We start from the raw sequence: 55337 nt of genomic DNA on the forward strand, positions 1-55337 counted from the left end.
TGCACGGAGAAATGCCCGTGACCAATCCCCCGATGAGGCCGATCAAGGCAAGTGTGAGCACGGTCGCTCCCGAGCGGGTCCAGTGGGTTTGGGTGACAGGAGAGATTCGTGCCCCGGGCGCCGGCGGATTGCCACCCTCGTGCTTCGAGTGGTGACGAAGAGTCCACGATCGTGTTCGAAAGGTAACGGAACGGTCTCGATGCTCCGATCGGCCCATCCGGGCCGGTGAAAGCCTCGAAACCAGGATGTTCGCCGCCTCGGGAAAGCGCCGAGGCGCTTCAAGCCCTGTGGGCCGATTCCCTCAGTCATTAGGAGTTACCAGTCATGAAGCGCAGTACTCGCCGCGTCACCCTGGCCACCGGTCTCGCCGCCTTCGCGCTCATGGGCGCGGCGTGCGGCAGTGACAGCGGATCGAACAACGCGGGCAGCACCCCGGCACCGTCGTCCTCCGCCATGCAGCAGCCTTCCTCCAGTGCGATGGCCGACCCGGCCAAGGACCTCGTCGGCCCGGGTTGTGCCGGCTACGCGGAAAAGGTGCCCAGCGGACCGGGTTCCGTCGCGGGTATGGCGGCCGACCCGGTCGCCGTAGCGGCGAGCAACAACCCGCTGCTCAAGACTCTCGTTTCCGCGGTCTCCGGGAAGCTGAACCCCAAGGTGGACCTGGTCTCGACGCTCAACGGCAGCGAGTTCACCGTCTTCGCGCCGGTCGACGACGCGTTCGCGAAGATCGACGCCGCCACCATCGAGAAGCTCAAGACCGACGACGCGCTCCTCAAGAAGATCCTGACCTACCACGTCGTCCCCGGCCAGATCGCGCCCGACAAGATCGTCGGCGACCAGACCTCCGTCGAGAAGGGCGTCGTCAAGGTCACCGGCACCAAGGACGCGCTGAAAGTCAACGACGCCAACGTGATCTGCGGTGGTGTGCACACCGCGAACGCGACCGTGTACCTCATCGACTCGGTCCTGATGCCCCCGGCCGCGTAAGCCACTGTCCACATCGGACGTCGTGGAGGGTGCCTTTCTCGCCGGAGAGAGGCACCCTCCACGACTGGACCACTGGAGCCTGGCTGTGACCAAGGTCCGGGCTCTAGGAGCCGGGTTTCTCGTTGCCGCCATGGCAGCACTCACGGCTTGCGGCAGCGCCTCTGAAGTCGCGGGTCCACCGGGCAGGATCGCGTTGCCTCCGGGATCCGTTCCCGCGGGAGCGGCAGGGCTCACCGGATCCCCGGACGGCTCGACCACGAAGGCGGACATCTTCGGCCCGGCGTGTTCCTCGAAGCCGTCCCGATTTCTCACCGCGGCCGAGTCGGCGGAGCTGCTCGACACCGCGGTCACGGTCTTCGCTCCCGCTGACGAGGCGCTCGGCGACACCGACCCGGAGCCGATCCTGCGCCGCCACGTCATCGGCAAGCGGTACGACGCCAAAGGGCTCGCGGTCGCCGGTTCCGTGCCGAGCCTCGACAGCACCGGTGGCCCGGTGAAGATCGACGGTTTCGGCGAGAACATGACGATCGACGGCGCGAAGATCCTGTGCGGCAACGTTCCCGAGAGGAATGCGACCGTCTTCGTGATCGACAAGGTGTTGAAACCGAAGTCCGCCTGAACTTGTCTTGCGTCCGGGAGCAGGTGGCCCTGGCGCGGGGGAACGCTGATTCGGCAGCGTTCCGCCGGGCGCCGCCGTCGCTGGTTCACTCCATGGCGACGGCGGCGGCCGGCACCCGTCCGAGGACTGTCCGGATCCGAATCCTCCGCATGAGGTTCGGGGACAGGCTCACCGCGATGGTCATGCACGCGTCGGCACGCTGGACCGTGCGGTACGGGGAAACGTTGCGGTTCGCCGGGAGCGATCTGCCGTCGCCGGAGGTCGTTCGTCTCCCGACCCGGCATGGCCGAGTCCGCGTGTACGTGTACCGGCCGCCGAATCCATGCGGTGCGTACGTGCACTTTCACGGCGGAGCCTGGCTGATGCGGTATCCGGCCATGGACGACTGGTGGTGCCGCTATGTCGCGGCCATTGCCGGGGTGACGGTGTACAACGTCGACTTCCGGTGTGGTCCCTACGTCGCGTTCCCGGTGGCGCAGCACCAGTGTTTCGACGCCGCGTCCCGGGTGGCTACTGGAGCACGGGTCGCGGTGGGCGGGTTCTCGTCCGGTGGTGGGCTGGCGGCGGCTGTCTGCCTGCAGGCCCGGGACGAAGGTTCTTGGCGGCCTGCGCTCCAGGTGCTCGGCGTGCCCGCGCTGGATCTCGCGAGCGATCCGGACCCGGCCGCGGGCGGGATGATCTCCCCGGGCCTGCGCGACCTGGTCCGCCGCGTGTACTTCCCGGACCCGTCGACCCGGGGGCACCCGTACGCCTCGCCTCTGCTGGCTCCTGAGCTGACCGGTTTGCCGCGCGCGGTCGTTCTCGTCGGCGAGCACGACGCCTTGCGCGGCGACGGTGACCGGTACGCGGCCCGATTGCGTGAAGCCCAGGTGGACGTCGTATACGACCGGACGCCCGGGGTGGACCACTACTTTCTCACCGATGACCCGGTCCGGGCCCGGACGACCATGGCCTGGGTGGCGGAAGAGATCCGCCGGGCGGTGTCAGGCGCCGCTTCGGAATGACGCCGCCGCGTGCACCGGGCCTTCGAAGATGTCCGCGATCCGGGTGTAGCCGACGTCGTTCGGGTGGAACCAGTCGTCGGCGAGGCTGCCACGCAAGGGTCCCAAGGCGGGGCCACGCATGTCGGCGACGTGGATCCGGCTGCTCGCCGCCGAGGCGTCGAGGAGGGCGTTGACCGCGTTCGCCGCGGCGTTGCCGTGCGGGAGCGTGGCGACCACCGAACGTCCGGCAGGGAGCCGGTCGAGCAGATCGGTGAACCGTTTCTCGACACCTCGGCGGCGGGCGGGGGTCAGCATGTCGTTGGCGCCGACCAGGACCGTCACCAGAGCCGGGGCCGCAGGCAATGTGAGCATGCGGGGGAGCTGGTCGTCCACGACGTCGGCGATCCGGGCGCCGGACGTCGACAGGTTCACCACCGCGAAGCGGTCTGCGAGCCGGGCCTCGAGCCGTGGTACCCAGCCGCCGCTGACGGTCCGGGCTCCGATGCCTTGCGTCATCGAGTCACCGAGAGCGACCCACAACGGCTTACCGGAGGTGAGGGCCTTCTGATTCGCCTCCGACCACGCGTGTGCGAACGGGATCTTCTGAGCGCGGACACGACGGACGCCGGGCAGCACGACCGAGGCCAGGTCGAGCACCCGGCCCGACCAAGTTCGGTCCGCCACCTCGATCTCCCTTCGGGGTCCTTTACCTCTTTCTTCGGTGCACGACAGGCCGCGGATGGGCTCCGCTTTCCGCGAGCGACCGGAGAGGATGGATCCACAAGGCGGTCGGCCGACCTGTCATCGGGTACTCCGGTGGTGGCGCTGGTGAAGTCGACCGAGATCTCACTCGCGACGAACCGACGACACCGGTTGTCGACCACAGCGTCGTCAGCTTCTTCGGCGCCGCACTCATCGCTGTCGCCATCGACTGGCTCAAACGGCCAGGTGTGGAAGGGGCGCGGGCCAGCGGTGCTCGCCCAGGTATCGGACGCGGTCGACAGCGGTTCTCCGTCAGCTTATGGCTTCTGTCCGACGCCGGCCCAGACCACCGCTTCGTTCGACGAATCGAACGACACCGGTCGAGCGGTCGGACCGGTCTCCTCCGGATGCCAGTCCGGCGTCCAGACCCAGCCTGGGTCGATGACCTCGAAATCGTCGAGTAGCGTCGATATCTGTTCACGTGTCCGCAAGATGACGTTGCTGCTGCTGGATTCGTCGTACATTCGTTTAAGTTCGGCCAGGTTCTTGGACGACGCCTCCGGAACGCCCTCGTCTGTCACATGCGATATCGCAAGGTAAGAGCCTCGTGGTAACAAATCTCGGAATCGAGCGACGGATTCGGGACCGATATCGTTGCCGTACCTGTCCGGTTGATGAACGTGGAGGACCGCGATGAGCAACAAGGCGACCGGCTCATTCGGGTCAAGCAGCTGGGTATCGATCGCTTGCCGCCACAACTCGTCCGGATTGCGAAGGTCGCCGGCGACAACGGTCTGCCGGGACGCGTCACCTTCCTGATTCAATAGCATGTTGGCATGAGCGACGGCCACCGGGTCGTTGTCGACGTAGACGACGCGCACATCCGGTGTCGCACCAGCTTCGCGCTGCGCCTCGTCGGCCACTTGGTGCGTGTTGCCCGCGGTAGGGACGCCGGCACCGATGTCGAGGAACTGCCGCACGCCTCGTTTGGTCAAATGTCGGACCACTCGGTTCAGCAATTGCCGGTTGGCCAGGGCGATATTCCTCAAAAGTGGGAATTTTGCCAGCACGCGATCGCCGAAGTCACGGTCTACCGCCCAGTTGGCGGTACCGCCCAAGTAATAGTCGTAGACCCGAGCAACACTCGGGCGATTCAAGTCGACACCTTCTGGTGGAACCGGATCAGACTTTCTCTCGGACACCGGCCGAGCCTCCCCGTCGTCGCCTTCCGGAATATTCTCCGATGTTAGCGAATAAGTGGGATCGCGCTCGTCGAGGGCGGCTTGCTGTTGGGCAGTCGTTACGGGCACGGTCCTCACCAGCGCGAAGCCGAGTCGTGCATCTCAAGGAGAGCGGTTCTGCTGTCGTCGACGCTGAGCGCCTGTCGAAACACCTTGTTCCACTCTCCGATGTGGTACTCGACCTGCTGACGTCCGCGATAGATCCGGGCAGGGCCGCCGCCGTACTCGTGATAGACCATGTCCTTGCCCTGTCCGCCGAGCTTGAGGACCGTCAGGTCGTGGGGCAGGTAAGGCAGGTTCGCCTCGAAGGGCACCAAGTGCACGAAGAGGTGCTCAGCGTAGTCGTCCATCATCCGTCGCAGATGCTGGATCTGCTCGCGGTAAAGCCCTGCCTTCCGGCCGCCGGGAAGCCGATCGAGCGACGACGGGCTGAACAGCGCCCGATACCGTGGCGGCCTGTCGCTCTGGAACAGTGCCTCCCGTTCCCTGCGTGCCTCGAGCACCGACGTGATGTCATAGAGGGCTCCCTCGACTTCGTACTGCTTCATGATGTACGGCTCACACTGGAACAAGTTGGGAAGTCGTTCGCTGTAGCAGCCGAGAATCTCCGCGGCCTCGCGCTCTGTCTCGAGCAGGGTCAGGTAGTCGCGGCTCGCGAGGACACCCGCCACCGGGCCGCCCTTCGCTTGCGCGGCCAGTATCCGGATGCGATCGGCCTCAGCGTCGGATACCTCGTAGAAGCGCAGCAACCGGGTCAAGTCTTGAGGACGGATCGCCACGAGCTCATTCTCGATCTTGTTGATCTTCGGCTGTGTGCAATCCAGAGCCGATGCGGCGCGACTCTGAGACCACCCGATCGCCTCACGAGCCTTCTTCAGGCTCGTGCCGAGCTCTATGCGGGCATTGACGGCCTCCCGTGACACTCCTTCTCCCCATCTCGCCTCATGAAGGAACACCCGCCCCTCGAAGGCCACTGAAAGATGCATTTCCGCCGACCTCTTCCATCGATCGGGTCGTATGAAATGCGTGACCGGGGCGCGTGCGACTGTACGTGACGAGAGCTTAGCGCATGATGCGAGCCAGCAAGGCCGTCCAGGCCTCGCTGCCGAACTCCAGAGTTTCACCGCGAGGATCCTTCGAATCCCGCACCCGGACTCCGGAACGGAGGATTAGCAGCTCCACGCAGTTATGGTGCGGCGTTGAATAGCTGGAGCGCACCCAACGTGCCCGCCCGTCGTTGTCGTCCCTGTGCTCCTGATTGATGTCAGTCATGTCCGAATCAGCCTCCCCCGAGCCTGAGCGTTGCGATTAGTCATATTTCCCGACTATTCCTGCGCGCCTGTCCAGTAGATCACGGCAAGCGGCATACTCGCAGGTAGGGAGCCTGTGGGTCTCGCGGAGTCGCACGCCAGGACGCTGTCATCGGCTGCAATCGGTAGCGTGCGACTAATCGGCGACTCGGCCGAGAGTGGTAGGTGCTGCCAGCTGAACAGAGCAGCATTGCGCTCCCGGAACCACCGCGCGTCGCAACTGAACGTAACGACGCGCCTTAAAGGGTGAACCCATCGGCATTCAGGTAATTCAGTAATGCGGATAATCACGTTTTACGTCGGCGTATTTGCCGAACCTGTCGACCGCGACCGTTCGGCGTTGCGCGGCCACCGTTCAGCGCAAGCGGCTCTCTCGGTCTATCGGAGCAACCAGTCCCCGGCAGACTGGCTAACGAGTCGGAATCCTCCGTACTAACCGAACCGGGGAAGCTTCCGTGAAAACAGAGATCGAATAGGTGCGGCTCCCTGCTCGCGACAGGGAGCCGACTCTGCTGAACTCGCCCCTAGAGAAGAGGAGTTACAGCGTGCCCACTATAGATGGAGCATCGCCGACTAATCCAGACGAAGCGCCGCGCAAGTCACCACACAAGGCGCCCCGCATCACCCTCGTCATCCATGGATCGCCGACCGGACAACGGCCGACGGGCGAGCAAACAGATGACCCGGCAACGGAAGAGAGGCCGGACTCGCGGACGGTGACACCTCCGGGAGCGGCAACGAAGCGCCGCAATGACCGAGGCGGGCGCCATGAACTTGTCGACCCGACGTGGTTCGGGCGGCTCGAACGCCTCTTGCAGTCCTGGCCTCCCACCCTTCGGCTGGCGTTGCTGATCGCCGTCGTGCTGACCGGCACCGCCGCGATAGCTGCCACGCTGGGGATCGGTGGCCAGCTGGCGCTCATCGCGCTCAGCCTGGTCGAACGCCGCAGACTTCGTGACCGCATGACCCGGGGCGGCCGCACCACTCCACCGGGCAAACGCGTCAGGAAGTAGGTGTGTGCTCCTGGCGGTCAGGCCTGCCCTGCTACCCGCCGGCGGAGGTCCTGTGGTCGGAAGACAGCAGGACCTCCGTGCGCCGGTGTTTGCGGGTACGTGAGGGCTAGCGGTAGGTCGTGTGGCGTTGCGCTCCGGCTGCCGGCGCACTATCCCGGCATGCATGGGCGGGGACAAAATCCCGGAAGAGCCGTGAAATTCCGAAGTGGACTGAACGACCTCGCTAGCGCGAAGACGACACTTCCTACCCCTAGGTCTTTGAAGGTCATAGTCAAGAGCCGTGGCCGACGCGCTGTTCGCCGATCCCGCTGACCCTCGAGGCGCACGCGTGAGCCGACGTACGTTGACACGGCTGTTCGTCCATGAAACCGGCATGAGCTTCGACCGCTGGCGCACCCAAGCTTTGTCGAGGGGCGGCATCCGAGCCGACTTTCCGTACGGTCGCGAGCAACTACTGAACGTCAGCCGGTCGTAGCGAGAACCAGCACCGCCCCGGCCGCGAACACCGCGCCGAGCCACATCACCGCCGAGGTCCCGGCGGCGTCCGCGGCGAGCCCGCCGACCATCGCGCCGAGCGCGATCGCCGCGTTGAACACTCCGGCGAACAGCGCCGACGTCGCTTCCCTGGCCTCCGGCGCGGCCAGCAGCATCCATGATTGCGAGGCCACCGAGACACCGCCGTAGGCCAGGCCCCAGACCACCAGCAACGCTGCCGCGGCGAGGGTGGTCAGTCCCAGGAGCGGAACCAGTGCCATCGTCGCCGACAAAGTCGCGCCGAGGGCCAGCAGGGTCGCCCGTGGTGATCGTGCCGCTCCGGCGCCGGAGGCGAAATTGCCCGCGATCCCGAAGAGCCCGTAGACCAGGAGGAGCGTTCCGATCTGTCTCGCGCTCACTCCGGCCACCTCTTCCAGCACCGGCCGGACATAGGTGTACGCGGCGAAATGCCCGATGACGATCAGCGCCACCACGATCAGTCCGAGGCGCACCCGCGGCACATCTGCCAGCCGCAGCATCGTGCCCAGGCGGACGTCCTGTTCCGTCGGCAACGACGGCAGTGACAGCGCCAGCGCGGCCAGTACCACCAGTGAAAGACCGCCTGCGCCGACGAAAGCGGCCCGCCAGCCGAGCAGATCCCCGAGGTAGGTACCCGCCGGTACGCCCAGGACGGACGCCACGGCGATTCCGCTGAAGATCAACGAGGTCGCGGACCCGATCGACTTTGACGGGACAAGCCGTGCGGCCAGGCTCGCCGCGATCGCCCACACTCCGCCCATGCCGATGCCGACCAGCACCCGAGCGACCAGCATGACGCCGAACCCGGGCGACCACGCCGCCAGCAGGTTCCCGGCCGTCAGCAGTGCCATCAGCCCGCACAGCACGGCCCGCCGGTCGAACTTCCCGAGCGCCGGGATGAGCAGGGGAGCGGAGACGGCCGCGACCAGGCCGGTGACCGTGAGCGTCAGCCCCGCCGTGCCTTCGGTGACCCGCAGGTCGCGGCTGATCGGGGTCAGCAAACCCACTGGCAGCATTTCCGACGTGACCACGGTGAAGGTCGCCGCGGCGAGCGAGCTCACCGCCGGCCAGCCCTTCTTCTGTCTGGTTTCCCTGAGCGCCATGTGTTCCAGGCAACCGTCGAGGTCGGCCGGGAACAACGGCCGATGTCTCATCCTTCTATGAGCGGGACTAATGGATCCAAGGGTGGAGGAAACCGATGAGCGGCCTGGAGATCCGTGAGCTGGAAGCGTTCCTGGTACTCGCCGAGGAACTGCACTTCGGCCGGGCGGGCGAACGCCTGTACGTCTCTCAGAGCCGGGTCAGTCAGCTGCTCCGCTCGCTGGAAGGCCGGATCGGCGCGGCGCTCGTCGAGCGCACGAGCCGCCGGGCGGAACTGACTCCGCTAGGGGAGAAGTTCCTCGCCGAACTGCGTCCGGCCTACGAGGCTCTTCGGGCCGCGGTCGATCACACGCGCGCCACCGCGCGAGGGGACGGCGGCGTGTTGCGCATCGGTTTCCAGGGCACCATCGACGACCATCTCGCGAACGCCATCGGTGGATTCGAGAAGCGCCACCCGGACTGCGCGGTGGAACTCACCGAAATTCCGCTGGCCGATCCGTTCGGTTCGCTCCACCGTCGGGAGGTCGACGCCGCGGTGGTGCTGCTTCCGGTGGAAGAACCGGATCTGGTGCTCGGTCCGGTTTTCTCTCGGCAGCCTCAGGTACTCGCCGTCTCGTCTCGGCATCCGTTCGCCCGCAGGGAGTCCGTCACCGTCGAGGAACTGGCGGAATGCCCTCTGATCGGGATCCGCGACCCGGCCCCGGAATACTGGCGCCACGCCCAGGCCCCTGAAATCACCCCCGAAGGGCGCCGGATACCGCGCGGGCCGACCGCCGGCACACTGCAGGAAGGCATGGGCCTCGCCGCGGCGGGCCAGGGCGGCATGATGCTGTGCCGCTCGACGGCCGAACACCAGGGGCGGCGGGATTCGGTCGTATTCGTGCCGCTCACCGGGCTGCCGGAGTCAGTGCTCGGAGTGGTCTGGCACGCGGAGGACAGCGGCCGGGCGCGCGCCTTCGCAGGGGAGATCGCCGTTCGGGCTCGAAGCTGACGTCGTCCTGCGGTCCGTCCGGTCTTCAAGTCCGGCTTAGTGACACCGGATTGCGTGCCCCGGGGGAAGACTCGTCCAGGATCCGAAACTCTGATGCGCCGACGACGGCCGAGTCGTCCGTTCACGTGCCGGAGGACCAAACCCGCTTGTGCGAGGATTAATTCGCAGACGAAGCCCGCGGCTGGTCAAGGGCGGGCCGATCCCGCCAGCCCGACCAGCCTGTGGAGACCGCGGATCCGACGTGGTCGAGTCGTCCGGGGAACCGAGTGGGTGAAATGAGCTCCTCAATTAATGGGTGCGGCGGCATCCCACATGGCCAGCACCTCGGCCCGGTAGAGGTGCAACCACCTGTTCCCTTTTCCTTTATGTGAAAACTTCGGTTTATGTGAGCCGCCTTGAACTTGGAAGGTGTATCTCTGTATGTGCACTGCGGCTTCGTCGGTGCTCCAGTTGAACATAAAGCCACCGTAAGGGAGGAGAAACGGTATGACTCGGATCTCCACAAGTTGTGGATACTTCTCCTGAATCTTCTTGTAGTTTGACAGGGATGATTGAATTCGAGAAAGTTCCTGTTGCTCCAATGCCTCTCCGGGAAACCGCATGGCGGTCATCTTTACCGCCGCCGTGCAGTTCGGGTCGAGAAGAAGTATGCGCATCCTGCAACCCTTCTGAAGTTTCTCCTGAATCAGATTGTAGTAGCGAATCAGGATATGGCTTTGGTGAACTCCGAACAAGAAGACTTCGATTGCCGTCCCGAAGTCCGAGTCGAGTGTTTCGGGAAAAGAGATGTTAAGAACGCCTTCGCCTTCTTCGGTAGTTGAAGGGGGTTGACCGTTCGGAACATCCATTTGCGGCCTTAGGTCGCCGGCGGAAAGCGCTTGTTGTTCACTTAAAGTGATCGACTTGTATGCCGTTGTGAGGCACGAGAGCAGGGCAATGATGAAGACAATGGCGCTGGTGATCGTAATTGATGGCACTGAATTACTCAGGCCGACGGTGAAGCCCGCTCCAGAGGCCGTGGCAAAAGTGAATGAAACACCAAAAATTAGAAGGTATGCCGGCCTTGTCGCCAGTCCTTTGGCGATGGTGGTCGCGGGCAATTCCGTTGCGTCTTCAGCCGGGTTCATGACCTCGCTCCCCTTTTTTGGTCGCTTCGGGAGTCTCGATCGTTCTGGAGACGACCACGCCGGACTCCTCAAGAAATCTGCGCTTCAACGGGTTGTTTGTGAGTAGTACTATCGATGCGACTTTGAAGTGAGTCAGAATACTGACCGCGTCAGAGTAATCTCGGGCGTCTGCTCGAAATCCAACAGCCTCATAGGCGGCAGATTGTGACAAGCCGAGCCGCTTGTTCGGCTCTGCCAGCATTTTAGCCAAGTGGCCGTTCCCGCGACCTTCTTGTTCGAGCCAAATTATTATTCCGCGTCTGGCCTTGATCAGTCTGGCCTGAGCGTGGTCCATCTGCGCGGAGCAATCACATGAAATTGAACCGAGGGCGTGAGCCGACAGGCATGACGAGTGAACTCTGCACAGCACGTCTTTGGCGCCGCAAATTTCACCGACGGTGAGCGCGACAGACTGGCAGAGGCCATTGTAAAATAAGCTCTCAAGAAAGACTCCGTGTCGGGTGGTGATACTATCTTGCGCTAAGAAAATCACTCCGCATCTCCAAGTCGGAAAAGAGGCTTACGCCGTCACTTGTGTCCAGCGGTCCAACTTCTTCCCAGAGTTCATCGTGCATGCTTACTATTGGTCGCACGAAGAATTTTTCGCCGTCGGAGCCGACGGTCTCCCTGTCGAACAGGTCGGTCACTGCTTGAAGCTTGGCTCCCTGGACATGGAATACCAGATCGCGAGAGTCTTGTGATTGTCCGTATTCTTTTACCTTGAGGCCGAGATCATAAATAACCTCATCGAAGGCCGGGTGAAACTTGAGATGCCCGCCTACTGCCTTGTAAAATATCGCACCTGACCTGCGTAGGTTCTTGACCGCCAGTTGGAACAGGTAGTGAGGCTCGTTCTCTATTACGCACTTCAGTCTGGCCAGTACGCCGGGGCTGAACAGTACTAAATCGCTGCTATTGACCTTGTCGCGCAACCTGCTGTCGACATCTCCGACTGCGGATGGAGCCAGGCCGCCGACGCTGTCGCCATAAGTAAATCGGCCTTCTGTTACGAGTCGGGTGCCCATTTTTGCGAGCTTGGACTCTGGGATCGCGATTAGCCTGGGTGGCAACTCTGGAATACTTGTGTCGATAGAACTATATTCTCGTGCGGCGACCTTGAGTCGCTCTGGCGTTGCGTTGAGGTCGCAAAATCGACGGTTCTCTGCGCGTAGAAATGTAATTAATTTCTTGAGTGCTGCTCCCTGGATTTCCCAGCTGAAGATAAACCAGGATTTGTACTCGATCAGCCCTTCCCGCTGAACCCAAATGCGGCGTACCTCTGGCGTTGTCTCGGGTAAGCCATCAATCGAATGCGTCATTGTTACCAACTCTGTGCTAGATTTGATAGTCATTTGACAAATTCTTTCTGCTTGGTTCTAATGTTTCCATTGCGACAGGATGAACTTGTACTCGCTTCCGGATATCTCGCTTCCAGACGGGTATCCTCCAGCGCGAATCGCTGGTCCGGAGTCGGTTTCCTTCAGTGGGCCATCGGGCGAGTAGATAATTGAATACTCGATACTGAGTGATCCGAATCTAATCACGACCCAATGTTGCTCTGCTAAGTGTGGCTTCAGGAGATTGTAAAGGCGCTCGGCCTCCTGGTGGCTTTCGGTGGGATGGCAATTAGTGCCGAACATTTGAGCCAGTGTGCCCAGTTCCACGGTTACCAGGTTCGCTCCGAAGAGAAGTCGAAGTACTTCATCTCTGTCGGCGTGGTCGATTATGTTATGGGGAACCACGTCTATGGCCAGCAGGCAACCTGCGCTTCGAGCAGCTTGTGCTACTAGATGTGCTGATGTGGACGAATCTGGAGAAGCCAGTAACAGGCAATCCATGGTCAGCATGTCGGATCCAAGGGCCGACGGAAGGTTTTCATGGATCCAGTCCGGATCCATTGACAAGTATGGAGACCTTGGGCTGGCTACGGAAAAACGACTTTTCGAAGCAGGGGTTTCGGAATCGCAGAATAGAGCGATAGTTGTTCCATTTGGGGTATCAACTTCTTGAAGAGTCGAACTGGTTGCTGCCTCGTTCACGGCCAGCCGAAGGTTGTCTGAATAGCTGTCCATGCCGAGAGCGGAGACTACGTGTCTCGAATTGAAGTAAGGAGCAAACGCTCGACACATCGATAGTGCTGTCCCGCCAGGGGTGATCGAAACTTCTCTGTAGGCCGTGTATTGAGAGCACGCGGGCCCGAAATCGTAACTGCCAAGTTGGACATTCACGTCGACCCGAAGGTCGCCAACGATGGTAATCGAGAACTTGGGCCCCGCTGACTTGCCCGCCAAGGTCGAGTCGGTCGGGGACTGCGACAAAGGGGTTGGGTCAGGTGACGCTGGGGTGTCATGCAGTCTCCATCTCATAGGCCGGTTGTCGACGTTGGGCATTTACCTGTTATCCTTTGACGTGTTTTAGACCAGCTGCAAGCCTTTGTGATGTATCGTCAATAGTGACCTTATTTTGGTTGAGCAAGTTTGCTGACAGTGCTCCGAATTTGGTCTGGCTATTACCGGGTTTTTGAACGATATCGCTCTGGTTGGCAGGAATCAGTCCTGGCGAGAGTTCGGAGATCATCAGACTCGGATGCCTGATGATCATTTTTTCGTACCCCGCACCCTCGGTCCTTCCCGGTTTGAGGCCTGCTCGTTTCAACACTGTCACTGTGTGCCGTTCGTAGAACCATAGCGGACCTGGTGTTGCCAGACGGACACGCAGGTCTGACAACTTCGCGACGTGGGTTCGAGTAGGTATCACGGAGAGTCCGTATTGGCGTGACCTGTCACCCGTTCGGTTTGCGTATTCGCGCGATATGCTAAACGGGTTGCACTGCATGTAGTTGATTGGCGTTATCTCAAAGCGGCTCGGTTGGCGCTTCTCGGCGACTTGGCAAGGGTGTACCTGCGCTTGGGCGCCGCGTTGATCCGTCTGTGTCATACCACTCATCCAAATGGGTTGGTATCTCAACCGCCGCGGCAGGCAGCGGCCGCCCGACCGATTCCCCCGCATCGAAGTCCAGGACGGCAGCACGACCGTGTCCGCTGGACTGTGTCGCACACACCGAATTCCGTTGGCTCACCTGGCGAACCATCTCCTTGGAGGAAACTGCCTGATGGCTCGAAGCGGCCAAGTCATCAGTGGAAACCAACTCCGCTCGGATGGGGACAACCGAGATCGGGCAGGCGGGCCGAGTGCGGCATGGGACCGATCCGGCTGTGGAGCGCCGCTGACGAACCCTGTCTTCTGAAGGTCCTACTGCTGGTCTCACTCGTTCTGGTAGCCGTCATGCCCGCCATATCGATCATGCGGTATGTCTGATTTCAGGTGCCGATTCGGTATTTTTCTCATCTGGGTTGTCGGCGTGAGTGTGGGGTCGACGGTGTTGTCGTTCGGGGTGCGGTCGGCGTTTCATGGGGGTGGTGTGGTTCGGGTCTGGCTGGACTCAAGGTGCGGGATCGTGTTTCTCGGGGGTCATTTTCGGGGGATGCCGCTGCTCGTACCTCTCGCCGGGGAAGCCAGGTGCTGTCCGTGCTGCGCGAGGGCCAGTTCCGAAGGAGACCGGAAACCTGGCTACGGCTGCTTTCTGGATGAGTCCTCACAAGTGGATCTGCCGCGATACCACTGGAGGACTATCTTCGAAATTTTTCGCGCTGCCGGCCGCCCGGCAGCCGTCGCGACATCGAGACGAGGTCGCTGTCATGGACCACGGCGGCGCGAGGGCGACGGTGCAGAAACCCAGTGCGCGGCACGCCGCCACCTCCTCCATGCCGACGAACTTGTCGACTGTCCCGAACGGCAAGCTCGCTCACGGCCAAGTCGTGTCGGGACCAGCCGGACATGGTCAGCAGCACCGGTGTAGCGCACGCACATCCGACCACTTTTTTGCTGTCCGCAGGGGGCTGAGCGCAACGTCGACGGGAGAAGCAGCCGCTGCCGCGGCACGAGACAACTATTGGATAGATGGCTACTCTGATCAATGTGCGCATCCTCTTCTCAAGTGTTCCGCAGCACGGTCACCTGCTGCCGCTGCTCCCGCTCGCGCGGGCCTTCCGGGATCGTGGCCACAACGTGGCTGTGCTGACCGCGGCCGGAATGGCGCCGGTGCTCGCGCCGCAGGGTCTCGACCTGCTGGCCGCCGGTCCGTTGCCGGACGTGCTGTTCGCCGAGGTCGCGCGGCGTACCGGGGCCGACCCGGCGATGAACCCCACGCCCGACTCGGTGGCCGAGTTCTTCGCGGGCACCCGTGTCGACCTGACCGCGGACGAGGCGCTCGCCGTCACCGCGGACTTCCGGCCGGACCTCGTCGTGTCCGAACTGTGCGACTACGTGGGGCCCCTGGTGGCGGCTTCGACGGACACGCCGGTCGCGACCCTGGCCTTCGGGCCGCCGCTGCCGCCGCCGTTCACCGACGCGATGGCCGCCATGGCTCGCTCGCGGCACGAGGAGCGTGGATTGCCGTGGCGGCCCGGCAAGTGGTTGCTGGACACGTGGCCCGCGTCGATGCGCGCCGAGGAATGGCGGCAGCCGGAGGGATGGCTGCCGTTGCGGCCCGAAGCGTTCCGGGAGCCGGGTGCCGAATCGGCGAAACTCGCTCCGTCGGAGCGGCCCCGGGTGCTGGTGACGTTCGGGACCTTCTTCAGCCAGCCCGACCAGCTCAGCCCGTTGCTGCGCTCACTGTCCACTTTGGACGTCGAGATCGTGGTGACGCTCGGGCTCGCCGCACGGCCCGAGGAGTTCGACGTCGACCCCTCGCGGATCACGTTCGTCGGCTTCACGCCGATGGACGACCTGCTCGACGGCGCCGACGTGGTGGTGACGCACGGAGGGGCGGGCACGACGTCCGCCGTCTTGTCGAAAGGTGTGCCGCTGGTCGTCCTGCCGCAGGGCGCCGACCAGTTCTTCCAGGCCGAGCGGGTGGCCGCCGCCGGTGCGGGGATCGCCCTTCTTCCGCCGTCGCAGACGCCGGAGGCGACGGTGGCCGCGGTCCGCACGGCGCTGGAGGACGTGGACGTCCGCGAGTCCGTGCGGATGATCGCCAAGGAGATCGCCGCCATGCCCGCCGCGCCCGACGTCGCCGCGACGCTGGAAGCGAAGCCATGACCAGGCCGTACCACTCGCCGCGCCGCGTGCGGGAGGCCGCCGAGACCCGGCGGGACATCCTGCGCGCGGCCACGGACTTGTTCTCCGCCAACGGGTACGCCCGGGTCACGGTCGCCGATATCGCCAAAAGGGCAGGCGTCGCGCCGCCGACGGTGTACGCGAGCGCGGGAAGCAAGTCCGAAATGCTGCACCGCATCATCAGTGAGTCGGTCGAGCGGACCGACGCCGCCACCGTCGTCGAAGCCGTCGGGCGGACCGACAGCCTCGCGACGGCGTTGACGCTGGTGGCGAACGGCACCCGGCTGGGCAACGAGAATTCCCAGCAGGTCATCGAGATCCTCTTCGCGGCGCTGCCGGTGCACGAGGACGGCGAGCAGCTCTGGCGGCAGAGTACGGCCCAGTACCGGCAGGCACTCACCGCCATCGCCGAAAGCTTGCGGGACAAGGGCTTCCTGACGGCGGAAGTCTCCTACACGACCGACGTGCTGTGGTTCTGCTTCGGTTTCAACGCGTGGCGGACCCTGGTCAGGGAGTGCGGCTGGAGCTGGGACGACAGCGAGCGGTGGCTGGCCAGGCAAGCCATCACGATTTTCGCCGGCTGAAGCACGGTCAGGGACCGTTGTGGATGAGCGAAGCCCACAGATCCGGCCGATCCGGGTGAGCGGCGCGCAGGTCCAGGGTGGCTTGCCGGACGGCGTGGGCGGCGGAGTCGGCGGAAGGCTTTCCGTCCAGGTGCCGGTAGATCTCGCGCGCGGTGGTGGCCGCGATGTCGTCGGCGATCGGCCACAGGGTGGCGATGACGTGGCGGAAGCCCGCCAGCTGGAACGCCGACGCCAGGTGCAGCGACTCGTCGGCTTGAGCGATGCCCGGATTCGCGGTCGAGCAGGCGGACAGGTAGGCGAGTTCGGCGTCGGCCAGCCGGAGACGGCTGATCTCGGACAGGGTCAGGACTTCGTCGTGGAGCTGGATTCCACTGCGGGAAGGGACGATCAGGTCGGCGTCCGCGTGACAGGCGAAATGGGCCCACGTCGCCGCGCTCAATTGGGCGAGGACGGCGTCGGCCGTGGCGTTCTCGTCGATCAGCAGCGGCAGGCCGGGGTGGGCGCTGTGAAGGTGTTCCGCTTCGCCGACGGTGGCCGGTAGCGGAGACGCGCCCGGCGCATCGCGGACGGCGACGGTCAGTTGCCTGCGTTCGGTCGACGGCGGACGGGATCGGGCGTGGGACAACGTGCGCAGGGTCGCCGTATAGGAGGAGACCACGGCGTCCAGCGCGCCCGGTTCGCCGGGACGCCCGGCGGCGTGCCACGGGAACAGGCCGAGCAGATCGGTCGGCATCCACCACACCCGTCGCGTGGCGGGTAAAGCGGTCAGGATCGGGGCGACGGCGACTTCCCACAGCCAGCCGAGTATTTCCGGGATGACCCGCCGCTGGTGCAGGACGGCGGCGAACCCGCTTCGCTGGTTGACGTCGATGAGGTGCTGGACCCGCTCGTGCAGTCCGGCGCCGCCGAGGCCGGGCAGGCGGACGAGGATCGGGTCGCCGGTGGCCGTGACGATGATCGCTTCGCCCTGGTGGAGGTTCGTGTTGACCAGGACCACCGCGCCATCGGCCGCCGCCGTCCGCAGTTCGGGGAACGCCGGTGTCGCGAGGGAATCGGTGCCGAGTTCGGCGACCAGCAGGATGCCCCGCCCTCGCTCGGCCGCCTCGACCGCACCCGCCGGATCGTCGAAGGCGCAGTGCGCGGCGATGCTTTCCCGCACCAGCCCCGTGTACTGGCCTATCCGGTATTCGCGGTCGCGCCAGTCCGCGCCCGACGGCGGCAGCGACGACAACAGCGCGGCGGCCGAGTCCAGCAGCGCCGCGGCCCGGCGGTGGTCACCGAGCACCGTCGCCACCCGGCCCGCCACGTGATACGAGCGCACCCGCTGCGTCGCCGAAGCCGTGGCGGCCGATTCCACGATCACGTCGATGAGGGGATCGAGACGGCCCTCGTCCACGGGACGGCCCGTGGTGTCGGCGAACTGGTGGTGCGCTTGGCCGAGGTTCGCGGACATCATGGCCAGTTCGGGGTGATCGGTCGGCAAGGACGCCAGCGCCTGCTCCTGGAACTCGATGCCGCGTCGCATGTCCGCCACGTCGGCGGAATGCCGGTACCGCAGTTGGTAGACGGTGTTGAGCTCGGACAGGCACCGATGCCGGGTGGGGTGATCGGCGGGCAGCGTGTCCAGTGCCAGATGGGCGAGTTCGATCGCCCGGTTCAGGTTGGCGACGTCGCCGTGGTGGTTGTACTGGTCCCGGTACGCGGCGGACACCGTCCGGACGGTGACGATCCGCGTCGGGTCTTCGGCGGGAATGGCGGCCAGCGCCCGCTCACCCAGTTCGATGGCGTGCGCGCGGTCGGCGGACGCCTCGGTGTGCTCCGCCCGGCTCCGATAGGCGACGCAGAGATTGGACAGCGACGTGACGCGGGTCGGATGCCCCTCGGGCAGCAGCGCGAGTGCTTCCTCGTCGACGTCGATGGCCTGCTGGAGATCCGAGAGCAGGCCGGTGTGCCCGTAGAGTCGTTGCAGCGCGGGGCTGAGATTGCCCAGCGCGCTCGCGCGGTCCGGGGAACCGGCCGGACTCGCCGCCACCGCCAGCCTGCCGTAGTCGATCGCGCGCCGCAGCTGGGCCAGGTCCTGCGTCGCCTCGTACAGATAGCGACAGGCCAGGTTGAGCATGGACGCCGGCATACCGCGCCGCATGTCGCCGTCGGGCAGCGATGCCAGCGCGCGCTCACCCGACTTCACGGCACGGCGCAGATCGGCGACGTCGCCGAGCCGCTGGAATCGCTCGCGGTACAGCACGCACAGGTCGGTCAGCGGCTTGAACAGGCCCGGGTCCGCCGCGTCCGCCCGCTCCTCGAGGTCGATCGCGTGCCGCAGATCGGCGACCTCGCCCAGGCGCTCGTACCGGCGGAAGTGGATCGCGCCGACCCGGGCGAGACTGCTCGCGTGCTCCGGGTCCCCGGCGGGCGTCCGGGCCAAGACCCGCTCGGCGCAGTCGATCGCGGCGCTCAGGTCGCCGAGGTCGCCGGTCCTGATCGACCGCTCGCAATAGGTGTCGGCGAGATTGGACAGGCACGCCACGCCCTGGGGGTCGTCGGCGGGACACGAGGCCACCGCCGTCGTGGTCAGTTCGATCGAGCGGGTCAGATCCGGGATCGCGTCGGTCCGTCCGTAGCGGGCGCGATACGCCACTCCGAGATTCGACAGGATTCCCGCGAGTTCCTGGTGATCCGCGGGGAGGAACCGGATCGCGCGTTCCCCGGTCTCGATGGCGTGCTCCAGATCGTCCACCTGGTGGGTGCGCCGGTAACGCCACTGATAGCCCACGATGAGCAGCGCGATCCGGCTGGCGGCGCGAGGGTCTTCGGTCCCGGCGACCGCCGCCGACAGCAGCATGATCCCGGCGTCCAAAAGCCGCGGCTCGGGATCACGTGACCCGGCGAGCAGCAGGTCGCGGCCGATCTCGGACTGGGAGTCCGCCTCGGCGGCCGGGCCGATGAGCGCCCGCACCGGCTCGGGCAGCGCGGCCGGCCGGTCCGCCACCCGGGTGAGGAAAGTGAGAGACCTGGCCAATTCCGGGTATTTGCCGTCCGTGGTCAGCACGGAGCAACGGAAGAAATGCCACCAGCCGAGCACTTGGCACGCGGCTGTCCCGAGATCGTCGCCGGACAGCGCTATCGGCGCCAAGGCGTCCGCGTCGGCCGTCGCCGCCGCCGTGAACAACTTTTCCGGCTCGCGCGAGCGTTGGAATTCGGCCAACCGTGCGGACAAACGATTCAACGCCTCATAATGTGCCACCAGCCGATACCGTACCCAACACGGGAGAGAACGGGGTAGAACCGGATGGACGACGCCGAACGGCAAGTGGTGGCACGGTTCTGCCTCGATCTGCCGAATCTGCGCGCCGAGGTCGCGCGGCTCGACGAAACGAAGCTCGCGCAATTGACCCGGATAGAGCGGGCCGCGGCCGAAGGGCGCCCTATTTCCGGCCTGCTCAGCCGGTATTTCGGTATCGACCCGGCCACCGGAAACCGTTCGCTGCACGGCGGACTGCCCGGCTCCGGCACCGGACGGGCCCACGAAGAACTGTTCGGCTGCCCGCAAGGCCATTGTTCGCGTGAGGAACGGCCGATTCCCGCCGGACCGGTGCCCCGATGCGGGCTGACCGACTCGGCGATGAAGCGGCTTCGATGAGCGACTTCTTCAAAGAACTGGCGAAAACCCTCGCGCAGCGGTGGGTCGGGCTGCTGTTGGTCCCCGGCGCGCTGTTCGTGGTGGGTGCGCTCGTCGGTGTCCGGCTCGGGCACGCGCACGCACTGGATCTTTCGATGGCGTCGCAGGCGTTCACGGCGGCGGCGACGTCCGTCGCGGGCCGGGCGGGCACCGTGCAGGCGGTCGTGTTGGTCGTGGCGCTGCTCGCGTCGGCCGGTGTCGGTCTGCTGGTCCAGGCCATGGCGGGGGTCACCCGTGGACTGTGGCTGGGGCAGTGGCCGGGAGCGATCCTGACGGCCCGGCGCGTCCGGAAATGGGAACAGCGCCTGCGGTACCGGCAGAAGCTGGAGGCGGCGGAACCGGCGGCGTCCCGGAGTGCCTCGGCGCAGGACAAGATCGATCGTGCCACCGCGCGGATGAACGCGGTCGCGATGGCGCGGCCGGGGAGGCCGACCTGGATGGGCGACCGGATCCACGCCGTGGAGGCGATCGCGGCCGGACGCTATGGCCTGGATCTCCCGTTCGCGTGGCCCCGGCTGTGGCTCACCATGCCGGAGACCGCGCGGGCCGAGATCTCCGCCGCCAACGGGGCGTTCGCGGCGGCGGTCACGGTCGCCAGCTGGGCCTGGCCGACGCTGCTGCTCGGCGCGTTCTGGTGGCCCGCGATCGTGGTGGCGGTGGTGATCGGAACGACGGGCTGGGTCCGCGGCCGGGCCGCGATCACAGATCTGACCGCGCTCGCCGAATCCGCGCTCGACCTCTACGGCTGCGCGCTGGCGACCGCTGTCGGTGTCGAGACCCAGCGGACCGCCGGGCCGATGGAGGTCGACGAGGGCGCGCAGGTGACCGCGATCTTCCGCAAGGGGCGATGAAACGCGTGGCTGACGGTGGGCCCCTGACGAGTTACGTCGGCCGGGCGGAGGACGAGAACGAGGTACGACGGCTGCTCGGCGTGGGACGACTGGTCACCTTGACCGGCGCCGGCGGTGCGGGCAAGACACGGCTGGCCGCCCAGGTCGCCAGTTCGCTCACGCGGGCTTTCCCGGGCGGTGTGACGGTCGCCGGACTGGGTGAGCTGCGGGACGAACGTCTCGTCGCGCGCGCCGTCGCGGACAGCCTGGGCCTGCACGACACGGCGGCGAGGACGGACCTGGAGGCCGTGGCGTCGTATCTGCGTCCTCGCCGTTCGCTGCTGGTGCTGGACAACTGCGAGCATCTCCTCACCGGCAGCGCGGAGCTGGTCACGACACTGTTGCGCGACTGTCCGGACCTCGTGCTCCTGGCCACCAGCCGCTGCTCCCTGGGGATCGCCGGTGAGCAGGTCTTCACGATCCCGTCTCTGTCCTTGCCGTCCGAAGAGGCGAGGACACCGCGGGAGGCGCTCGCGTCCGGGGCGGTGCGGCTGTTCGCGGAGCGGGCGGGCAGCGTCCTGCCGTCGTTCGAGGTCACCGAAGACAACGTCGCGGACGTCGTCCGCCTCTGCCGACGGCTCGACGGACTGCCACTGGCGATCGAGCTCGCGGCGGCCCGGATCCGCGTCCTGTCGCCTTCGCAGATCGCGGACCGGGTCGAGCGGAACTCGGCCGTGCTGGCCACCGGTCTCCGGCTGCCGGTCGAGCGGCACCGGACGCTGCGCGTCACCCTCGATTGGAGTCACTCCCTGTGCACCGCGACCGAGCGGACGGTCTGGGCACGCTGTTCGGTGTTCGCCGGGCAGTTCGACCTGTCCGCAGCCGAGGACGTCTGCGGCCTGTCCGAAGCGGCCGCGCTGGACGCGATCGACGGGCTGGTCGACAAATCGGTACTGATCCGTGTCGACGGCACGGACCGGGTCCACTACCGGATGCTCCGGCTCCTCCGTGAATACGGCGCACAACGGCTTTCCGACTCCGGTGACGAGCTCGCCGTGGCGAGGAAACACCGTGACCACTACGCCCGGCTGGTCGAACAGGCTTCCGGCAGCTGGTTCGGACCCGGCCAGGACGAGGCGTACGAACGTCTGACGGCCGCGCACGCCGACCTCCGCGAAGCACTGTCGTGGTCGCTCCGCACTCCTGAGGAAAGCCCGGTGGCGCTGGAGATGGTCGTCGGGGTGATCGAATACTGGCTGGCCCGCGGCGCGGCCTGGGAAGCGCGTGACTGGATCGACCGCGCGCTCGCCGCGATGCCGCCGGACTCGGCGGGCCGGGCCCGGGGTCTGGCGATCGCGTCCCTCTGCGCCGCGCTGCACGCGGATCTGCCGCGGGCCCGGGAGCGGTCGGCCGCCGCCGAGGCGATCGAGGACGACGACGCCGCGCCCTACGTCGCCCACGCGAGGGCGTTCGTGATGATGCTGTCCACCGAGCCGAATTCACTGACCCACGCGGCGAAAGCCGTGCGGATCTTCGGCGAGCGGGGCGATGTTCGACGCCAGATGCATCCGATGTTCCTTCAGGGGGTCGCGCTGGCCTACCGAGGGGATCTTCCGGGGGCGCGGGCATTGCTGGGCTCGATGCGGTCGCTGTGCGAGGAGGCGGGGGAGTACCGGTATCGCTCTATGGCGCTGTTCGGATCCGGGGTCGCCGAAGTCGGTTTCGGCGGCGATCTCGACGAAGGCGAACGGTTCATCCGTGCCGCACTGGAGATCGACCTCCGCACGTCCGACGTGCTGTCCGCGGCGTACCGGGTCGACGGTCTCGCCTGGGTGGCCGCGCGGCGTGAGGACTGGGTCCGTGCCGCGGAACTGTTCGGAACCGCCGCGACGCTCTGGGAGCGCTGCAATGCCGAACCCGACGTGGCCGTCTCGGCCACCCACCGGGCGTTTCACGAGGCCACCCGGAAAGCCTTGGGGGAGAAGAAGTTCGACGCCGCGTTCGCCGAAGGGCGGCGGCGGAATCCGCACGAGGTCCTGCACACTCGCCCGGTGGCGGCGCCTGACGGCGAACAGCGTGTCCTCCCGCCGCTGACCCAGCGCGAGACGGAGATCGCGCGGCTGGTGGCGGCGGGGCTGGGCAACCGGGAGATCGCGACGAGGCTGGTCATCGCCCGGCGGACGGTGGAGACGCATCTCCAGCACATTTCGCACAAGCTCGACTTCACCAACCGGACGCAGCTGGCCGTCTGGGTCGCCGGGCAGGACCCGCTGTGACCTCCGAAACCCCGGAGGTCACAGCGGGCCGGTGTTCAGCCGATCGGGCAAGTTCCCTTGTAGACGGCGATCTTCGGGTCGTTCGCCGGTAACGGACAGAGGAACTGGTCATACCTGGTGTCTTCGTCCACGAAGCGTTTCATCCACGAGATGCTGTACTTGGCGATCGTCACGTTCGGCTGAGTCGGGGCCATGTGGCCGACGCCGGCCAGGAGCACGTACGCCTTGTTCAACGACTCCGGAAGGCTTTGGTAGAACGGACGAGAATGCGTGCCGTCCGGCGCGATCAAATCGTTCTGGGCACTGACGACGAAGGTGGGGACCTTCACGTCGGAGAACGTCGTGTTCGGATTCCAGCCGGTCAGCGGGATGGCCGCCTTCAACGCCGGTGCCTTCTGGGCCGCGATCAGGGAACCGCCGCCGCCCATCGAATGCCCCATGACGGCGAGCCGGTTCGGATCGACGCGGCTTTTGGCCCGGCTCTTGTCGGTGACGTACCGCAGTGCCGCGAGCAGTTGCTCGGACCGGTTGTCCGGGGTGTCCCAGGTGCTCTTCGTCGAGAAGGTGATGACGACGAAACCCTGGGAAGCCAGCCGCGGGCCGTACCAGGCGATCGCCGCCTCCGATTCGAGGAAACCGGGCGCTATCGCGATCACGCCGAACGTACCCTGGGCGGTTTCGGTCGGGAAATGAATGGTCCCCGCGCCGAAACCCTGTCCCGCCGGGACCTTCTCGGTCTCGGTCCGGAACGGTCCGCGATCCGCCTCGATACTGGAATTCGTCGGTGCCGGGCCGCGGGCATAAGGACTCTCGTCGGCGACGGCGGCACTCGATGTCCCCGGTACCGCGACGAGAAGTGCTGTCACCGCACCGAGAACGCCGGCGACCCACTGTGGTCCACGCTTCATCGCGCATGTCCTCTCGGGAAAACCGTTCCTGGAGCGGAACGGATTCCCAGATATAGCGGAACGGCGAGAGGGTGCGCGTCGTGGAAACTACTGAGAAACGGGACGTTGTGCGGAACTGTCACGCGGAAAGCAATTCTTCGGAGCGAGGCTGTCGCTCCGGTGACAAAAGCCGGTCCTCGACGACCGGCTTCCGCCGTCTCCGTGAGTGGGCCACCGGGGTCCGGAGTGGCCCGCTTCAGAGCGTGCCCTCCGGCCCGGCCTGATCGCTAGCCGTTTCGCGCACGCGAATGGCCGGAAAACGAACTGTCGAGGGGTACGTCGCACGTTGGCGTGGCGGGCGGGTGGGCGGCTTTTCCTCATGTCGGGTCGCTGAGTGTGTCTCGAACGCCACGCTTGGGACGCTGAACGTCTCGGATGTGGCGCTCAGGACGTGCTGTCCTGGCATTCGGGTGCAGTACGTACGGGCAGGAGGTCGCGACACTCGAACCCCGGCGGGCACGAGAGCGGTCGAGCACGACACCCATGCCTTGCGGCCCAATAGAACCCGATGCCACGTAGCCCGAATTGATCTCGGGCGGATCTTGATCGTCGCTGGTGACGGTCGCCGCAGGGCACACGCTTGGTCACCCTGGGGCTGACGGGGGCCGACCAGGCTCCAGTCGTCCACTGTGGACATTCGTCGCTGACCGCATGTCTGATTTGCGAATAAATGGGTGATTTTATCAAGGGGTCGTGAGTGGTAATTCGGGTTAGAACGATCATTGTCACTCACGACCCGCTCGCACGACTACGCAAAGCGCCCAAATCGGGCGATGCGATCCCAGCTGGAGTCCCTTGTGGACAGTCGTTCCCGGATTCACTGCCGGCGGCTTGTCCAGCTTGATCGCTTAGATCGACAGCCGCCGAAGGGCGCGTTCCAAGATCAACTTAAGCTACGTGGCATTGGGTTCCGACCCGAATCGCCACCCACGGCCACCTCGACCCGACGTTTTTGCCTTTCGGTTCACTGCCCGGCTACCGGTGTGACGTTCAAGGGCCCGGTGAGGTCGCCGCGCCCGCCGAGACCTGCTCGGCGCTTGCCGGGGTCGCGCGGCCGGATACCACGCCGCCCGCCGGAATACCTCCGGCGATCAGACGAAGAATTGGTAGACCCGCATTGTGCCGTCGCCGGAAAATGTCGGTGGCGGCGTCGAGATGAGCGCATTGGTCGAAATGGAGCAATGCTCAGGAGCTATACGTCGGCGCGGTGCGTACCTGGTAATTGCGGCGCACGCTCGTACCCTTGCTGAGGTCGGCGCCGTAGACGTGCAAAGTGATGGCGACGGTGTCGCCGGCGTTGTGCACCTGGTGGATGTCGTCGGGCGGCGCCACGCCGCTGACCGAACCGGTGGGGCGTTGCCGCTGGGCTGTCCGGACCAGTCGATCGCCCTCGATGTCGAAGATGTTCTCCGTCTCGGTTCCTTGGAGCACAAGGAAAGTGCACCACACCAGGTGATCGTGGATCTCCGTGCGCTGGCCGGGCCGCCAGACCAGGGCGGTGATCGAGAAGTCGGCTTCCGCGTGCAGCGTGTTGCGGGTGTACCCGGCCGCGGACCCTTCCCGCTCCGCCGCGGTGAGCAGCCGCGGTGTCGGCCGGAGTTCGGTGAGAACGGAAGCCACGGCCTGTGCGGTGACAAGCGGTTCGGACGTTCTCCCGGTGCACAGGCGAAGCCGTTTTATCAGCTCCGTGAGGCCGGGTCTCAGATTGGTGGAAGCGACGGTCATCGGTGTTCTCCTTCCGGTCGCTTCCCATCGTGGTCCGGTGTTCGGGGGACGTCCAATGACGACGTTCTTTCGCTTTCATAGGTAGTCTTTATGTATGCTGAATCTGGTCCAGCTCACGGTGCTGGCGGCTGTCGCCAGACACGGCTCGATGACCGCGGCGGCGAAGGAACTGCATTACACCCAACCGGCGGTGAGCCACCATCTCGCGAGGTTGGAAGCCGCCACCGGGGCGAAGCTGATCCAGCGGATCGGACGCGGCATCCGGCTCACCCCGGAAGGGAAGCTGCTCGCCGCCCGCGCGGCCGAGATCGTCGGCCGGGTCGAAGGCGCCGAGGCCGAATTGGCCGCACAGGTCGGATTACGCGCCGGGCGGGTCCGGCTGGCCGGGTTCCAGTCGATCCTGAGCACCATCGTTCCCGGGGCGGCCGCCGCGCTGGCCCGCGCCCATCCCGGGATCGAGCTGGGACTGGTCGACGAGCAGCCGGGCGAAGCGCTGCGCATGCTGCGGGAAGGGCGGATCGACGTCGCCTTGATCTTCCGGTACGCCGACACGCCACGCGAGGAACACGGGCTCCGGCTGGTCCACCTGCTCGAAGACCCGATCTACCTGATCTCCAGCGAACCCGGGCAGACCGTCGCCGACCACCGCGACTCCACCTGGATCGGCGGCTGCGGCCGGTGCCAGGACGAGCTCGTCACGATCTGCGGGCGCGCCGGGTTCGCGCCGCGTATTTCCCTGGTGAGTGACGACATGGTCGTCATGCAGGCGCTGGTCGCCGCCCGGATGGGCGTCACCACGCTGCCCCGGCTGGCCCTGCGCGCGCACCGGCTGCCGGGTATCCACGCCACCGAACTGGCCGAGGATCCGCGTCAGATCTACGCCGTCACGTATGGCGATCCGCCGGATCCGCCCGCCGCCGCGGCGCTCATCCACGCGCTTCAGGCCAGTATCCGGTCCTGCTGATTCGCCAGGGCCCGTTCGACGGAAGCCCCGATGGCCAGCAGTTTCCGGTCTTCGCCGAGGGCACCGTCGAGCGCCAGCCCGGCGGGGAGGCCGTTCCGGTCACGCCCCATCGGCACGGTCAGGCCGGGGAAGCCCGCGATGCTGCCGTTCTGGCAGTTGCGGATGAAGGTCGCGAACGTCGGGACCGAGCGCCCGCGGAGAACGAAGTTCTCGACGGCCGAGAACTCCTTGGCCGTGGCCGGTGTCGTGGGAAAGGCCAGCGCGTCGATGCCGGTCTCGCGGAAGATCCTCGCGTAGGTGCCGCGCAAGGCCGAACGAGTGGCGAGGGCGGCCTCGTAGACGGCCGGATCGACGCCCGGTACGACCGAGCCGGTGAAGATCGCCTGGACGTCGGCGGCGGCGACCTCACGAACGAGCCGTTCGAACGAGACACCGGGCACGTACTCGCGCAGATACGCCCGGAGCCCGGTGCCTGCTTCGTGGATCACCAACGGCATGCCCTGATCGGCACTGAGTTCGGCGAGCACGGTGTCGTCGATCGGCACCATCGTGACGCCCTCGGCGCGCAGGCGGAACAGCGTGGACTCCCAGAGTTCTTCGACGTCGGTTTCCAGATCGCCGGTCAGGAAGCGCTGGGGCACGCCCAGCCGGACCGCCGACGACGGGATCCCGTCCAGGGGTTCCGGCTGTTCCGCCGCGAGGACCGAGTCGAGGAGCGCGAGATCGGTGACCGTGCGGGCGATCGGTCCGGCCGTGTCCCGTGTGCTGCTCAGCGGTGTCATGCCGTCGGACGGGTAGCGGCCCGTGGTGGGCCGGAACCCGCACACCCCGTTGAGCGCGGCGGGGACGCGCACCGATCCCCCGGTGTCGGTGCCCAGGCCCGCCGGGACGATGCCCGCCGCGACGGCGACCGCCGTCCCGCCGCTGCTGCCTCCGGCGAAGTGGAACGGCGAGCAGGCGTTGCGGACCGGCCCCACCGGTGTCGTGTCGCAGGTGATGCCGAACGCGAGTTCGTGCATGGTCGCCTTGCCGATGACGGTGACGCCCGCGTCGATCAGGCGCCGGACCACGGTCGCGTGCTCGCGCGGGACGTGGTCCGCCAGCGCCGGGGTGCCCGCGGTGTTCGGCATGCCCGCGACGTGGATGTTGTCCTTGACGACCATCGGAACGCCCGCCAGCGGGCCGGCGAGTCCCGGTATGCGGTCCTCCGGCGCGAGGTGGGCGATGGCGTGGAGATCGTGCACTTCTTCCGCTCTCGAGCGGGTTTCCGAGGCGCTCCAAGCTCTCTTCACGGCGCCAGCTTAGCGTGACAAGGGACACAGTTAGCGATAAAGACAATCATTTTCATTAAGCTCCGGCCGGATCCCGTCCCCCCGGAAAGGTCGATCGTTCATGAACCCCGGCCCCTCGTTGCACATCCTCACCCGCAAGGATCTGCACAGCCTCGAACTCACCCCGCAAGAGGCGATCACCCTGGTCGAAGACGGCTACCTGGCCTACGCGTCCGGAGCGTCGCGCAACCCCGCGAAGCTGATGGTGCCGATGCCGGATCCCGCGCGGGACGCCGTCGCGTACTCGATGCTCGGCTACGACGGCTCCCTGGAACAGGCCGCGTTCAAGACGAGCTACCGGCAGGGCGGCACGTCGGCGGAGAAGTACTACACGACGATCACGCTCTACGACGACACCACCGGGCTGCCGTTCGCGTTCATGGACTGCCACCGCGTCGGCGCCACCCGCACGCCCGCGAGCACCGCCCTGATCGCGCGCTCCTGCGCCCGGCCTGGTGCGCGTTCCGCGCTCATGGTCGGCACCGGCGCGCAGGGGATCAGGACGCTGCCGTACCTGCTCACGGCGTTGCCGGAGCTCGAACGGCTGCGGCTGTTCGGCACCCATCCCGACGGCCTGCGCGACAGCGTCGCCGCGCTGAAGGAGCGGTTCCCGGAGCGCGAGGTCGAACTCGTCGACGACGTCGAGGCCGCCGCGCGCGAGTCCGACATCGTGGTCGCCGCCTCCGGCCGGGCCGCGCATCCGAAGATCCGGCTCGGCTGGCTGCCGCCGGGCGGGCTGCTGATCTCGGTCGCCAGCAAGGGAGTCCAGGAGGGCACGCTCGCCGAAGCCGACTACACCGTGGCCACCAGTGGTGCCCAGGTCGAGGTGACCGGCCGGCGGATGGCGGGGCCGGACGGTGTTTTCCGGATCGACGCCGAACTTCCGGAGATCCTCGCCGGCCGCCTGCCAGGCCGTCGTGGCGACGAAGACCGGGTGTTCGCCTTCAGCAGCGGCATGATCATCACCGACATCCCGGTGGCGCACGCGCTGGCCGCCCGCGCCATCGCGGCGGGCCGCGGCCGCGAGGTGGCGCTGTGGACCTGATCGACACCCTGTCCCCGCCGCTGCCCGCGCTCGAACGCCCTTGGGCGCACCGGCTGCGCGACTCGGAGATCCTGTGGGAGATCGCCCGCGGTGTCGGCGGTGGCCCGTTCCACGTCATCCATCCGGCCACGTTCGCCGAGAACCTCGGGGGAATGGTCGCGGCACTCGCCGCCGAGCGCGTCGACGGCACCGTCTACTACGGGAAGAAGGCGAACAAGGCGGCGGCCTGGCTGCGGGAATGCGTCCGCCCCGGCGCGGGGGTCGACGTCGCGAGCGTGCCCGAACTGGTGCACGCCCTCGGCAACGGGGTGCGCGGGGAGGCGATCGGGGTGACCGGCGCCGCCAAACCGGACGGCCTCCTCTGGCTCGCCTTGCGGCACCACTGCCTGATCGCGGTGGACGCGGCCGACGAACTGGAACGCGTCGCGCGCCTGGCCGCCGAACTCGGTGAGACGGCCGAAGTGCTGCTGCGGGTCCGGCCGCCGTCCGCGCCGGAAAGCCGGTTCGGCTTCGCTCCCGACGCCTTGACCGCGGCCGTGCGAAGGTGCGCCGAACCGGTCGTCCTGCGCGGCTTCTCGTTCCATCTGGACGGCTACGATCCCGTGCCACGGGCGGAACTAGCCGCCTCCCTGATCGACCTGTGCCACGACGCCCGCGCACTCGGGCATCCGGCGTCGAAGATCAGTATCGGCGGCGGCGTCGCGGTGTCCTATGTGGACGCCGAGGATTGGGCGCGGTTCGAGGCCGGCAGGCACGACGGCTGGTTCCACGCCGGCCGCAACCCGCCCCGGACCTATCCGTACCACCAGGCGCCGGTGGGCGCGGCCATGGTCACCGCCGTCCTGCGGCACGAGATCTCCGGGAAACCGCTCGCGGACCGCCTGCGCGAGTCCGGGATCGAGCTGCTGCTGGAGCCGGGCCGTGCCCTCGTCGACGGCGCCGGGTTCTCGGTTTTCCCGGTGCTGGGCTGCAAAGCCGCCGATGACCACTTGATCACCACGGTCGCGGGCCTGTCCATGAGCCTGTCCGAACAGTGGAAGGGAAGCGAGTTCCTGCCCGATCCGGTCCTCGTGCGCCAGGACGGTCCTGGCGGCACGCCGGTGCGCACCATCGTCGCGGGTTCGAGCTGCATGGAGTACGACGTGCTGACCTGGCGCGCGGTGGAACTGCCCGCGCGGCCGAGGACCGGCGACCTGCTCGTGTACCCGAACACGGCCGGGTACCAGATGGACAAGAACGAGAGCGGCTTCCACCAGCTTCCGTTACCGCCGAAGGTGGTGGTCGACGGCGACCGCCGGCACCTCGACACCGACTACCCGATCCAGGAGATCCGATGACGATCGTCCAGCGCGCGTCCGACCTGATCGGGAGCACGCCGCTGCTGGAGCTCGCGCGCACCGGTACCGGGACGCGGCTCCTGCTCAAACTCGACCATCTGAACCCGACCGGTTCGTGCAAGGTCCGCATGGCCAGGCGGATGATCGACGACGCCGAGCTCGACGGCAGGCTGCGGCCGGGCGGGCACATCGTCGAGCCCACCTCCGGCAACACCGGGAACGGGCTCGCGCTGATCGCGCTGGAACGCGGCTACCGGTTCACCGCCGTGGTCGATCACCACGCGGCCCGCGAGAAGCTCCGGATGCTGCGCGCGCTGGGCGCGGAACTGGTGTTCGTCGAGTGCCCTTCGGACGGCGGGGTGAGCTCGGTCCAGCGGCGGCGGGTCGCGGCCCGGATCGCGGCGGAAACCGGGGCCTACCACCCCGATCAGCACAACCATCCCGGCAACGGCGAGGGGTACACCGGGCTGGCACTGGAACTGGTGCGGCAGCTGGGTTCCGTCGACGTGCTCGTCGCGGCGATCGGCACCGGCGGATCCCTGTGCGGGACGGCCCGCGCCCTGCGCGCGGCGGGAGCGGGCACGCACGCGGTGGCCGTCGAACCCGTCGGTTCCATCATCTTCGGTGGCGCGCCGGGGATCTATCACCAGACCGGGGCGGGCAGTCCCGCCGGGTTCCCGATCGGCGACAACGTGGACCGGTCGGTGATCGGCGAAGCCCACCGCGTTTCCGACAGCGACGCCTTCGCCGGAGCCCGCGTCGTCGCCCGGCGGACCGGTGTGCTGGTCGGCGGCACCACCGGCGGCGCGATCCACGTCGCCCTGCGGCGGCTTTACGCGTACCCGGCCGGAAGTCTCGTCGTGGTGCTGTGCAACGACGCCGGGGAGAAATACCTCGACTCGGTCTACGACGACGAATGGTTGCGCGCCAGGGGTGTGCTCGACGAACTCGCCCACCGCCGGATGGAGCGCTGGTTCACCACCTACGCCGAGTCGGTCCGGGTGGCGACTCGTGACCGGCAGGCCCGGGTGGCGGTGGCGGCGTGAGCACGGTGGTCCGGACACGCGGCTACCGGGCGCTCGTCGCGCTGGCGGCGCCGATCGCGGGCATCCAGCTGGCGCAGGTGGCGCTCACCAGTGTCGACCTGGCCATGCTCGGCCTGCTCGGGGTGACCGCGGTGGCGGCGGGCGGACTGGCGATCCTGCTCTACAACCAGATCCGCACTATGTGCGTCGGCATGGTCACCGGCGTCGGGAACCTCGTGGCCGCGGCGGCCGGGGCGGGAGAACTCCGCACCGGTACGGACGGGCTCGACGAGCGCGCGCGGGAGGAGATCCGGTCGCTCCTGCGGTCGGCCCTGCTCGTCGCGACCCTGACCGCGGCGGTCGGCGCCGCCGTCCTTTGTGGACTCGCGGCCGCGTTGCCGTTGCTGGGCCAGCAGCCGGAGATCGTCTCGCTGGCCAGGGCGATGATGTTCGCGCTGGCGGGCGGGCTCTTCCCGATGGTGTGGCTGAACGTGGTGCGGCAGTTCGCCGTCGGGCTGCGCCGTCCGGGATCCCTGCTCGCGGTGACCCTCGTGTCGATCGCGGTCAACGCCGCGCTCAACGGCGCTTTCATCTACGGCTGGGCGGGTCTGCCCGAACTCGGCGTCACCGGGATCGGCCTGGCGACGACGCTGGTCCAGTTCTTCACGCTCGCCGTGTTCGCCTCGGCCGTCCGCCGGGACCCGCTGCTGCGGCCCATGGTTTCGCTCGCGCTCTGGCGCGCGGATCCCGCGGTGGTCCGGCGCGTCGTCCGGCACGGGACGCCGATCTGTTTCACCTACGGCTCGGAGGCCGCGATCACCTCGATCGCGACGATGCTGATGGGTGCTTTCGGCCCGGCGATGCTCGCCGCGTCGAACGTCGCGAATCAGCTCGCCTACATCGTCTACCAGGTCAACATCGGGCTTTCGCAAGGATCGTCCATTTTGGTCAGTCGTGAGGTTTCCCGCGGCGAACGGCGTCAGGCCCCGGTGATCGCCCGGCAGGCGTTCACGCTTTCCTGGTCTTTCATGGCGGTGGTGAGCCTGGGATACCTGGTGGTGCCGGGGGCCCTGTTGTGGCCGTTCCTGCACGACGAGACCGACGCGGTGGTACTCGGCACCGCGTCGACGCTGTTGCTGTTCGCCGTCGCGCAGCAGTACAGCAAGGGAACCCAGAACATCCTCGTCGGCTTGCTGCGCGGGCTCGGCGACACCGTTTCCGGGCTTCGTTGCACGCTCGTCGGGTACTGGGCCGTCGGGGTGCCCGCGATGTTCTTGTGCGCCTACGTGTTCGCTTGGGGCGGTTGGGGTGTTTGGGCCGGTCTGTGCCTCGGTTTCGCGGCGACCGCCGTCCTGCTCGGGCGACGGTTCGCCGGTTCCGTGACCGGGGTGGCGCGGTAGCCGTCGATCCGGTCGAGCAGGTCGCGTGAGCCGGGATCGGTCGCGCGCCGGCGCAGCAGCCTCGCCAGCGGGCCGAGCCGGTCCTTCGTCCGGGTGGATCCGAGGCCGCGGGCCAGGTCCACGGCCTCGGTCCCGGTGCGGACGGCTTCGTCGAAATCGCCTTGGAGCGCGTGGTTCTGCGCGAGCATGCTCAGGGTGAGGGCCAGGCTGCGGGACATTTCCGTGCCGTAGCCGCCGGTGGCGTCGCGAAGCCGGGCGATCGCCTCGTCGCTGTGCCGGGGGCTGACCGTCTGGGCCAATTCGGTCAGGACGGTACCGCGCATCGCGGCCATGTCCGTGGTACCGAAGAAGGCTTCCCAGGGGCGCGCGGCCGCCCAGGTGTCCATTCCCTCGAATTGGCTTTCGGCCCGCGCGAGGCTCGCGAGAGCGGCACGTTCGTCGCCGGTCATGGCCAGCGCCCACGCCTCGTTGACCGTCAGGATCGCCTGCGCCCGCCGGGAACCGGACCGGTGCGCGGCCGCCTGCCCCCGGCGGAGGTGACTCAGCCCGCCTTCGACGTCGTCATGGTGCAGGGCGAGCCTGGCGAGGCGATAGCAGATGTTGGCCATGAGGTTGTCGTTCCCGGCCTCGGTGGCGAGATCGAGCGCGCGGTCGAACCGGATTCGCGCCGGTACCCGGCGGCCGATGTCGAATTCCGTCCAGCCGAGCAGATTGTGCAGATCGGCGAGCACGGTCAACAGCCGTTCCCGGAGCGCGCCGGGGACCGCGCCCCAATGAAGCAGGAGGCTGACCGTTTTCACGACGTGGACCGCGTCGCGGCTGAAGGCGCCGCCTTGGCGGTAGTCCAGTGCTCGCAGGACGCCGACAGCGTTTTCGACGCACTCGACGTTGGCGGTCCCGACGAGATGCGGCGGCTCGCCGTTTCCGGTCTCCGTCATGAGTCCACCCCGCACGAGTCGTGCCCCTCACGAGGATTTACCCGGAATTGATTGTTTTCAAACGTTCGCGGGAGGGGCGGCGTCGGTACAGATGGTCGTGAGTCGCGTTTCGGGTTAGCGCCGACCGTGTCTTAGGTGGCTGCTGGGTTCCGGCTGCCGCGGAGCGCGAGTCCGGTCCGTGAAGGCCTCCTTACCTACCCTGAAGGTAGTGAAGGAGGCCTTCACGGCGGACGGGAGCGGCGGTGACCGATCACCCTGACCGAGGGATTTCCGCCGCCATGATTTGACCGAGTCCAGACACGCTCCTATCGTTTTCGGTGATGTCCGACTTCGAGGCACAGCTGCGTGCGGTCTCGTTGCGCGTGACCCGGCCTCGGCTGGCCGTGCTCGCGGCGCTGCGAGACCATCCGCACGTCGACACCGAAACGGTGATAGCGCTGGTGCGGGCCGACCTCCCCACGGTCTCGCACCAGGCGGTCTACGACGTGCTGCGAGCGCTCACCGAAACCGGCCTGATCCGGCGCATCCAGCCCGCCGGCGCGCTCGCCCGCTACGAGACCCGGGTGGGGGACAACCATCACCATGTCGTGTGCCGTTCCTGCGGCGCGATCGCGGACGTCGATTGCGCCGTCGGCCATGCCCCTTGTCTCAGCGCCTCCGGCGACCACGGGTTCGTGGTCGACGAGGCGGAGGTCGTCTACTGGGGTGTCTGCCCCGGCTGTGCGGCCGAACCCGTACAGCGATGAATCGCCTGCCTGGAAGGAAGAAAATGAGTGACACGCCGGAGAAGGGCTGCCCGGTGGCCCAAGACTCCGTGACCGCGCACGGTAGCGAGAGCGAAAACCCGGCGATCGATTCGCCGACCCCGAAGTCGGGCGGCCGTCCGCGCACCAACAAGGACTGGTGGCCCAACCAGCTCGACCTGTCGGTGCTGCACGCCCACTCGTCGAAGGCCAACCCGCTCGGCGCGGAGTTCAGCTACGCCAAGGAGTTCGCCAAGCTCGACGTCGAAGCGCTCAAACGGGACATCGTCGAGGTGCTCACCACCTCGCAGGACTGGTGGCCCGCCGACTTCGGCCACTACGGCGGCCTGATGATCCGGATGAGCTGGCACGCCGCGGGCACGTACCGCGTCCACGACGGCCGCGGCGGCGCCGGTGACGGCGGGCAGCGGTTCGCCCCGCTCAACAGCTGGCCGGACAACGCCAACCTCGACAAGGCGCGGCGGCTGCTGTGGCCGGTCAAGGAGAAGTACGGCCAGCAGGTCTCGTGGGCCGATCTGCTGGTGCTCGCGGGCAACGTCGCGCTGGAGTCGATGGGCTTCGAGACGTTCGGCTTCGGCTTCGGCCGCGTGGACACCTGGGAGCCCGAGGAGATCTTCTGGGGTCCGGAAGACACCTGGCTGGGTGACGAGCGCTACGCCACCGACACCGAGATGGTGCCCGACGTCGGCGCGACCGAGATGGGCCTCATCTACGTCAATCCCGAAGGGCCGCGCGGCAACGCGGATCCGGCCGCGGCGGCGCACTTCATCCGCGAGACCTTCGCCCGGATGGCGATGAACGACGAGGAGACCGTCGCGCTCATCGCCGGCGGCCACACCTTCGGCAAGACCCACGGCGCGGGCGACGCCGACGCGCACGTGGGCCCGGAGCCCGAGGGCGCCCCGATCGAGGCGCAGGGCCTCGGCTGGCTGAGCAGCCACGGCAGCGGCAAGGGCGCCGACGCGATCACCAGCGGTCTCGAAGTGACCTGGACCGACGTGCCGACGCAGTGGAGCAACCGGTTCTTCGAGATCCTCTTCGGCTACGAATGGGAGCTCACCACGAGCCCCGGCGGCGCCAAGCAGTACGTCGCCAAGGACGCCGAGGCGATCATCCCGGACGCGCACGACCCGGCCAAGAAGCACAAGCCGACCATGCTCACGACGGACCTGGCGTTGCGCGTCGACCCGGCGTACGAACGGATCTCGCGCCGGTTCCTGGAACACCCGGATGAGTTCGCCCTCGCGTTCGCCAAGGCCTGGTACAAGCTCCTGCATCGCGACATGGGCCCGGTCAGCCGTTTCCTGGGGCCATGGGTGCCCGAACCACAGCTGTGGCAGGACCCGGTGCCGGACGTCGACCACGACCTCGTCGGCGACGCCGACATCGCCGCGCTCAAGGCGAAGGTTCTCGAATCCGGCCTCTCGGTCGCCCAGCTGGTCGGTACCGCGTGGGCGTCCGCCGCGAGCTTCCGGTCCACCGACAAACGCGGCGGGGCCAACGGCGCCCGGATCCGGCTGGCACCCCAGCGTGACTGGGAGGTCAACGAACCCGAGCGGCTCGCGGGCGTCCTGGAGACGCTGGAGAGCATCCAGCGCGAGTTCAACGACGCGGGCGGCGCCAAGATCTCGCTGGCCGACCTGATCGTGCTGGCGGGCTCGGCCGCCGTCGAGAAGGCGGCGCGCGACGCGGGCACCGAGGTGACCGTGCCGTTCCACCCGGGGCGTACCGACGCCACGCAGGAGGACACCGACGTCGAATCGTTCGCGCTGCTCGAACCTCGCGCCGACGGGTTCCGCAACTACCTGCGTCCCGGCGAGAAGCTGCAACCGGAGATCCTGCTCGTCGAACGCGCCTACATGCTCGACCTGACCGCGCCCGAGATGACCGTCCTCGCTGGTGGTCTGCGCTCCCTCGGGATCAACCACGGCGACACCCGGCACGGCGTCCTCACCGACCGGCCCGGCGTGCTCACCAACGACTTCTTCACCAACCTCCTCTCGCCCGGCACGCGGTGGAAGGTGTCGGAGTCCGAGGAGAACGTGTACGAGATCCGCGACGTGGCCACGGACAAGGTGAAATGGACCGCGACCGCGGTCGACCTCGTCTTCGGCTCCAACTCCCAGTTGCGGGCGCTTTCCGAGGTCTACGCGGGCCAGAGCGCCCGCGAGCGGTTCGCCGCCGACTTCGTCGCGGCCTGGACGAAGGTCATGGAACTCGACCGGTTCGACCTGGCCTGACGCCTTTCGCCCGCTGAATGCGTCTCCGCGCGTGAAGGCCCCCTTCCCTCGGCTCAGCCAAGGGAAGGGGCCTTCACGCGCTTCAGAGGGTGTCGAGTTCGGTGTGCCGGGTCGCGAGGGTGCGGGCGACTTCGGCGAGTTTGACGTTGAGGTCCTGAGAGGTGCGGCGAAGCAGGTCGAAGGCCTCGTCGGCGGTCAGGCCGCGCCGCTGCATGAGGATCCCCTTCGCCTGCCCGATGACGTCGCGGGATTCGACGGCCCGCCGGAGATGGTTCACCTCCAGCTCGGCCCGGTTCACGGCGCCGGTGCCCGCCAGGGCGAGTGAACCGTGGGTGGCCAGCAGCAGCGCGGTGTCCTGAGCCAGGGAGTCGAGAGCGCCGGTGCGGTGGCTGTAGATGTTCAGCGCCCCGGGCAACCTGGGAGGTTTCGCGTCGGGCACCAGCACGGTGGACAGGATCGAGTGGTAACCGTGCCGGACGGCGGCCTCGGAGAAGTCCGGCCACCTCTTCTCCGCCGTCAGGTCTTCACTGCGGATGTAACCGGGGCTTCCGCTGTCGGCGGCATCGACGCAAGGGCCGGTCCCGGCGCGGTATTGCACCTCGTCGAGCTCTAGCGCGACCTCACCGGTCGACACCGGGGTGTGGAAGGTCCCGTCCGGGGCACGGAGGGTGACCGACACCAGGTCCGCGCCCGGCACCACCCGGTACGCGGCGTCGATGACCTGTTCGAGGACCTGGGCCGGGGTCGAGGCGGCCAGCAGCAGGCGGGTGAGCTCGACGAACTGCTCGGACAGCGGGCCCGCTGACGCGTCACCGCCCACGCCGAATTCGGCCTTGTCACGCTGCCAGAGTGCTTCGTCCGCCATCAGTGGCCCTCCTGTAGGGTGCCGTTTCCCTCATCGGTTACCCAGTGACACCCGCCGTCAATCGACGGTCGAACTAGTCCGATGTGGACGGTGGATCAGGGGTCGACCCGCTTGCGCAGCAGGCAGAACACGTTCCCCTCCGCAATACCCCACATGTGACATCTTTTCTCCAAGGTCCCTCCCGGGGCTCGAAAACCGTTGTGGGGCAAGGGTTAAGTGCCGTTGAAGAGATCCTAGCCTGCTGCTCGCCATGAGCTGAGCAGGCCGCTCCGTGCCCTGCTAGGCGCTGGCGGCGGGGTCGCCCGGCTCAGCCTGTCGTCGGCTGGTCTGCTCCTGGATGAGTGCGGCGCGGACGTAGGCGTCAACCTCCCAGTCGGGGACTGAGTGATCGGCCAGGACTTCGTAGGTGCCGTCAGTGCCAAACCTGATCGCTATGGATCTCAGTCCGCCGAGGTCGACGCGCGTCAACGTGTACTCGTCCGTCACAGGCCCACACCCCTCCCGCCCCATCGGAGGCCAGCGGTCGAAGGCTTCGCCGCAGCCCCTGTGGCATCCCCTGACCGGACGGTAACAATCGCCCGATCGTCCTACCACCTTGATACTTACGGGTGTTTACGGCCGGGGGTGTCTCGGCAACTAAGCAGTTTCCGCAGGTAACGACGCATCTTTCGGCAGGACAACGCGGAGATTTGTCGCGTTTTCGAACGCATTGAGCACATCTTGCGGGGTTTCGTCATCTGGGGTGATGATCACCCAGCGTTCACCCGGTTGGCCCCCTACTTCCGGGTTCGTACCACCCGTATGGATGCGGGCATTCTTGACGTGAACGTCGACCACGTTGCGTTGTTGCAGGTTAAGGGACTCCAGGGCGGCAGCCGCCACCACGTCGGGCTCGACCTCCAACGCGGCGGCGACGCCCATGATCGTCTTCGTGCGGGGGAAGTCCTGCATCGGCCGGTCCGGGTTGCCCAGGTGGAACAGGCCAGTCGGTACCGGGGCACCCTTCTGTCGCGCACGGTCCGCGAGTTCGCGCCAGGTAAGGCCGTCGCGATCTTTGATCATGTTGATCAGTTCGCAGAGATTCACCACACCGCCCCTAGGCCCCGACGTGGCCCACGTCGCAGGAATTAAAGCACGTTTAACTGACTGTAACCGTTGCGGCCGTGTTGAAACCAATTTAACGTGGAGATCAGACACGGTCTTTACGGCCCTTGACCAGGGCCAATGACGCGGTCGGCGGATCTTGGGCCGCCGCGCGGATCACCCATGCTTGCTAACCCAACAGGAGTTCGTCGTGGCTACATACGTGCGAGCGTCAGACGCTAGCGCACTTCGGGAGCTTGTCGAAGCGACCGGTCGGCATGCGGACGTGGCGTTCCGTGCGGGCATCTCGCCGGTTCGGCTGAGCCAGGTGTTGAACGGGGCATCGCCGGTGATTCCGCTCCAGCAGGCGGCAAAGCTGGAAGACGTTCTCGGCGTGCCGCACGGCACCTTCTTCGTGGTCGACGACCCGGCCGCGAGCCCGGAGTTGATCGGCCCCTACCTCGCGCGTGGCGACGCCACGGACGAAGAGGACGACGGCGCGTCGGGTGCGGCATGACCGGAAAGCCAGCTCGGCCGGTGCTCTCCGATGGCGACCTCGAACGGCTCGGCATCAGTCGCAGCCTCGCCGAGTACGTCGCCGACATCGCCGATGACCACGGCCCGTTCACTCCCGCGCAGCGGGACCAGCTGGCGGTCCTGCTGCGGCCGGACCCCACCAAGCGCCTGGCCCGTGGCGCATAGCGGACCAGGCGGGAGCTGGCCGACGGGTAGCCCCCGACATCTCGTCGGCCAGCTCCCGATCTCTCTGACCGGATCGGAGCTACGGATGACCACCCCCATCACGCAGCAGCACGACGACCAGGAAGGCAGGCACGTGCTTCACGAAGCGGACGAGTGCACCCGACGGGATGTGGTGTACCTGTACGGCGAGATCACCAACCTGGTCATGCCCGTACCCCGACGCGACGCGCCCGCACGGCACTGGAATGGGCAGGTCGCGTGATGGCCGCCCGCCTGCTTGCTCCCGCCCCAACCGGCCGCCACGCCCGGCTGAGCACGCTCGACCGCTGGCGAACCGCGCTCCGCCGGTCGGCGATGACCGCCCGAGCGCTGCCGCGGGCCATCGTCGGTGTCGTCGCCGCTATGGCGTGCCTGGGTTTCGCCCTCGGCTTCACGATCGCCGGGGTTGTCCTGTGAACGACGAGACCGAGACGGAGAAGACCGTGACCGAGACCGCCCAGGACAACGCCGAGACGACCGAGCTGCCGAACCCGGTGACCGACGAAGTCGTTCTCCCGCTGACTGTTCAGTGGCAGAAGCGCGATCCCGACACTCCGGTGTTCAACGAGACGATGGACGAGCTGGCCGACCAGCTTCCCTCCTTCGACACCACCGGCGGCTCGCCGGCTGACGCACCCGCCTCCGACGACGACCGCGACGGCGGTGAGCAGGACTGACGGCGACCCGACGAAGGAACCATGACTGCCCCGGCGGTTGCGGGCGGCAGGTCAAGCCCGAGTTCTACGCCTGCCGGACGTGCTGGCTACGGCTTCCGCAGTCGCTCCGCGAGGCGATCACGACCGCGAACAAGCGGAAGACGACCGCGCACTCCGTCGCCATGTACGACGCGCACGAGTGGTTCCGCGCCCATCCGCTGACCGTTCAAGTCGGTGATCAGTGATTGCCCCGCGCGTTCTACCACTTCACCTGCGAACACCGGGCACGTTCGATCCAGCGAAGCCGTGAGCTGCGCCCGAACCGGCACCCGCTGCTCGGGCACTGGCTGGTCTGGCTGACAGACCTGCCGCAGCCCGACCGCTGGGGGCTGGGCCTCACGTCCAACTGGCTCACCTGCGACCGCACGGCTGTGCGGGTGTCGGTCCAGCCAACGGACGACATCGTTCGCTGGACGGCCTGGGCGCTGTGGCACAAGGTTCCGCCGGTCATGCTCGACGTTCTCCACGAGGACGCCCGGCCTGAGCACTGGTGGGTCGCTACGGTTCCGCTCCAGGTCAGCGACATTGCCGCGGCTACCTCCCGCGGTCTGCGGAGGACGTCGTGACGGCCGGGAAGCTGGACGTCCCGGTCGTGCTTCCGGCCGGAGCGAGCCAGGACGACTGGGAGTTCGCGCGCACCTTCGGCCTTGGCGGCTCCGACGTTGCCGCTGCGGCCGGGCTGAACCCGTGGAAGACGCCGTTCCAGCTCTGGTTGGAGAAGACCCGGCGGGTCGAAGCCGAGTTCGACGAGGTCGCCACCGAGCGCATGTACTGGGGCCACGTGCTCGAACCGGTGCTGCTGCGCGAATGGGACAACCGGCACCCCGAGTACGTGCTGACCGGGGGCGAGGGCGTCTACGGCAACCGCGACCACACGTGGATGCTCGGCAACGTCGACGGGCTGGCGTGGGAGTACTCGGGCGAGCTGGCCGGGATCGTCGAGGCGAAGACCGGCGGACATCGAGCCGTCGCCGAATGGGCCGAGGACGACGTTCCGGTCCACTACGTCTGCCAGGTCCAGTGGTACATGCACCTGCTCGGCGCACCCCGGACCTTCGTCGTCGCGCTGCTCGACACGAACACCTACCTCGAACGGATCATCGACCGCGACGACGAGCTGATCGCCGACCTCGTGGACGCCGCGACCGAGTTCTGGGACCACGTGCAGCGGGACGAACCGCCCCCGGCTGACGCCTCCGAGATCACCCGCCGAGCGCTGGCGCGCTGGCCTGCGGTGCCAGGCGAGACAGTCGAGCTGGACCCGTTGTGGCACAAGCATCTTGCGCGCCGCCACGAGCTGAGCGAACAGATCAAAGCGCTGGAGTCCGAGCGCACCGGCATCGACAACCGGTTGCGCGCGGAGATGGGCCAGGCCGAGGAAGCCCGGCTCGACGGGGAGAAGGTCGCGACTCATCGGGCTCCGGCGAAGCCTTCGCGGTCCGTCGACCACGAGGCGTTCGCCGTCGAGCGCCCGGACCTGTACGCGCTCTACGTCACCGAGCGGCCAGCGGGCCGACGCCTGACCTACGCCACCACCACAGCCAGGAGGGATCAGCAGTAAGCAACTCGAACACCAAGGCCGCGCTCGCGCAGCGGAAGTCCAGCTCGGCGTCGTCCGGCGGCGGCGACTTGCGCACGCTCATCGAACGGCAGAAGCCGGAGATCGCCCGCGCTTTGCACGGCACCGCGTTGAATCCCGAGCGGTTCACGCGGGTCGCGTTGACCGTGATCAAGCAGAACAACGACCTGATGCGGTGTCGCCCCGAATCGCTCCTCGGTGCGCTCATGACCTCCGCGCAGCTCGGGCTCGAACCCGGCCCGCTGGGCGAGGCGTACTTGGTTCCGTACGGGGACCAGGTGACGTTCATCCCCGGCTACCGGGGCTTGATCAAGCTCGCGTGGAACAGCGGCCAGCTCCGCAACATCTCCGCCCGGGTCGTCCACGAGGCCGACGAGTTCGAGTACTCGTACGGGCTGCATCCCGACCTGGTGCACCGGCCCGCGCGAGGAGACCGCGGTGGCATCACTGATGTCTACGCCGCCGCCACCCTCGTTGACGGCGGGGCCGAGTTCGAGGTGCTCGACGTCGGCAGCGTCGAAGCGATCCGAGGTCGCTCCCGCGCGGGCAAGAAGGGGCCGTGGGTCACCGACTGGGAGGCGATGGCCCGCAAGACAGCCGTTCGCCAGCTCGCGAAATGGCTGCCGATGGCCACGGTCATGAACCGCGCGATCGCGGCCGAGGGCACGGTCCGCACCGATCTCGACGCCGAGGCCCTGGACGACGTCGCCTCCGATTTCGACGGGGAGGTGATCGACGCCGAGCCCGCCGAGGACACCAGCGAACCGCAGCCGTCCGCCGACGAGATCCCGCCCGAGGAGCCCGCCACCCCATGAGACGAGCCACCGACACCGTCCGGCTGATCACGACCATCTTGCTTTGCATCAGCGCAGGAATCAGCCTCGCCCAGAACATCCGGCAGCTCATCCGCGAGGAAACCGCTGCTGCCAAGGAGGAACGAGCATGACCGAAGCCGCCACCAAGGCCACGACGGAGCGCGCCGAGCCGCGCGACTTCGCGGCCTTCCTGATGGAGCACCGGCGCGGGAAGACCCACCAGGAGCTGTCCGAGGCGCTGCGCGACCTCGTGCTGTCCGTGGAGGAGACCCGCAAGGCCGGGAAGATCACGTACACCCTCACGATCCGACCGCAGGAGCGCACGCCCGGGGCCGTCATGGTCGCCGATCAGATCAAGTGCAGCCTGCCGGAGCACGACCGCTCCGAGTCGATCTTCTTCGCCACCGACGCTGGCGAACTCGTCCGCAACGACCCGCGCCAGACCGCGCTGTTCTCGGAGTAGGAGCACCCGTGCCCGACGACACCACCGATCAGACCGCCGCCGTGGTCGCCGACCTCCAGCGCCGTGCCGACGAGGCCACGCCGCCGCAGCCGTTCGACCTGACACCGGAGAAGTCCGTGGTCGTGCGGACGCTGCGCAACGACGAGCGGATCGACACCACCGACCTCGAACGCATGCTGGACCAGCCCCGCAGGCCGCGCGGGACCGCGCTGCTCACCGAGCCGAGCGACTTCGCCGCCTACGTCAACCGGCTGCACTCGGCCTCGACCACGGTGTGGGCCGACCAGGACCACTCGCAGGTGACCGCCACCTTCAACGACCACTCCAACGGCTACACGGCCGGATGGCGTGACCACGAAGCCGTCCTCAAGCTCAAGCGGGACGAGGACTGGAAGGCGTGGATTCGGCGGGACAACTCGCTGATGTCGCAGGAGGACTTCGCCGAGCACCTGGAGGACCGGGCGCACACGATCGTCAACCCGGACACCGCGACGATGCTCGAAATCGCGCTGACCTTCCAGACCCGGCGGAACGCCTCGTTCTCCCGAGGCTCCCGGCTGGACTCCGGCGACGTGCAGCTCTCGTGGAGCGAGGAGACCAAGGCCAAGGCCGGGGCGAGTGGCCGGCTGGAGGTCCCCGCGGAATTCACGATCGCGGTCGCCCCGTTCGTTGGCCTCCCCGCGACCGAGGTCACCGCCCGGCTGCGCTGGCGTATCCGCGAAGGCCAGCTCGGTATCGGGTACCGGCTCGACCGACCGGATCTCGTCGAGCGCCAGGCGTTCGCCGACGTCCGGCAGATGCTGGCGGGCGCGCTCGAAGCACCCGTGCTGCTCGGGTCCGCGCCCGTGCTGCACCACCTCGAACACTGACCGACCACCGACGGGGAAAGGCTCTCAGTGCCCCGTATCCGCACGATCAAGCCGAGCTTCTTCCGGTCCGAGGACGTGTCGGCGCTGCCATTTCGCGCGCGCCTGACATGGATCGGCCTGTGGACGCATTGCGACGACGCAGGCCGCACCAAGGACAACGCCCGGCTGATCAAGGGTGACATCTGGCCACTGGACGACGTGTCCTTGGCCGACATCGAGGAAGACCTGGAGACGCTGGCCGCCCACGAGCGCATTGTGCGCTACCGCGTGGGCGGTCGGCGGTACCTGGAGATCGTCAACTGGAGCGATCACCAGAGCATCCAGAAGCCCACGCCGTCGAAGATCCCGCCCGCGTCGGAAGGCACTCCGCTACCTGTCCCGTCCCCCGACAGTAGGGCTACCGGGGCTTCACCGGAGAAATCCCCAGGTTCTCCACAATCCGCAGGTAGCGAGGCTCCACCGTCGCTACAGCAGGACTCCGGTAGCCCTACCACGGGGAAAGGAAGGGAAAGGAAAGGAAGGGAAGGGGGTGCGCGCGCACGCGGGAGCGCGCGCGAGGCACCGCCCGACGCCGACCAACGCCCACCCGACCGGTGCATCGACCACGAGCACGACCCCGACCCGCCGCCGTGCGGCGTCTGCGCCCGAGCCCGCGAAGCGGCCCAGCGATGGGACCAGCAAGCCACCTCACGCGGCGCAGCCCGCCGCACCGAGCAACAGCGAGCGCGCGCGGCCGACCGCGAACGCGCAATCGCCAACTGCGACCTGTGCGACGCCAACGGCTACGTCGGAACCCGGCTCTGCCACCACGACCCCGAGGCCGCGGAACGCGCCGCACGCGGCATGGAACTCGTCCGTGCCGCACTCAAGACCAGCACCACGACAGCCAGGAGTGATCAGCAGTAGCCAGGGCCACCACGACCCGCACCCGGGCCGAGATCGGCCGAGCCAACCGGGACAAGGGCATCCGCGCCGAGCGCGACGTCGGCCGATACCTCCGTGTCCACGGCTGGCCGGCTGCCGAGCGCAAGGCCGACAACGGCTGGCGCAGCGCCGACCGGACGAGCGCCGACCTCGGCGACATCCGAGGCACCGACCGGCTGGTCTGGCAGGTCAAGGCACGCGGCAACCTCTCCACGCTCGACATCGCGAACATCATCCGCGAGACGAACGACCAGGCCGTCTCCGCCGGGGCCGACTTCGGCATCGTGGTTCAGCGCCGCGACGGCAAGAGCGACCCGGGCACCTGGTGGGCGTGGCTGCCCGCCGGAGACCTCGCCGCGCTCATCGAGTTCGCCCGCGATCCCGACGCTGTCCAGGTTCCGAACGCTCGGCTCGCCGTGCCCGTGCGCCTGGAGCTGGCCGACCTGCTGCCCCTGCTGCACGCGGCAGGCTACGGGGAGGCCGAGTGATGCACCGCCCGCCGCAGCCATCCTGGCCGGAAGCCGCGTTCATCGCGCTCTGCCTGCTCTGCCTCGTAGCCATCGCCGTCCTGTGGGCGGTGATGGTGTGAGCGCACCGAACAGCCTCCCGCGCGCCGGTGCCGTCGGCTTCACGCTGCTGGTCGCGGCCGTGGTGGTGAGCGTCTGGACGTCCGACTGGAAGTGGCTGCTGATCGGCGTCGCCGGGCTGATCACCGCCGCCGTCTGGTCCGCCGCCGAAGGCGGGAACCGTCATGAGTGAGCGGAGCTGCGTCACCGGGTGCGGCAGGCCGACGACCGACATGCTGTGCCCCGGCTGCCTCGCCGAGCTGACCGCCGCGCTGAGGGAACTGATCAGCGACGGCAGCGGCGGGCACGGCCTCCTCGCCGAGCTGGGCATCACGCTCTCCCGGCAGCACACGATGACGCTCGGGACCGGCGTCGGCGGCCATGCCGCCGAGCGGCCGATGCCGTTTCACGAAGCGGCCAGCGAAGTCGGCTGGGTGCTGGCGAACACCATCTCGACCTGGGCACGCGAGGTGCACGAGTGCAATCCGCACCTGCTCCCGCCTGCCGGGTCCACCGCAGGCGCGGTCGCTTGGATGGTCGGCCTGCCCGGACTGCTCGCACTGCACCCGGCGGCCGACGAGCTGCACGACGAGATCACTCACGTCGTCGCTCGGGTCCGCCGGGTCGTCGACCGCCCGCCGGACCGGATCTACGCCGGACCATGCGATGCGCAGGTCGAAGACGGGAGGTGTCCCGATCACCTCTACGCCCGCCCCGGTCAGCGCCGGGTGCAGTGCGGCAGTTGCGGCACCGAACACGACGTCGACGAGCGCCGGAACTGGATGATCAGCTACGCCGCCGACCTCCGCGTCACCGCGACCGTGGCGCTCGGCTGGGCTCGGCTCCTGCTGGACAAGACCATCCCGCGCGGAACCTGGGACTCCTGGGTGAGCCGGGGCAGGATCGTGCCGCACGGCACCGACGGCCGGGGCCGACCGGTCTTCCGCTTCGGAGACGTCCGCGACCTCGCGCTGGCGCACGTGAGTAAGCCACGCCACGTCGCATGAACTTGCCAACGCCCTGACCTGCGTGCAAGATCGGTGTCATCAACGTCCGGCAGTGTGGCTACAGCCCCCGGACAACCTCCCCGTAGGTCCCGTTCAACAGGCTCTCCAGCCTCCCGAGCAGGATCGGAACCTCGCCATATCGGATCTCCAGGTGAGCCCCGTAGGTGATCACCGGCACGTGCACGTTCGCGCGACCCGATTCGAGCGTGATCGCGCACGGGCCGACTGGACGACGAGCGTCCTCCTGGTACGCCTTCGTGGACATGACCAGCTTCAACGCAGCGACGAGACCAGGCAGCGACTCCTCGGGGCAGGAGAAGCCGGTTGTCGGGGACGTGCTCAGATCGCCGGTCTCGCCTCGATGCAGGTAGAAGCTCTCGCGCCGAGTCTCGACCTGCCAGGCACCCGCCTCCGGCGGCATCTCGTGGATGAACCCCATCAGCTGACCACTTCGTCGCTGAACAGGCTGCCTCCCGTAGCGACCGTGTGCCGGACGTCCTTGGCGAACGCGCGGACTTGTTCCGCGAGGTCGTCGCCTCCGAGGTCCCTGATCGCCCTGGCGCTGGCGTCAATCTGGTCCACGAGGCACAAGGCGAGGTACTTCTCGTTCTCGGTCATCAGTTCACCGCCTCGGCGTCCACGGTCTTGACCGCGAGAGTCTTGCCCTGGTTGTCCACCAGCTCGACCCGGTACGGCTCGCCGGCTGCGACGCCGATGTCCTCGGGGCGTACGCGCTCCGGCATCTCGTAGTCCGGCGGCACCGCCTTGCGGGCGTGCTCCACCCACCTGTCGGCCGCTCGGTCGAACACGCCGATCACCAGAAGCGTCGGGAAGCCGAACCGCTCACCTGCCGCGTACCGGCGAACGGTGTCCTCGGCCAGCACCAGCGTGGTCCCCGCGTAGGCGGCAGGGAGCTTGCCTTCCTTGATAAGCGTGTTCACGTACTGGCGCGAGCACCCCAATGCTTCGGCTGCCTCCGTAGTGGAGACCAGCCGAGGGATCAGCGGGTCACGTACCATCCGGGTGTCTCCCTGCCTTGCTGACTCTTTGCAGGAAGACACGATAGCCCCGGCCGCCTCGCGACCGGGGCTGTCGCTTGTCACGGTGTGTTCGCCTCCTCGATCAGAGCGGGATGCGGATGGCCTCTTCGGCGGCCGGATTCAGCAGGTACGCGGGCAAGGTCTCCCGCCCTTCGGAGAGCGCCCGGTAGATCCGGTGCCATCCGTCGATGACCATCCAGCCGAATTCTTCGCCGGACGGACTGCTCAGCGGCGCGAGGATGATCGGCTTGCTGAGATCGGTCTTCGTCATCGCGTACTCGATGTCCACCCGGACCTCGATCAGCTTCAACCGGCCCTCCGGCGCGGGCTTGAGCGGTAGGAACTGCTCCATGCCGGTGATCAGCACGTGCTCGTGGAAGGTCGCCACCGAGTCGTGGACCTCCAGCAGCTCGTGCGCGCGTTTGATGCACCACCGCCAGGCGGCGAAGTGGAACACCTGGCAGCCGTTGTGTGTCGGCGAGTGCTTCACGGCAGATCACCCCAGCCGAACATCTCGCGGGTCGCCTGGTCGAGCACGAAGGGCATCGGCTTGCCCTCGTGCATGTGGATGAGCGTCGGCTCACCCCAGCAACCCTCGGCCCAGCGGAAGTAGCTGCCGTGCCAGACCATGCCGGGGGCCGCCGGATGCGTCGGCTCCCGGACATCGGTCACGTGGAAGTAGTTGCTGGTGAACCCGAGCTGGACGATGTCGCCCTGGTTTACCGAGATGATCGCGAGCGTCTTATCCATCGGTGCCCGCCTTCTCGTCCAGCCGACGCAGCGGTCCGCAGATGTTCTCGCGCAGCGCCTCGTACAACCCGGTAGTGATGACCACCATCGCCACGTTCACCGGGACTCGGTGAACGTCCGCCGTCTTCCGTACCGCGCGCTTGACCAGCCTCTCCCAACGACCGGTCTCGATCAGAATCGCGCACATCCCGCACGCCGCCCAGTCACCTCGACTGTGGTGAGTGGACGCATGCGGAACCCGGAAGTCGTTGGCGGGCAACACCGCGACCGGGTTGTCGGCGAGGCAGAAGTCGCATTGCCCACGCCAGCCATCCGGTGCTTCGACCGGTGCCGGATCGTGGTCGGCATTGACGTGGGCCGGATGGACGTACCCAACGCCGGACTCGTCGGTGAGCGTGTCCAGCGCTCGGCTGCACATTGCGCAGATGATGGACTTCGCCTTCGGCTTACTCATCGTCGTGGCCACCCAGATCCAGCAGCTCACGCAGCGAGGCGAAACCCTCGCCGTCGTCGATGCGCTCGGCCGCCCGCGGCTTGAAGTATGCGCACACGTAGAGGTAGCCGTAGCTTCGCCGGGGGTTCGCTTTGATGGCGGCGCGGTCGTCGTCGAACAGCGTGATCTCGCGGTCGCTGCCCACGAAGATCTCGCCCTCCTCGAACATGGCGGTCGCCTTGGCCATCCACGCGTCACCGCAGTGGTCCCGCAGGTACCCGGTCAGGGTGTGGTGGTCGCCGAAGCCGGACTCGCGGTCCGGCGGAACGTCGATCCCGAAACCGTCGCCGACGATCGCCCGGCAGCCCCACGCGGTGGTGACCCCGGACGGAAGTCCTTTGTTGTAGCCAAACCTGAGCTTGCCGCTCATCGAGCATCATCCTTTTCGTTGACCACGGCGGCGAACGCCGTGGCGAGTGCTTTGAGGACGGCTTCCGCTTCGCTCCACTGCTCAGCAGTGCCCGCGTACTGGAGGAAGCCGCCAGGGAAGACCCGGACCAGATGGGTACGGCCGTCCGGGAAGACGACCGTCCCATCGATCCGCACGGGCTTCACGCCGCCGCCCGCGGGAGGTGCAGGGTCGCGGTTCCGTCGCGGCGCTGGACGTTCACCGTCCCGCGACACACGGAGCACTTGCCGGACACTCGGCCGTCGAACTTTTTGCCGAGGTGCGACAGCGACCGGAGGTCGGTGGCTCGTTTGTACGAGCCACCGCAGCGGTTTTCCTTGGTGATCCGAGCCATTCCGGTCACCGACCGCCCCTCAGAACGATTTCCTCCTGGCGGATGTAGGAGTCCTCGGTGAGCACGCAGGCGGCGATGCCGATGTAGTACTCCCGGCGGGCGTCGGTGAGCTTGGCCCAAGCGATCACGCCGCCCCTTCCGTCGTGGCAGTCGGTGCCGCCGTAGTAGGCCGCTTTCCCTACCCGTTCCGCCTCTTCCGGTGAGAGCTGTTCGACCGTCCGGGGTTCCGCCCGGGGTGGCCGGGGAGGTTCGTGGTTCGGCCGGATGTTCCGGCCTCTCCGGAGCTTCACTGCCTGTCTCCCTTGCTGTGTGGTGCCTTGCTGACTCACCGATCATCAGCATCGGTGTTTACCTGAAGCAAGCTACTGTGTCTTGAATCACAGTAAGTTGCTTGAAGTAAACTCTGGTGTGCATGCTTGTGGAGTCAGCAAGGCAGCCACAACACACCAGGGAGATTCCAAGTGGCACATGAGCTTGAACTGTTCGCCGATGGCAGCACCGCTTTCGCTGCCGCCCGTGAGCCGGGCTGGCACCGGCTCGGCACCGTGGCCCCCGGTCCCATGACCGCACAGGAAGTGCTGGATCTGGCCCAGTTGTCCAACTGGAACATTCGGAAGTCGCTCGGTCTCACCGCCGTGGTGCCGGGTGAGAAGTGCCAGGAGTGCAACCGAAAGATCGGTGCCAAGCACACCCAGAAGTGCCCCGTTCCGCAGGAGCCGGACCGTGGTTCTGATGATCTGGTGGTGTCCGAAGAGGACACCGCACAGCTTCTGCCCGTGGATGGATGGGTGAGCACCTACCGGACCACTCCGGTCACCGGGGAGCTTCAGAATCTCGGCATCGTGTCCGGTGAGTACCCGATCATTCAGCCGGAAGAGTTCGCCGAGTTCATGCAGACCATTGTGGACACTTCCGGTGCTGTGTTCGACACCGGAGGTTCGCTCCGCAATGGTCGGGACATCTTCCTCACCATGCAGCTTCCGCAGGCCGTGACCATCGGTGGTGTCGATGAGATCGGCCTGTTCATGGCCGGTTTCAACAACTACTCCGGACAGGGGAAGCTCAAGGTGGTCACCACCCCGGTCCGGGTGGTCTGTGCCAACACCGAAAGGGCTGCACTCCGCAACTTCCGCAGTGAGTACACCTTTCGGCACAGCAAGGGGCTACAGGGCCGGATCGCCGAAGCCCGTGAAGCCCTCAAGATCAATTTTGAGTGGACAGAGGTCTTCAAGGCCGAAGCCGAAAGCATGATCAACACCAAGATGTCGGCCGACACCTTCGGTGACCTGATCAAGGCCGTGTGGCCGGAAAAGTTCTCGAAGCCCTTGGATGACTGGAAAAAGCCCGAGCATGACCATTGGGACTCGCTCAATGGCCTGTTCAAGAATGCCGACACCCAGGAGAACATCCGGGGGACCGTGTGGGCCGGGTACAACTCGATCACTGAGTACCTGGACTGGGAAATTCCGGTCCCCGGTGTCGGCACCGATGCCGCCGAACTGGCCAGGGCTGACCGTGCTTTCCTCGGTCAGTACAACAAGCTCAAGCACCTGGCCTTTTCCAAGTCGCTCGACATCGTGGCCGCCAAGTGACCCACCGTGCCGCTCAGTGCCCCTCTGCCGAACAGGTAGGGGGGCACTGCCCTATCCCGGGTTTCCCTGCCGCTGGTGTATTTCCGGCCGCTGAGAGCCCCGTGCAGGTGTGTATTTCGGTCCCCCTGGTGTCCCTGCCCCTGGTGTATTTCCGTTGCCCTGTAGGGCAGGCAGGGGGCAAGGCATGCCGTACCGTGCCCCCGCACCGTGCACCGTGCCCGGTTGTGGTGAGCCTGCCCCAGGTGGGGGCCGCTGTGCTGAGCATGCACAGCAGGCAGCAGCCCGCCGCAGGCTCGACCCTGCACAGCAGGGGTACCGCACAGCAGGGCACCGGGCATTCCGGGCCGCAGTGCTCGACCGTGACCCCGTGTGCCGATGCACCGATGCCGGGTGCACCGGGCATCCGGGCCGCCCGTGTGTGCAACCGTCCACAGTGGCCGATCACTGGCCGGTCACTCGTCGGGCACTCGTCCGGCAAGGGCTCGACCCGGACCGGCCGGAGCATGGCCGGGGACTCTGCCAGCCGTGCCACAACCGATACACCGCCCGGGACCCCGTCACCCGTGGAGGAGGGACCCGGTGAACCGGGCCGCGCCGACGAGGCCGCCGACCGACCGCCGGTCCGGAAAGTGCCGGCAGTTCCCGCCCGCGCCGGAACGGACTCGGCCGCAGCCCGCGCTCGCCGCGGGACCCAGGGGGGCACCCCTCCCCACCCCCGGCAAGGCCGATCGTCAGCCAGGCCCGTCCGTGTCCCGACAAATTTCCGACACCGCTCCGGCACGTCGGCCGGGAGGTGGTAGCCGGTGGTGATCAACCCGAATGCCGATCAGACCGCCCCGGTGCTTATCGACGGGGTCACGCCGTCGGCCGAGATCCGGGAGGAGCTGGCCCGCAAGGGCATTCCGGTCCTGCTGGCGTTCAGCCGGGGGAAGGACTCGCTCGCCGCTTGGCTCGCCCTCCGGGATGCGGACGTGGAGGTCCGGCCGTTTCACCTGTACCTCGTGCCGGGTCTTGAGTTCGTGGACGAGTCGCTGGTGGACTACGAGAAGTTCTTCGGAACGACGATCCCGCAGCTTCCGCACCCGAGCCTCTTCCGGTGGCTGAACAACCTCACGTTCCAGGTCCCCGAACGGCGGCTGATCATCGAAGCCGCTCAGCTTCCCGAGCCGGACTACGTCGACATCTCACGGGTGCTGTGCAGCGAGTACTACGACCTCGACCCGGAGGTCACCTTCACCGCCGACGGCATCCGTGCCGCGGATTCCCCAAACCGCCGCACGGCGTTGAAGGGACACGGCCCCGTTCGGGAGCACGTGATGAAGGTGAGCCCGGTGTGGGACTGGCGTATCCGGCACGTCCGCGCCGCGCTCGCCGACCACCGATGTCCGCTGCCGGTCGACTACGAACTGTTCAACCGAACCTTCGACGGCCTGGATCTCCGCTTCCTGGCCCCGATCAAGGAGCGCTTCCCCCGGGACTACGAGCGCATCTTGGAGTGGTTCCCGCTGGCGGACTTGGAGCTGTTCCGTGCCGGACTCTAACGACGACGTGATGGCCCAGCTCGCCGGTTCGGCCGCCCCGATGGGCGGGTCGAACGACGACCTGTTGGCCCAGCTCAACGCGGAGCCGGAGCCGGACCCGCTGGCCGATGTCGAGTACACCGGAGACGTACCGGAGGACTCCCGTAGGGAGCTGACAGCCCTACAGCAAGGGTTCCGGGACCGCGCGAAGCGCGAGGCCGAACGATTCCGCCTGGCAACCGACTCCGAGTACTGGTTGGCGATCTGCTTCAAGTCCCGCGAGGACAAGGAGAAGTTCCTCCGGAACGCGAAGCTGCTGCACGTCGGCGACAAGTACATGGACGGCTACGCCGTGGCCCGCCTGCTCGGCGTGCCAATGGACGACGAGTAAGGGAGAGGAGGAGACACCATGCGTCGGACGCTCACCCGCGTCAGCGGGGCGATGATCCGGGGTGCCGCGCGTCGGCTCGGCATCCGGTCGCCGGGTGCTGCCGGTGGCCGCAGCTCCGGTACCTGATCCCCTCGAACCACGACGAAGCCCCCGACCCCCTTCCCCCTCGGTCGGGGGCTTCGTCGTGCCCATCACCCGTGAAGGAGGTCGAACGTGGGAGCACGCGGTGCGAAGCCGAAGCCGACAGCGCTCAAGGTGCTGCACGGCGACCGCCCTGACCGGATCAACCACGCCGAGCCGATCCCGCCCGAGGGCGAGGTCCAGCCGCCCGCCGAACTCTCCGACGACGCCCGCGCGGTCTGGGACCGGCTCGCGCCGGGCCTCATCACCGTCGGCGTCCTGACGAGCTGGGACATCGACGCCTTCGTCATCGTCTGCGAAGCCCTCGCGCGCTACCGGCAGGCGACCAAGCTCGTCAACGGCTCCGCGCTGCTGGTGCAGGGGCCGAACGGCTTCGTGAAGAACCCCGCGCTGGTCGTTCAGCGTGAGGCCGAGACGACGTTCGCGCAGTACGGCGCGAGGTTCGGACTCACCCCGTCCGACCGCACGCAGTTGAAGGTTGACGCTCCGGGTGCCGCCAAGGGGCCGAGCGCCGAGCGCCTCCTCTCGTAAGCCTCGGCTGCCGGAGTGCGGGTTCACCCTCGACGGGCGGACCTGCCGCAAACGCGGCGATCACTTCTGCCGACCGCGTGCCGCGCATGCGGTCGCGTTCTGCTCCGAGCTGTGTGTCCACACGAAGGACAAGTGGGCTCGCCGGCCGTTCGAACTCGCGTCGTGGCAGCGCAAGGACATCATCGAGCCGCTGTTCGGCGAGGTCACGTGGGACCCCGAATGGGAGTCCTACGTTCGCCGGTACCAGATCGGCTGGATCGAGCTGGCGCGCAAGAACGGCAAGAGCGAGCTGCTGGCGTTCATCGCGCTCTACCTCCTCGTCGGTGACGGCGTGGAGGGCGCGGAGATCTACGGCTGCGCGATGGACCGGGGCCAGGCCGCGAAAGTGTTCGATGTCGCGGCGCGCATGGTGAAGCTGTCGCCGGTCTTGTCCGCCCGCCTGGTCGTGAAGGACCACATCAAGCGGATCATCGACGAACGCACCGGCAGCTACTACGAAGTGGTCGCGGCCGACGCAGCCGGGAACCTCGGTCACAACCCGCACGGCGTGGTCTTCGACGAGGTGCTGACCCAGCGGGACGCCCGGCTGTGGGACGCGATGCGGACCGGTATGGGCACCCGCGCGCAGCCCATGATGATCGCCGCCACCACGGCCGGTGACGACCCGGCCAGCTTCGCCCGCTCCGAGCACGACGAGTGCGTTCGCATCCAGGATGACCCGGACCGCGCCCGGCACCGGTTCGCGTACGTCCGCAACGTTCCCGAAGACGCCGACCCGTGGGACGAGAAGAACTGGGCGCTGGCGAATCCCGCGCTCGGCGACTTCCTCTCGATCCGGTCGCTACGCCAGGAAGCGGCCGAGGCCAGGAACGATCCGTCCAAAGAGAATTCGTTCCGGCAGTACCGGCTCAACCAATGGGTGCAGCAGGCGCACAGGTGGATGCCGATGCACTTGTACCGGCAGTGCGCGGGCACCGTTGCCCCGGCACCGGACTGGCTGCGCGCCGAGCTGGCCGGACGCCGGGCCTACGGCGGACTCGACCTCGCGGCCAAGCTCGACATGACCGCGTGGTCGCTGCTCATCCCAGACGGCCTGGACGGCGTTCCGTCGATGCTCTGGCGGTTCTGGCTGCCCGAGGCCGCGGTGCGGTTCCTCGACGGCCGGACGAACGGCCGGGTCTCCCAATGGGCTGACGGCGGCTGGATCACCGTCACGCCCGGCGACGTCATCGACTACGACGTGATCTACGCCGACATCGCCGAGGACTGCCGGACCTTCAAGGTCATGGCGGCCGGATACGACGAGTGGTCCGGCGAGCCGGTCCGGCAGGAGATCCAGAAGAAGACCCGGATCGACCTCGCGCCGATCCCGCAGACCTACCGGGGGCTCACGTTCGGCATGACCGAGCTGATGGCGCTCACCAAGTCCCGGAACTGGACGCACCACGCCAACCCGGTCGCCGAGTGGTGCTTCGACGCCGTGGAGGTCCGCCACCCGGCCGGGGACGCCGACCAGCTCCGACCGGACAAGCCCGACCGCCAGGCCGTCGGCAAGCGCATCGACGCCGTGCCGACGGCTGCGATGGCGATCACGCGCTGGCGCGAGCTGGCGCAGAAGCATGCCCGGTCGGGCCGGATGGTCATTCGGTGATCGGCGGCTCACCGGCTTCGTCCAGGGA

65 protein-coding genes and 1 pseudogene (2 of these 66 cut by a window edge) are annotated in these 55337 nt (G+C 67.2%); 37 read left to right on the forward strand and 29 right to left on the reverse strand.

The features are described 5' to 3' along the window. Window positions 1-61, reverse strand: partial view of a cytochrome c biogenesis protein DipZ gene (locus CFP71_RS45375; protein ID WP_093935575.1) — the 5' portion only. The gene continues 1697 nt to the left of window position 1, outside the view; the window shows 61 of its 1758 coding nt (coding positions 1-61); the start codon lies at window positions 59-61; its stop codon lies off the left edge, out of view. Window positions 62-324: 263 nt separating this feature from the next. Here CFP71_RS45375 and CFP71_RS21065 point away from each other — a divergent pair, with 263 nt between their 5' ends. From CFP71_RS21065 to CFP71_RS21075, 3 genes are all read left to right on the forward strand, one after another. Further along, window positions 325-987: a fasciclin domain-containing protein gene (locus CFP71_RS21065; protein WP_093935576.1), complete on the forward strand. Its 663-nt coding sequence runs from the start codon at window positions 325-327 to the stop codon at window positions 985-987. Between the two features lie 85 nt (window positions 988-1072). After that, window positions 1073-1606 carry a fasciclin domain-containing protein gene (locus CFP71_RS21070; protein ID WP_425266631.1) on the forward strand — a complete coding sequence of 178 codons (534 nt, stop codon included), beginning with the start codon at window positions 1073-1075 and terminating at the stop codon, window positions 1604-1606. Window positions 1607-1755: 149 nt separating this feature from the next. Further along, window positions 1756-2610 (forward strand): alpha/beta hydrolase, encoded by an 855-nt coding sequence (locus tag CFP71_RS21075; RefSeq protein ID WP_244199763.1) that lies wholly within the window; start codon window positions 1756-1758, stop codon window positions 2608-2610. On the opposite strand, the gene CFP71_RS21080 is transcribed toward CFP71_RS21075, so the two are convergent. The 4 genes from CFP71_RS21080 to CFP71_RS21095 form a co-directional block, all read right to left on the reverse strand. After that, window positions 2590-3273, reverse strand: coding sequence for an SGNH/GDSL hydrolase family protein (locus CFP71_RS21080; RefSeq protein WP_093935577.1), 684 nt, complete (start codon window positions 3271-3273; stop codon window positions 2590-2592). The two genes, CFP71_RS21075 and CFP71_RS21080, sit on opposite strands and share 21 nt — an antisense overlap. A gap of 335 nt (window positions 3274-3608) precedes the next feature. Then, the gene (locus CFP71_RS21085) at window positions 3609-4601 is read right to left on the reverse strand and encodes an SAM-dependent methyltransferase (RefSeq protein WP_341866897.1); all 993 of its coding nucleotides are present in this window, start codon (window positions 4599-4601) and stop codon (window positions 3609-3611) included. Window positions 4602-4606: 5 nt separating this feature from the next. After that, a complete protein-coding gene (locus tag CFP71_RS21090; protein ID WP_167406218.1) occupies window positions 4607-5455 on the reverse strand; it encodes a Scr1 family TA system antitoxin-like transcriptional regulator in 849 nt (282 codons plus the stop codon). A gap of 139 nt (window positions 5456-5594) precedes the next feature. Beyond that, window positions 5595-5804 (reverse strand): DUF397 domain-containing protein, encoded by a 210-nt coding sequence (locus CFP71_RS21095; protein WP_093935580.1) that lies wholly within the window; start codon window positions 5802-5804, stop codon window positions 5595-5597. An 850-nt stretch (window positions 5805-6654) separates the two neighbouring features. Here CFP71_RS21095 and CFP71_RS21100 point away from each other — a divergent pair. Beyond that, entirely contained in the window at window positions 6655-6855 is a 201-nt protein-coding gene (locus tag CFP71_RS21100; RefSeq protein WP_093935581.1) for a hypothetical protein, read from the forward strand. Between the two features lie 461 nt (window positions 6856-7316). Here the strand turns inward: CFP71_RS21100 and CFP71_RS21110 are convergent, their stop codons facing one another. After that, a complete protein-coding gene (locus tag CFP71_RS21110) occupies window positions 7317-8522 on the reverse strand; it encodes an MFS transporter (protein WP_244199764.1) in 1206 nt (401 codons plus the stop codon). 44 nt (window positions 8523-8566) lie between these two features. Between CFP71_RS21110 and CFP71_RS21115 the strand changes: the two genes are divergently transcribed. After that, on the forward strand, window positions 8567-9460 hold the full coding sequence (locus tag CFP71_RS21115; RefSeq protein WP_093935583.1) for a LysR family transcriptional regulator: 894 nt from the start codon (window positions 8567-8569) through the stop codon (window positions 9458-9460). Window positions 9461-9744: 284 nt separating this feature from the next. Here CFP71_RS21115 and CFP71_RS43645 read toward each other — a convergent pair whose 3' ends face one another. From CFP71_RS43645 to CFP71_RS43655, 4 genes are read right to left on the reverse strand one after another with little or no spacing between them, the layout of a single operon-like run. Beyond that, window positions 9745-10587: a hypothetical protein gene (locus CFP71_RS43645; RefSeq protein ID WP_143267132.1), complete on the reverse strand. Its 843-nt coding sequence runs from the start codon at window positions 10585-10587 to the stop codon at window positions 9745-9747. After that, a complete protein-coding gene (locus CFP71_RS45620; RefSeq protein ID WP_093935584.1) occupies window positions 10574-11119 on the reverse strand; it encodes a GTP cyclohydrolase II in 546 nt (181 codons plus the stop codon). Before CFP71_RS45620 ends, CFP71_RS43645 begins: the two co-directional genes overlap by 14 nt. Continuing rightward, window positions 11097-11978 carry a hypothetical protein gene (locus CFP71_RS43650; RefSeq protein ID WP_143267133.1) on the reverse strand — a complete coding sequence of 294 codons (882 nt, stop codon included), beginning with the start codon at window positions 11976-11978 and terminating at the stop codon, window positions 11097-11099. The genes CFP71_RS45620 and CFP71_RS43650 overlap by 23 nt, the downstream gene beginning before the upstream one ends. A 24-nt stretch (window positions 11979-12002) precedes the next feature. Next, window positions 12003-13016: a PfkB family carbohydrate kinase gene (locus tag CFP71_RS43655; RefSeq protein WP_143267134.1), complete on the reverse strand. Its 1014-nt coding sequence runs from the start codon at window positions 13014-13016 to the stop codon at window positions 12003-12005. A 1570-nt stretch (window positions 13017-14586) separates the two neighbouring features. Here CFP71_RS43655 and CFP71_RS21130 point away from each other — a divergent pair. Then, window positions 14587-15726, forward strand: coding sequence for a glycosyltransferase (locus CFP71_RS21130; RefSeq protein ID WP_244199765.1), 1140 nt, complete (start codon window positions 14587-14589; stop codon window positions 15724-15726). Next, window positions 15723-16328, forward strand: a complete 606-nt coding sequence (locus tag CFP71_RS21135; RefSeq protein WP_093935587.1) for a TetR/AcrR family transcriptional regulator — start codon at window positions 15723-15725, stop codon at window positions 16326-16328. The genes CFP71_RS21130 and CFP71_RS21135 overlap by 4 nt, the downstream gene beginning before the upstream one ends. Before the next feature lie 7 nt (window positions 16329-16335). Here CFP71_RS21135 and CFP71_RS21140 read toward each other — a convergent pair whose 3' ends face one another. Beyond that, the gene (locus CFP71_RS21140) at window positions 16336-19572 is read right to left on the reverse strand and encodes a CHAT domain-containing protein (protein ID WP_244199766.1); all 3237 of its coding nucleotides are present in this window, start codon (window positions 19570-19572) and stop codon (window positions 16336-16338) included. Window positions 19573-19617: 45 nt separating this feature from the next. On the opposite strand from CFP71_RS21140, the gene CFP71_RS21145 reads away from it, so the two are divergent. From CFP71_RS21145 to CFP71_RS21155, 3 genes are read left to right on the forward strand one after another with little or no spacing between them, the layout of a single operon-like run. Further along, window positions 19618-19968: a hypothetical protein gene (locus tag CFP71_RS21145; protein WP_093935589.1), complete on the forward strand. Its 351-nt coding sequence runs from the start codon at window positions 19618-19620 to the stop codon at window positions 19966-19968. Further along, entirely contained in the window at window positions 19965-20858 is an 894-nt protein-coding gene (locus tag CFP71_RS21150; protein ID WP_093935590.1) for a hypothetical protein, read from the forward strand. The genes CFP71_RS21145 and CFP71_RS21150 overlap by 4 nt, the downstream gene beginning before the upstream one ends. A 5-nt stretch (window positions 20859-20863) precedes the next feature. After that, window positions 20864-23113, forward strand: a complete 2250-nt coding sequence (locus tag CFP71_RS21155) for an ATP-binding protein (protein WP_482746721.1) — start codon at window positions 20864-20866, stop codon at window positions 23111-23113. Between the two features lie 35 nt (window positions 23114-23148). Here the strand turns inward: CFP71_RS21155 and CFP71_RS21160 are convergent, their stop codons facing one another. Together CFP71_RS21160 and CFP71_RS21165 are read right to left on the reverse strand one after the other, a co-directional pair. Beyond that, window positions 23149-24021, reverse strand: a complete 873-nt coding sequence (locus CFP71_RS21160; RefSeq protein ID WP_093935592.1) for a poly(ethylene terephthalate) hydrolase family protein — start codon at window positions 24019-24021, stop codon at window positions 23149-23151. Window positions 24022-25245: 1224 nt separating this feature from the next. Further along, complete coding sequence (locus CFP71_RS21165; protein WP_244199767.1) at window positions 25246-25680, reverse strand: cysteine dioxygenase family protein; 435 nt, start codon at window positions 25678-25680, stop codon at window positions 25246-25248. A gap of 199 nt (window positions 25681-25879) precedes the next feature. On the opposite strand from CFP71_RS21165, the gene CFP71_RS21170 reads away from it, so the two are divergent. After that, entirely contained in the window at window positions 25880-26749 is an 870-nt protein-coding gene (locus CFP71_RS21170) for a LysR family transcriptional regulator (protein ID WP_093935594.1), read from the forward strand. Here CFP71_RS21170 and CFP71_RS21175 read toward each other — a convergent pair. After that, on the reverse strand, window positions 26725-28041 hold the full coding sequence (locus tag CFP71_RS21175; protein ID WP_093935595.1) for an amidase family protein: 1317 nt from the start codon (window positions 28039-28041) through the stop codon (window positions 26725-26727). The two genes, CFP71_RS21170 and CFP71_RS21175, sit on opposite strands and share 25 nt — an antisense overlap. Before the next feature lie 100 nt (window positions 28042-28141). Between CFP71_RS21175 and CFP71_RS21180 the strand changes: the two genes are divergently transcribed. The 4 genes from CFP71_RS21180 to CFP71_RS21195 are packed head-to-tail and all read left to right on the forward strand — an operon-like array spanning window position 28142 to window position 32887. Then, entirely contained in the window at window positions 28142-29125 is a 984-nt protein-coding gene (locus tag CFP71_RS21180) for an ornithine cyclodeaminase (protein ID WP_093935596.1), read from the forward strand. Beyond that, a complete protein-coding gene (locus tag CFP71_RS21185; protein ID WP_093935597.1) occupies window positions 29116-30462 on the forward strand; it encodes a type III PLP-dependent enzyme domain-containing protein in 1347 nt (448 codons plus the stop codon). Before CFP71_RS21180 ends, CFP71_RS21185 begins: the two co-directional genes overlap by 10 nt. After that, window positions 30459-31508 carry a cysteine synthase family protein gene (locus tag CFP71_RS21190; protein WP_093935598.1) on the forward strand — a complete coding sequence of 350 codons (1050 nt, stop codon included), beginning with the start codon at window positions 30459-30461 and terminating at the stop codon, window positions 31506-31508. Before CFP71_RS21185 ends, CFP71_RS21190 begins: the two co-directional genes overlap by 4 nt. Further along, window positions 31505-32887 carry an MATE family efflux transporter gene (locus CFP71_RS21195; protein WP_093935599.1) on the forward strand — a complete coding sequence of 461 codons (1383 nt, stop codon included), beginning with the start codon at window positions 31505-31507 and terminating at the stop codon, window positions 32885-32887. The genes CFP71_RS21190 and CFP71_RS21195 overlap by 4 nt, the downstream gene beginning before the upstream one ends. Here the strand turns inward: CFP71_RS21195 and CFP71_RS21200 are convergent. Beyond that, window positions 32770-33825: an NsdA family TPR-like regulatory protein gene (locus CFP71_RS21200; protein WP_244199768.1), complete on the reverse strand. Its 1056-nt coding sequence runs from the start codon at window positions 33823-33825 to the stop codon at window positions 32770-32772. The genes CFP71_RS21195 and CFP71_RS21200 overlap by 118 nt on opposite strands. Window positions 33826-34145: 320 nt before the next feature. Between CFP71_RS21200 and CFP71_RS21205 the strand changes: the two genes are divergently transcribed. Both CFP71_RS21205 and katG read left to right on the forward strand, forming a co-directional pair. Next, window positions 34146-34571 (forward strand): Fur family transcriptional regulator, encoded by a 426-nt coding sequence (locus CFP71_RS21205; RefSeq protein WP_093935600.1) that lies wholly within the window; start codon window positions 34146-34148, stop codon window positions 34569-34571. Between the two features lie 23 nt (window positions 34572-34594). Then, window positions 34595-36829: a catalase/peroxidase HPI gene (gene katG / locus CFP71_RS21210; RefSeq protein WP_208635999.1), complete on the forward strand. Its 2235-nt coding sequence runs from the start codon at window positions 34595-34597 to the stop codon at window positions 36827-36829. Window positions 36830-36911: 82 nt separating this feature from the next. Here katG and CFP71_RS21215 read toward each other — a convergent pair whose 3' ends face one another. The 3 genes from CFP71_RS21215 to CFP71_RS21225 all read right to left on the reverse strand — a co-directional run bounded on the left by CFP71_RS21215 (window position 36912) and on the right by CFP71_RS21225 (window position 38780). Beyond that, the gene (locus CFP71_RS21215; RefSeq protein WP_093935602.1) at window positions 36912-37694 is read right to left on the reverse strand and encodes a GAF and ANTAR domain-containing protein; all 783 of its coding nucleotides are present in this window, start codon (window positions 37692-37694) and stop codon (window positions 36912-36914) included. Between the two features lie 279 nt (window positions 37695-37973). Further along, on the reverse strand, window positions 37974-38180 hold the full coding sequence (locus CFP71_RS21220; protein ID WP_093935603.1) for a hypothetical protein: 207 nt from the start codon (window positions 38178-38180) through the stop codon (window positions 37974-37976). A 150-nt stretch (window positions 38181-38330) separates the two neighbouring features. Continuing rightward, window positions 38331-38780 (reverse strand): hypothetical protein, encoded by a 450-nt coding sequence (locus CFP71_RS21225; protein ID WP_143267135.1) that lies wholly within the window; start codon window positions 38778-38780, stop codon window positions 38331-38333. A gap of 283 nt (window positions 38781-39063) precedes the next feature. Here CFP71_RS21225 and CFP71_RS21230 point away from each other — a divergent pair, with 283 nt between their 5' ends. The 15 genes and pseudogenes from CFP71_RS21230 to CFP71_RS21280 all read left to right on the forward strand — a co-directional run bounded on the left by CFP71_RS21230 (window position 39064) and on the right by CFP71_RS21280 (window position 46457). After that, window positions 39064-39294, forward strand: a complete 231-nt coding sequence (locus CFP71_RS21230) for a helix-turn-helix domain-containing protein (protein WP_093935605.1) — start codon at window positions 39064-39066, stop codon at window positions 39292-39294. Beyond that, window positions 39291-39479, forward strand: coding sequence for a hypothetical protein (locus CFP71_RS43660; protein ID WP_143267136.1), 189 nt, complete (start codon window positions 39291-39293; stop codon window positions 39477-39479). Before CFP71_RS21230 ends, CFP71_RS43660 begins: the two co-directional genes overlap by 4 nt. An 85-nt stretch (window positions 39480-39564) precedes the next feature. Next, the gene (locus CFP71_RS44240) at window positions 39565-39741 is read left to right on the forward strand and encodes a hypothetical protein (protein ID WP_162788246.1); all 177 of its coding nucleotides are present in this window, start codon (window positions 39565-39567) and stop codon (window positions 39739-39741) included. After that, window positions 39738-39935 (forward strand): hypothetical protein, encoded by a 198-nt coding sequence (locus tag CFP71_RS21235; RefSeq protein ID WP_093935606.1) that lies wholly within the window; start codon window positions 39738-39740, stop codon window positions 39933-39935. The genes CFP71_RS44240 and CFP71_RS21235 overlap by 4 nt, the downstream gene beginning before the upstream one ends. After that, the gene (locus tag CFP71_RS44245; RefSeq protein WP_093935607.1) at window positions 39932-40195 is read left to right on the forward strand and encodes a hypothetical protein; all 264 of its coding nucleotides are present in this window, start codon (window positions 39932-39934) and stop codon (window positions 40193-40195) included. Before CFP71_RS21235 ends, CFP71_RS44245 begins: the two co-directional genes overlap by 4 nt. A 224-nt stretch (window positions 40196-40419) precedes the next feature. Further along, window positions 40420-40800 (forward strand): hypothetical protein, encoded by a 381-nt coding sequence (locus CFP71_RS43670; protein ID WP_143267138.1) that lies wholly within the window; start codon window positions 40420-40422, stop codon window positions 40798-40800. Further along, window positions 40797-41795 (forward strand): YqaJ viral recombinase family nuclease, encoded by a 999-nt coding sequence (locus CFP71_RS21250; RefSeq protein WP_167406219.1) that lies wholly within the window; start codon window positions 40797-40799, stop codon window positions 41793-41795. The genes CFP71_RS43670 and CFP71_RS21250 overlap by 4 nt, the downstream gene beginning before the upstream one ends. A gap of 20 nt (window positions 41796-41815) precedes the next feature. Further along, window positions 41816-42628, forward strand: a pseudogene (locus tag CFP71_RS21255) (recombinase RecT); the annotation flags it as partial. Continuing rightward, a complete protein-coding gene (locus CFP71_RS45380; protein ID WP_279629233.1) occupies window positions 42625-42759 on the forward strand; it encodes a hypothetical protein in 135 nt (44 codons plus the stop codon). The pseudogene CFP71_RS21255 and the gene CFP71_RS45380, both read left to right, overlap by 4 nt. Next, entirely contained in the window at window positions 42756-43091 is a 336-nt protein-coding gene (locus CFP71_RS21260) for a hypothetical protein (protein ID WP_093935611.1), read from the forward strand. The genes CFP71_RS45380 and CFP71_RS21260 overlap by 4 nt, the downstream gene beginning before the upstream one ends. 8 nt (window positions 43092-43099) lie before the next feature. Continuing rightward, window positions 43100-43960 carry a DUF2303 family protein gene (locus CFP71_RS21265; RefSeq protein ID WP_093935612.1) on the forward strand — a complete coding sequence of 287 codons (861 nt, stop codon included), beginning with the start codon at window positions 43100-43102 and terminating at the stop codon, window positions 43958-43960. 27 nt (window positions 43961-43987) lie between these two features. Beyond that, entirely contained in the window at window positions 43988-44866 is an 879-nt protein-coding gene (locus CFP71_RS43675; protein WP_143267139.1) for a hypothetical protein, read from the forward strand. A 302-nt stretch (window positions 44867-45168) separates the two neighbouring features. Further along, window positions 45169-45372 carry a hypothetical protein gene (locus tag CFP71_RS21275; protein ID WP_093935614.1) on the forward strand — a complete coding sequence of 68 codons (204 nt, stop codon included), beginning with the start codon at window positions 45169-45171 and terminating at the stop codon, window positions 45370-45372. Between the two features lie 97 nt (window positions 45373-45469). After that, a complete protein-coding gene (locus CFP71_RS44250) occupies window positions 45470-45643 on the forward strand; it encodes a hypothetical protein (RefSeq protein WP_162788250.1) in 174 nt (57 codons plus the stop codon). Beyond that, the gene (locus CFP71_RS21280) at window positions 45636-46457 is read left to right on the forward strand and encodes a hypothetical protein (protein ID WP_143267140.1); all 822 of its coding nucleotides are present in this window, start codon (window positions 45636-45638) and stop codon (window positions 46455-46457) included. The genes CFP71_RS44250 and CFP71_RS21280 overlap by 8 nt, the downstream gene beginning before the upstream one ends. Window positions 46458-46515: 58 nt before the next feature. On the opposite strand, the gene CFP71_RS21285 is transcribed toward CFP71_RS21280, so the two are convergent. The 10 genes from CFP71_RS21285 to CFP71_RS21330 form a co-directional block, all read right to left on the reverse strand. Next, complete coding sequence (locus tag CFP71_RS21285; protein ID WP_093935616.1) at window positions 46516-46896, reverse strand: hypothetical protein; 381 nt, start codon at window positions 46894-46896, stop codon at window positions 46516-46518. After that, on the reverse strand, window positions 46896-47075 hold the full coding sequence (locus CFP71_RS21290; protein ID WP_093935617.1) for a hypothetical protein: 180 nt from the start codon (window positions 47073-47075) through the stop codon (window positions 46896-46898). The genes CFP71_RS21285 and CFP71_RS21290 overlap by 1 nt, the downstream gene beginning before the upstream one ends. Further along, window positions 47075-47476: a helix-turn-helix domain-containing protein gene (locus CFP71_RS21295; RefSeq protein WP_093935618.1), complete on the reverse strand. Its 402-nt coding sequence runs from the start codon at window positions 47474-47476 to the stop codon at window positions 47075-47077. The genes CFP71_RS21290 and CFP71_RS21295 overlap by 1 nt, the downstream gene beginning before the upstream one ends. Before the next feature lie 103 nt (window positions 47477-47579). Then, window positions 47580-47987, reverse strand: a complete 408-nt coding sequence (locus tag CFP71_RS21300; RefSeq protein ID WP_093935619.1) for a hypothetical protein — start codon at window positions 47985-47987, stop codon at window positions 47580-47582. Beyond that, window positions 47984-48247, reverse strand: coding sequence for a hypothetical protein (locus CFP71_RS21305; protein WP_093935620.1), 264 nt, complete (start codon window positions 48245-48247; stop codon window positions 47984-47986). Before CFP71_RS21305 ends, CFP71_RS21300 begins: the two co-directional genes overlap by 4 nt. Beyond that, complete coding sequence (locus tag CFP71_RS21310; protein ID WP_143267141.1) at window positions 48240-48701, reverse strand: hypothetical protein; 462 nt, start codon at window positions 48699-48701, stop codon at window positions 48240-48242. The genes CFP71_RS21305 and CFP71_RS21310 overlap by 8 nt, the downstream gene beginning before the upstream one ends. Then, window positions 48694-49110: a hypothetical protein gene (locus tag CFP71_RS21315; RefSeq protein WP_093935622.1), complete on the reverse strand. Its 417-nt coding sequence runs from the start codon at window positions 49108-49110 to the stop codon at window positions 48694-48696. The genes CFP71_RS21310 and CFP71_RS21315 overlap by 8 nt, the downstream gene beginning before the upstream one ends. Further along, the gene (locus CFP71_RS21320) at window positions 49107-49286 is read right to left on the reverse strand and encodes a hypothetical protein (protein WP_143267142.1); all 180 of its coding nucleotides are present in this window, start codon (window positions 49284-49286) and stop codon (window positions 49107-49109) included. The genes CFP71_RS21315 and CFP71_RS21320 overlap by 4 nt, the downstream gene beginning before the upstream one ends. A gap of 5 nt (window positions 49287-49291) precedes the next feature. Then, a complete protein-coding gene (locus CFP71_RS21325; protein ID WP_143267143.1) occupies window positions 49292-49492 on the reverse strand; it encodes a hypothetical protein in 201 nt (66 codons plus the stop codon). Beyond that, window positions 49489-49773: a hypothetical protein gene (locus tag CFP71_RS21330; protein WP_093935625.1), complete on the reverse strand. Its 285-nt coding sequence runs from the start codon at window positions 49771-49773 to the stop codon at window positions 49489-49491. Before CFP71_RS21330 ends, CFP71_RS21325 begins: the two co-directional genes overlap by 4 nt. A 171-nt stretch (window positions 49774-49944) precedes the next feature. Between CFP71_RS21330 and CFP71_RS21335 the strand changes: the two genes are divergently transcribed. The 5 genes from CFP71_RS21335 (at window position 49945) to CFP71_RS21360 (ending at window position 55309) form a co-directional block, all read left to right on the forward strand. Beyond that, complete coding sequence (locus tag CFP71_RS21335) at window positions 49945-51075, forward strand: DUF932 domain-containing protein (RefSeq protein ID WP_093935626.1); 1131 nt, start codon at window positions 49945-49947, stop codon at window positions 51073-51075. Between the two features lie 803 nt (window positions 51076-51878). Continuing rightward, on the forward strand, window positions 51879-52616 hold the full coding sequence (locus tag CFP71_RS21345; RefSeq protein WP_208636000.1) for an adenine nucleotide alpha hydrolase family protein: 738 nt from the start codon (window positions 51879-51881) through the stop codon (window positions 52614-52616). Beyond that, the gene (locus CFP71_RS21350; RefSeq protein ID WP_236808696.1) at window positions 52603-52986 is read left to right on the forward strand and encodes a hypothetical protein; all 384 of its coding nucleotides are present in this window, start codon (window positions 52603-52605) and stop codon (window positions 52984-52986) included. The genes CFP71_RS21345 and CFP71_RS21350 overlap by 14 nt, the downstream gene beginning before the upstream one ends. A gap of 213 nt (window positions 52987-53199) precedes the next feature. Continuing rightward, the gene (locus tag CFP71_RS21355; protein ID WP_093935629.1) at window positions 53200-53658 is read left to right on the forward strand and encodes a phage terminase small subunit P27 family; all 459 of its coding nucleotides are present in this window, start codon (window positions 53200-53202) and stop codon (window positions 53656-53658) included. Next, window positions 53618-55309 carry a terminase large subunit gene (locus CFP71_RS21360; protein WP_093935630.1) on the forward strand — a complete coding sequence of 564 codons (1692 nt, stop codon included), beginning with the start codon at window positions 53618-53620 and terminating at the stop codon, window positions 55307-55309. The genes CFP71_RS21355 and CFP71_RS21360 overlap by 41 nt, the downstream gene beginning before the upstream one ends. Here CFP71_RS21360 and CFP71_RS21365 read toward each other — a convergent pair. After that, window positions 55299-55337, reverse strand: the final stretch of a protein-coding gene (locus tag CFP71_RS21365; RefSeq protein WP_143267144.1) for a hypothetical protein. 420 nt of this gene lie beyond the right edge of the window; 39 of the gene's 459 nt are visible here — the last part of the coding sequence; its start codon lies beyond the right edge, outside the window — the gene reads right to left on this strand; it ends in the stop codon at window positions 55299-55301. The two genes, CFP71_RS21360 and CFP71_RS21365, sit on opposite strands and share 11 nt — an antisense overlap.

It is taken from the genome of Amycolatopsis thailandensis (genome assembly GCF_002234405.1).
Classification (GTDB): domain Bacteria; phylum Actinomycetota; class Actinomycetes; order Mycobacteriales; family Pseudonocardiaceae; genus Amycolatopsis; species Amycolatopsis thailandensis.

Excerpts from the sequence above, each read along its gene's own strand:
- CFP71_RS21180 (WP_093935596.1), top strand. The coding sequence starts at position 28,142 with ATGAACCCCGGCCCCTCGTTGCACATCCTCACCCGCAAGGATCTGCAC.
- CFP71_RS21160 (WP_093935592.1), bottom strand. The coding sequence starts at position 24,021 with ATGAAGCGTGGACCACAGTGGGTCGCCGGCGTTCTCGGTGCGGTGACA.
- CFP71_RS21115 (WP_093935583.1), top strand. The coding sequence starts at position 8,567 with ATGAGCGGCCTGGAGATCCGTGAGCTGGAAGCGTTCCTGGTACTCGCC.
- CFP71_RS21280 (WP_143267140.1), top strand. The coding sequence starts at position 45,636 with ATGAGTGAGCGGAGCTGCGTCACCGGGTGCGGCAGGCCGACGACCGAC.
- CFP71_RS21295 (WP_093935618.1), bottom strand. The coding sequence starts at position 47,476 with ATGGTACGTGACCCGCTGATCCCTCGGCTGGTCTCCACTACGGAGGCA.
- CFP71_RS21150 (WP_093935590.1), top strand. The coding sequence starts at position 19,965 with ATGAGCGACTTCTTCAAAGAACTGGCGAAAACCCTCGCGCAGCGGTGG.
- CFP71_RS21095 (WP_093935580.1), bottom strand. The coding sequence starts at position 5,804 with ATGACTGACATCAATCAGGAGCACAGGGACGACAACGACGGGCGGGCA.
- CFP71_RS21065 (WP_093935576.1), top strand. The coding sequence starts at position 325 with ATGAAGCGCAGTACTCGCCGCGTCACCCTGGCCACCGGTCTCGCCGCC.
- CFP71_RS43655 (WP_143267134.1), bottom strand. The coding sequence starts at position 13,016 with ATGCCCAACGTCGACAACCGGCCTATGAGATGGAGACTGCATGACACC.
- CFP71_RS21290 (WP_093935617.1), bottom strand. The coding sequence starts at position 47,075 with ATGACCGAGAACGAGAAGTACCTCGCCTTGTGCCTCGTGGACCAGATT.
- CFP71_RS43660 (WP_143267136.1), top strand. The coding sequence starts at position 39,291 with ATGACCGGAAAGCCAGCTCGGCCGGTGCTCTCCGATGGCGACCTCGAA.
- CFP71_RS21215 (WP_093935602.1), bottom strand. The coding sequence starts at position 37,694 with ATGGCGGACGAAGCACTCTGGCAGCGTGACAAGGCCGAATTCGGCGTG.
- CFP71_RS21075 (WP_244199763.1), top strand. The coding sequence starts at position 1,756 with ATGAGGTTCGGGGACAGGCTCACCGCGATGGTCATGCACGCGTCGGCA.
- CFP71_RS21260 (WP_093935611.1), top strand. The coding sequence starts at position 42,756 with ATGACCGAAGCCGCCACCAAGGCCACGACGGAGCGCGCCGAGCCGCGC.
- CFP71_RS21190 (WP_093935598.1), top strand. The coding sequence starts at position 30,459 with ATGACGATCGTCCAGCGCGCGTCCGACCTGATCGGGAGCACGCCGCTG.
- CFP71_RS21200 (WP_244199768.1), bottom strand. The coding sequence starts at position 33,825 with ATGACGGAGACCGGAAACGGCGAGCCGCCGCATCTCGTCGGGACCGCC.
- CFP71_RS45380 (WP_279629233.1), top strand. The coding sequence starts at position 42,625 with ATGAGACGAGCCACCGACACCGTCCGGCTGATCACGACCATCTTGCTT.
- CFP71_RS21135 (WP_093935587.1), top strand. The coding sequence starts at position 15,723 with ATGACCAGGCCGTACCACTCGCCGCGCCGCGTGCGGGAGGCCGCCGAG.
- CFP71_RS43650 (WP_143267133.1), bottom strand. The coding sequence starts at position 11,978 with ATGACTATCAAATCTAGCACAGAGTTGGTAACAATGACGCATTCGATT.
- CFP71_RS21205 (WP_093935600.1), top strand. The coding sequence starts at position 34,146 with ATGTCCGACTTCGAGGCACAGCTGCGTGCGGTCTCGTTGCGCGTGACC.
- CFP71_RS43645 (WP_143267132.1), bottom strand. The coding sequence starts at position 10,587 with ATGAACCCGGCTGAAGACGCAACGGAATTGCCCGCGACCACCATCGCC.
- CFP71_RS44240 (WP_162788246.1), top strand. The coding sequence starts at position 39,565 with ATGACCACCCCCATCACGCAGCAGCACGACGACCAGGAAGGCAGGCAC.
- CFP71_RS21285 (WP_093935616.1), bottom strand. The coding sequence starts at position 46,896 with ATGGGGTTCATCCACGAGATGCCGCCGGAGGCGGGTGCCTGGCAGGTC.
- CFP71_RS21310 (WP_143267141.1), bottom strand. The coding sequence starts at position 48,701 with ATGAGTAAGCCGAAGGCGAAGTCCATCATCTGCGCAATGTGCAGCCGA.
- CFP71_RS21145 (WP_093935589.1), top strand. The coding sequence starts at position 19,618 with ATGGACGACGCCGAACGGCAAGTGGTGGCACGGTTCTGCCTCGATCTG.
- CFP71_RS21315 (WP_093935622.1), bottom strand. The coding sequence starts at position 49,110 with ATGAGCGGCAAGCTCAGGTTTGGCTACAACAAAGGACTTCCGTCCGGG.
- katG (WP_208635999.1), top strand. The coding sequence starts at position 34,595 with ATGAGTGACACGCCGGAGAAGGGCTGCCCGGTGGCCCAAGACTCCGTG.
- CFP71_RS21110 (WP_244199764.1), bottom strand. The coding sequence starts at position 8,522 with ATGAGACATCGGCCGTTGTTCCCGGCCGACCTCGACGGTTGCCTGGAA.
- CFP71_RS21130 (WP_244199765.1), top strand. The coding sequence starts at position 14,587 with ATGGCTACTCTGATCAATGTGCGCATCCTCTTCTCAAGTGTTCCGCAG.
- CFP71_RS21305 (WP_093935620.1), bottom strand. The coding sequence starts at position 48,247 with ATGGATAAGACGCTCGCGATCATCTCGGTAAACCAGGGCGACATCGTC.
- CFP71_RS21170 (WP_093935594.1), top strand. The coding sequence starts at position 25,880 with ATGCTGAATCTGGTCCAGCTCACGGTGCTGGCGGCTGTCGCCAGACAC.